Annotated in this window: 35 protein-coding genes and 1 pseudogene; 12 read left to right on the forward strand and 24 right to left on the reverse strand. The window is 39.0% G+C overall.

All coding sequences use genetic code 11. The features are described from left to right. Positions 1–31: 31 nt before the first annotated feature. Positions 32–643 (reverse strand): LysE family translocator, encoded by a 612-nt coding sequence (locus Q0465_RS09455; RefSeq protein WP_298615511.1) that lies wholly within the window; start codon positions 641–643, stop codon positions 32–34. Positions 644–799: 156 nt separating this feature from the next. Between Q0465_RS09455 and Q0465_RS09460 the strand changes: the two genes are divergently transcribed. Then, a complete protein-coding gene (locus Q0465_RS09460; protein WP_298615514.1) occupies positions 800–1,753 on the forward strand; it encodes a calcium/sodium antiporter in 954 nt (317 codons plus the stop codon). 163 nt (positions 1,754–1,916) lie between these two features. After that, on the forward strand, positions 1,917–2,663 hold the full coding sequence (locus Q0465_RS09465; RefSeq protein ID WP_298615517.1) for a CDGSH iron-sulfur domain-containing protein: 747 nt from the start codon (positions 1,917–1,919) through the stop codon (positions 2,661–2,663). An 8-nt stretch (positions 2,664–2,671) separates the two neighbouring features. Here Q0465_RS09465 and Q0465_RS09470 read toward each other — a convergent pair whose 3' ends face one another. The 8 genes from Q0465_RS09470 to Q0465_RS09505 form a co-directional block, all read right to left on the reverse strand. Further along, positions 2,672–3,433 (reverse strand): TPM domain-containing protein, encoded by a 762-nt coding sequence (locus Q0465_RS09470; protein WP_298615520.1) that lies wholly within the window; start codon positions 3,431–3,433, stop codon positions 2,672–2,674. A 7-nt stretch (positions 3,434–3,440) separates the two neighbouring features. After that, entirely contained in the window at positions 3,441–3,881 is a 441-nt protein-coding gene (locus Q0465_RS09475) for a TPM domain-containing protein (RefSeq protein ID WP_298615522.1), read from the reverse strand. Positions 3,882–3,895: 14 nt separating this feature from the next. Continuing rightward, on the reverse strand, positions 3,896–4,486 hold the full coding sequence (locus Q0465_RS09480) for a LemA family protein (RefSeq protein WP_298615524.1): 591 nt from the start codon (positions 4,484–4,486) through the stop codon (positions 3,896–3,898). 216 nt (positions 4,487–4,702) lie between these two features. Then, the gene (locus tag Q0465_RS09485; RefSeq protein WP_298615526.1) at positions 4,703–6,031 is read right to left on the reverse strand and encodes an HlyD family efflux transporter periplasmic adaptor subunit; all 1,329 of its coding nucleotides are present in this window, start codon (positions 6,029–6,031) and stop codon (positions 4,703–4,705) included. A gap of 18 nt (positions 6,032–6,049) precedes the next feature. Beyond that, complete coding sequence (locus Q0465_RS09490; protein ID WP_298615528.1) at positions 6,050–8,254, reverse strand: peptidase domain-containing ABC transporter; 2,205 nt, start codon at positions 8,252–8,254, stop codon at positions 6,050–6,052. A 306-nt stretch (positions 8,255–8,560) separates the two neighbouring features. Beyond that, a complete protein-coding gene (locus Q0465_RS09495; RefSeq protein ID WP_298615530.1) occupies positions 8,561–9,934 on the reverse strand; it encodes a DUF389 domain-containing protein in 1,374 nt (457 codons plus the stop codon). A 262-nt stretch (positions 9,935–10,196) separates the two neighbouring features. Further along, entirely contained in the window at positions 10,197–16,931 is a 6,735-nt protein-coding gene (locus Q0465_RS09500; RefSeq protein ID WP_298615532.1) for an aminotransferase class I/II-fold pyridoxal phosphate-dependent enzyme, read from the reverse strand. Between the two features lie 391 nt (positions 16,932–17,322). Beyond that, the gene (locus tag Q0465_RS09505) at positions 17,323–18,069 is read right to left on the reverse strand and encodes a Fic family protein (protein WP_298615534.1); all 747 of its coding nucleotides are present in this window, start codon (positions 18,067–18,069) and stop codon (positions 17,323–17,325) included. 281 nt (positions 18,070–18,350) lie between these two features. On the opposite strand from Q0465_RS09505, the gene Q0465_RS09510 reads away from it, so the two are divergent. Continuing rightward, a complete protein-coding gene (locus tag Q0465_RS09510) occupies positions 18,351–18,971 on the forward strand; it encodes an AAA family ATPase (protein ID WP_298615536.1) in 621 nt (206 codons plus the stop codon). Positions 18,972–18,983: 12 nt separating this feature from the next. Here the strand turns inward: Q0465_RS09510 and Q0465_RS09515 are convergent, their stop codons facing one another. Both Q0465_RS09515 and Q0465_RS09520 read right to left on the reverse strand, forming a co-directional pair. After that, positions 18,984–19,838 carry a BRO family protein gene (locus Q0465_RS09515; RefSeq protein ID WP_298615537.1) on the reverse strand — a complete coding sequence of 285 codons (855 nt, stop codon included), beginning with the start codon at positions 19,836–19,838 and terminating at the stop codon, positions 18,984–18,986. 131 nt (positions 19,839–19,969) lie between these two features. Continuing rightward, positions 19,970–20,797, reverse strand: a complete 828-nt coding sequence (locus Q0465_RS09520; RefSeq protein ID WP_298615539.1) for a PepSY-like domain-containing protein — start codon at positions 20,795–20,797, stop codon at positions 19,970–19,972. A 224-nt stretch (positions 20,798–21,021) separates the two neighbouring features. Here Q0465_RS09520 and Q0465_RS09525 point away from each other — a divergent pair. After that, positions 21,022–21,975: pseudogene (locus Q0465_RS09525) on the forward strand (DUF3810 domain-containing protein); the annotation flags it as partial. 32 nt (positions 21,976–22,007) lie between these two features. Here Q0465_RS09525 and Q0465_RS09530 read toward each other — a convergent pair. Beyond that, positions 22,008–22,784, reverse strand: a complete 777-nt coding sequence (locus Q0465_RS09530) for an HAD family phosphatase (RefSeq protein ID WP_298615541.1) — start codon at positions 22,782–22,784, stop codon at positions 22,008–22,010. A gap of 416 nt (positions 22,785–23,200) precedes the next feature. On the opposite strand from Q0465_RS09530, the gene Q0465_RS09535 reads away from it, so the two are divergent. Beyond that, positions 23,201–24,316: a hypothetical protein gene (locus Q0465_RS09535; protein WP_298615543.1), complete on the forward strand. Its 1,116-nt coding sequence runs from the start codon at positions 23,201–23,203 to the stop codon at positions 24,314–24,316. A 269-nt stretch (positions 24,317–24,585) separates the two neighbouring features. On the opposite strand, the gene Q0465_RS09540 is transcribed toward Q0465_RS09535, so the two are convergent. From Q0465_RS09540 to Q0465_RS09555, 4 genes are all read right to left on the reverse strand, one after another. Next, positions 24,586–25,077, reverse strand: coding sequence for an exonuclease domain-containing protein (locus tag Q0465_RS09540; protein WP_298615544.1), 492 nt, complete (start codon positions 25,075–25,077; stop codon positions 24,586–24,588). 2 nt (positions 25,078–25,079) lie between these two features. Beyond that, positions 25,080–27,854 (reverse strand): ABC transporter substrate binding protein, encoded by a 2,775-nt coding sequence (locus tag Q0465_RS09545; RefSeq protein WP_298615546.1) that lies wholly within the window; start codon positions 27,852–27,854, stop codon positions 25,080–25,082. Positions 27,855–27,909: 55 nt separating this feature from the next. Next, entirely contained in the window at positions 27,910–30,594 is a 2,685-nt protein-coding gene (locus Q0465_RS09550; protein ID WP_298615548.1) for an ATP-binding protein, read from the reverse strand. Positions 30,595–30,674: 80 nt separating this feature from the next. Continuing rightward, complete coding sequence (locus Q0465_RS09555) at positions 30,675–32,276, reverse strand: YfcC family protein (RefSeq protein WP_298615551.1); 1,602 nt, start codon at positions 32,274–32,276, stop codon at positions 30,675–30,677. 203 nt (positions 32,277–32,479) lie between these two features. Between Q0465_RS09555 and Q0465_RS09560 the strand changes: the two genes are divergently transcribed. The 4 genes from Q0465_RS09560 (at position 32,480) to efp (ending at position 35,831) form a co-directional block, all read left to right on the forward strand. Beyond that, the gene (locus Q0465_RS09560; RefSeq protein WP_298615553.1) at positions 32,480–33,376 is read left to right on the forward strand and encodes a diaminopimelate dehydrogenase; all 897 of its coding nucleotides are present in this window, start codon (positions 32,480–32,482) and stop codon (positions 33,374–33,376) included. A gap of 272 nt (positions 33,377–33,648) precedes the next feature. Continuing rightward, a complete protein-coding gene (locus tag Q0465_RS09565; protein WP_298615556.1) occupies positions 33,649–34,221 on the forward strand; it encodes an L-threonylcarbamoyladenylate synthase in 573 nt (190 codons plus the stop codon). A gap of 53 nt (positions 34,222–34,274) precedes the next feature. Then, positions 34,275–34,961 (forward strand): tRNA (adenosine(37)-N6)-threonylcarbamoyltransferase complex dimerization subunit type 1 TsaB, encoded by a 687-nt coding sequence (gene tsaB / locus Q0465_RS09570; protein ID WP_298615559.1) that lies wholly within the window; start codon positions 34,275–34,277, stop codon positions 34,959–34,961. Between the two features lie 303 nt (positions 34,962–35,264). Beyond that, entirely contained in the window at positions 35,265–35,831 is a 567-nt protein-coding gene (gene efp / locus Q0465_RS09575) for an elongation factor P (RefSeq protein ID WP_298615562.1), read from the forward strand. Between the two features lie 76 nt (positions 35,832–35,907). Here efp and rnc read toward each other — a convergent pair whose 3' ends face one another. From rnc to Q0465_RS09590, 3 genes are read right to left on the reverse strand one after another with little or no spacing between them, the layout of a single operon-like run. Next, positions 35,908–36,651 carry a ribonuclease III gene (gene rnc / locus Q0465_RS09580; protein ID WP_298615565.1) on the reverse strand — a complete coding sequence of 248 codons (744 nt, stop codon included), beginning with the start codon at positions 36,649–36,651 and terminating at the stop codon, positions 35,908–35,910. Positions 36,652–36,672: 21 nt separating this feature from the next. Beyond that, complete coding sequence (gene fabF / locus Q0465_RS09585) at positions 36,673–37,917, reverse strand: beta-ketoacyl-ACP synthase II (protein ID WP_298615568.1); 1,245 nt, start codon at positions 37,915–37,917, stop codon at positions 36,673–36,675. 18 nt (positions 37,918–37,935) lie between these two features. After that, complete coding sequence (locus tag Q0465_RS09590) at positions 37,936–38,172, reverse strand: acyl carrier protein (protein WP_009137766.1); 237 nt, start codon at positions 38,170–38,172, stop codon at positions 37,936–37,938. Positions 38,173–38,342: 170 nt separating this feature from the next. Here Q0465_RS09590 and purN point away from each other — a divergent pair, with 170 nt between their 5' ends. The 3 genes from purN (at position 38,343) to trxA (ending at position 43,223) form a co-directional block, all read left to right on the forward strand. Continuing rightward, on the forward strand, positions 38,343–38,918 hold the full coding sequence (purN, locus tag Q0465_RS09595) for a phosphoribosylglycinamide formyltransferase (protein WP_298615574.1): 576 nt from the start codon (positions 38,343–38,345) through the stop codon (positions 38,916–38,918). Between the two features lie 65 nt (positions 38,919–38,983). Continuing rightward, positions 38,984–42,670 carry a DNA polymerase III subunit alpha gene (dnaE, locus tag Q0465_RS09600; RefSeq protein ID WP_298615576.1) on the forward strand — a complete coding sequence of 1,229 codons (3,687 nt, stop codon included), beginning with the start codon at positions 38,984–38,986 and terminating at the stop codon, positions 42,668–42,670. A 235-nt stretch (positions 42,671–42,905) separates the two neighbouring features. Beyond that, the gene (gene trxA, locus Q0465_RS09605; RefSeq protein WP_298615578.1) at positions 42,906–43,223 is read left to right on the forward strand and encodes a thioredoxin; all 318 of its coding nucleotides are present in this window, start codon (positions 42,906–42,908) and stop codon (positions 43,221–43,223) included. 133 nt (positions 43,224–43,356) lie between these two features. Here trxA and Q0465_RS09610 read toward each other — a convergent pair whose 3' ends face one another. From Q0465_RS09610 to Q0465_RS09630, 5 genes are all read right to left on the reverse strand, one after another. Further along, the gene (locus Q0465_RS09610) at positions 43,357–44,343 is read right to left on the reverse strand and encodes a PorV/PorQ family protein (RefSeq protein ID WP_298615581.1); all 987 of its coding nucleotides are present in this window, start codon (positions 44,341–44,343) and stop codon (positions 43,357–43,359) included. Positions 44,344–44,347: 4 nt separating this feature from the next. Continuing rightward, on the reverse strand, positions 44,348–46,786 hold the full coding sequence (locus Q0465_RS09615) for a subtilase family N-terminal domain-containing protein (RefSeq protein WP_298615583.1): 2,439 nt from the start codon (positions 46,784–46,786) through the stop codon (positions 44,348–44,350). Between the two features lie 487 nt (positions 46,787–47,273). Beyond that, positions 47,274–48,209, reverse strand: a complete 936-nt coding sequence (locus Q0465_RS09620) for a hypothetical protein (RefSeq protein WP_298615585.1) — start codon at positions 48,207–48,209, stop codon at positions 47,274–47,276. A gap of 27 nt (positions 48,210–48,236) precedes the next feature. Then, entirely contained in the window at positions 48,237–49,907 is a 1,671-nt protein-coding gene (locus Q0465_RS09625; protein ID WP_298615587.1) for a SusD/RagB family nutrient-binding outer membrane lipoprotein, read from the reverse strand. A 12-nt stretch (positions 49,908–49,919) separates the two neighbouring features. After that, the gene (locus Q0465_RS09630) at positions 49,920–53,066 is read right to left on the reverse strand and encodes a SusC/RagA family TonB-linked outer membrane protein (protein WP_298615589.1); all 3,147 of its coding nucleotides are present in this window, start codon (positions 53,064–53,066) and stop codon (positions 49,920–49,922) included. Positions 53,067–53,068 lie beyond the last annotated feature (2 nt).

The following is a 53,068-nucleotide window of genomic DNA, read 5'->3' on the forward strand; positions in this document are numbered from 1 at the left end:
AAACGAACGTAAACTATTGCTAAATCTTTATTTAAATCATAAAAAAAATACTTATCCCAATCAGAATATAGATAAAAACCTCCGTCATCGTCATCCAATAAGCAAAACGAGGCTTTTTCATAATTCCAGCCGAAAGTTTATCTGCCACTAAAGCAACACAAGAAAATACACCTATAGCCTGAAAAATAAATACAAGTCCTAAAAAAAGCATTTGGAATACCGGATTTTCACCTTCCGTTTTCACAAATTGCGGGAAAAAAGCTAAAAAAAATAAAATTACTTTGGGATTGAGTAAATTCATCAATATACCTCTGCGGAATAAATGAAATACGGGAATACTTTCTGAAGAAAAACGCAGTGAGGCTCTGTTTCGGTTAATAAATGCTTTTCCTCCTAAATAAAATAAATATATTCCTCCTGCAATTTTTAATGCAGTGAAGGCAGGCAGAGAACCGGCCAACAGAGCAGACAATCCCAAACTTACTGCAGTTACATGAAAAACAAGCCCCGTACACAATCCGCATGCAAACACAATTCCGGCCTTTTTTCCCCGGTTTATACTTTGTGTAATAACAAATAATATATCCGGCCCAGGCATAATTGTCAATAATACCGCAGCAATCAGAAAGCTCCACACATTCATAGATCAGTCACTATTCAAATTTATGTTCTTTTTATTCTCCGGAACATAGAACAAAAATAAAGATAAATTTTAAAAATAAAATATCTTTGTAAGTATGCCTGAACTCCGTATGGCTTAAATGCGTAAACAATATATATCTTAATGTAAGACAACAACATGTTATTGAATATTATCTGGCTCATTCTGGGTTTCGTCATTTTGATTTATGGAGCGAATAAACTGGTAGACGGAGGTGCAGCACTTGCCTTCCGTCTGAATATTCCTAATATTGTCATTGGATTAACAATTGTGGCTTTTGGTACTTCAACACCCGAACTTGTCGTCAATCTATTTTCTTCTGCCGAAAAACAATCAGAATTAGCTTTAGGAAATGTCCTAGGCAGTAATATTTTTAATATACTGGCCATTTTAGGAATTACTGCCATCATTTATCCTATTGCAGTCAAAAAAGCCACCACTTGGGTAGAAGTTCCTCTGGCAGTATTAGCTGCTTTTCTAATTCTAGTTATGTTCGGAAATAATCATTGGCCCATCCCCTCACCCTATATGATTAGCCGGGCAGAAGGAATCGTACTACTATGCTTTTTTGTCTTTTTTGTAGCTTATACTTTAATCCTTGCCAGAAAAGGAGGAGCCGAAGAAGTGGAAGTCAAACATTATACAATCAGTAAATCCGTATTTTGGATCCTTGTAGGATTAGCCGGACTGGTCATAGGAGGACGGCTTCTGGTAAAAGGGGCCGTTCAAATCGCAGAAATACTGGGTATTTCACAAAGAATCATTGCCATTACGATCGTTTCCATCGGAACTTCTCTTCCTGAATTGGCGACCTCCCTCGTAGCAGCCCGCAAAAAAAATGTAGACATGGCTATCGGAAATGTAGTCGGATCCAATATTTTTAACACTTTTCTGATATTGGGGATATCCGCTTTAATTTCCCCTATTCAAATGTCCACAGCAAACCTGCCCGACATCGGAATGAATTTCCTTTCCGCTCTCCTCCTGTTTATCTTTATTTTTACAGGTAAAGGACGGCAAATCGAAAGATGGGAAGGTGCAATTTTTTTACTCCTTTATATCTCTTATGTAATTTGGCTGATTTTAGGATAAAGTTCAATCTTTCACCTCTAGCTTTCAGATGAAATCAAAAACGAAATCAGTTTTTGAAGTATTTTTTGATTATTAATAGATTAACAGTCTTTTCCAAGCGTATTCCAACAACTTTTTACTTCTTTCGGTAGTATACTATCCTATAGGAATAAATAAAACAGTTATGGAAAAAGAAAATTTTCAGATTGAACCGGGAGCGCCCATGTTCAGTAAAGGATATTCCATTATCATAGACTCCAAAGGTCCTTACTTTGTGTATGGAAAACCTACTTTACGCCAGGAATTTATCGTCCCGAATACTGAAGGGGAAGCCTGGGAATACAAAACGGGAATTACGTATAAAGTAGAACACGAACCTATGGTTTTATGCAGATGCGGACATTCCCATACAAAACCGTTTTGTGACGGTTCACATACTCAAGTAGACTGGGATCCCACTCTTTCGGCCGACCGTAAACCCCTGCTAGATAATGTTGAAATCTCAGAAGGGGAAGATTTACAATTATTGGATAATAAAATCTATTGCGTACATGCCCGGTTCTGTATGGCTAAAGGAACTGTATGGAATTTAGTGGAACAATCACATAACCCGGAAGCTCATGACTTAACGATACGGGAAACATTTCATTGTCCCTCGGGACGTCTGAAACTAAAAGATAAAAAAAAAGACGAATTTTTAGAACCCCGTCTGGAACCTTCTCTCAGTTTGATTGAAGATCCCCAAAGGAACTGCAGCGGTCCGCTCTGGGTAAAGGGAGGTATTCCCATGGAAGACAGCGAATGCACTCCCTATGAAATACGAAACCGTGTTACTTTGTGCCGCTGCGGAATTTCCCATAATAAACCTTACTGCGACGGCTCTCATATGAAAGCCCGGTTCTGTGATGAGCAACCGGGCATGACAAGCTAATTACTGTATTACCAACTTCCGCTAGCTCCCCCTCCGCCGAAACTCCCTCCGCCAAAACCTCCGAAAGAACCACTTCCTCCGCTGAAAGACCCAAAATTACGCCCCCCACCAAATCCGCCAAAAAAGATAGGAGGAAATCCGTCCTTATCATGTCCACCCGTTGTATATCCTTTACGCCTTTTAAATAAGAAGGGGATTGAGAAAATAAAAACTAAAGGTATTATCAACGGCCAAGCCGCTCCATCTCCTTCTGTCCGTTTCGCATACTGCTCTGCTGTGTATTCTCCCCCCGTCAAATCCATTAATACGTTTGTAGCCTTTTCGACACCAGTATAATAACGCCCATTTTGAAATTCCGGAATCACTTCATTCCGGATAATACGGGAAGCAATGGCATCCGGCACAACTCCCTCCAAGCCATAACCCACCGCCATGGCTACCTGTCCCTTTTCATTTCCCTTTTTGGGCTTAATCAAAATCAATATACCATTATCCTTCCCCTTTTGCCCAATGCCCCATTTCTCTGCCAAACGCTGAGCATAATCATTGGGAGCATAGCCGTCTAATGTAGGCACTGTAGCTATCGCGATCTGAGTGGAAGAGGTATCATTAAAGTTCCGTAATTTCCTTTCCAGAGCAGCTTGCTGCTGCGGTGTAAACAGTTGTGTAAAATCATTTACGATACGTTTCGGATGCATAGGTTCGGGGAAATCCTGAGCCAGCACTCCGACAGCCAACAACAAAAAAACCAATATCAAAAAACGTCTCATAAATTTTTTATTTTTTGAATGATATCTCATCCGGAAGTTCATTTATATCCTCCGTTTGGTAAGGGAAATATGTCTTTAATTGTATACCGATTTCCCGAACAGCATTACAAACTCCTTCACAAATCTGCCCTTTTCTGAAATTTTCTATCATCCGGTTTTTAATTTCATCCCAAAAATTGACAGGAACTTTGGCATTGATCCCCGCATCTCCTAAAATCGCCATTTTTTTATCTTCCAGTGCAATATAAACCAACACTCCGTTCCGCAGCGCCGTTTTATGCATTTTCAACTGAGCAAACGCCTCTGCTGCACAATCCAATACATCCTTTTTGCAATAATTCTCAAAATGAATACGGATTTCCCCGGAAGTGTTCTTCTCCGCTTCCTGAATGGCAGCCACCATGGCGTCTTTTTGTTCCGATGTAAAATGTTTTTCCGGAGATAACATGTTTCAGAAATATTTTAAAATTCAACTTTAGGAGCCGTCTCTGCCCCGGCACTCGCTTCAAAATAAGGTTTGGGCGTAAATCCAAACATACCCGCAATCAGATTTTTAGGAAACTGACGGATATAAGCATTATATGTACGTACCGTATCATTAAATTTACGCCTTTCTACAGCAATACGATTTTCCGTTCCTTCCAACTGCGCCTGCAACTCCAAAAAATTCTGATTCGCTTTTAAATCCGGATAACTCTCCGAAATAGCCATCAATCTTGACAGTGCCGAAGACAATTCCCCCTGAGTACGGTTTAATCGCTGCATAGTAGCTTCATCCAGCTGCTCGAAGTTGATCTGAGTCTGAGTAGCCTTTGCCCGGGCATTTACCACATCCGTCAACGTCTGCTGTTCATGAGACGCATAACCTTTTACAGTATTTACCAGATTGGGGATCAAATCTAAACGCCGCTGATACTGGTTTTCTACATTTGACCATTGCGCCGCAACAGTTTCATTCATTTTTACCATACCGTTATAGCTACCCCGAAACCACAAAAAAATAGCCAGAATAATAACCCCGATTACAATTAATACAATATACCCCTTTTTCATATAGAAAATTTTACTTCATATTATAATTATCTGTATTTATTCAGCAATTTTAATACCATCCGGCATTCTTTTTCAACAAAAATTTTCTACTTACCGAATATATTGTATTTTAACGATTTACAAAAATTAAAGTTTAATTCTGAGCTAAAAAAATTTGTCAAAATGGCAGTGAGCCCGAACAATATTTTTTAATATCCGGGAAAAAACGGTAAACGATCAGGAAAGTTGAGGATTTGCCAAGGCATTTTCCTCTGTATCAAAACCTTCTTTAAATATTTTTTTTAAAGGCATAAAGAATCGCTCAATTAAACGTAAATCATCAGTCACAATATCAGCCTGAGCTTCCATCTCCGGACTAAAAGGCAACTCTTTTTTATAATTGGTATGAAGCCCGTCCGGAAGAAGAATTTCTATCATATAATTATTCTGATTGGGGACCAAAGATATAGAAGAAACTTTTCCATTGACGATGCCAAATTCCTGGTCGGGATAGTTTGTAAACCGGATGATAACCCGCTGTCCGACTTTTACCTTCCCGGACCGCTGAGCCGGCAACATAGCCTTCCCTATCAATTGCTCATTTTTTCCCGGGACGATATTAAAAACAATCTCATTTGCCGTTACATACTGATTGACATGCCGGATCTGCGTAAAAGATACGGTTCCCGAAACAGAAGCTTTTAATACATAGTTTAATTCCCAATTATTAATTTCGTTCAATAATTGCTCCGCAGCAACCGAATAGTTCTGATACAAAACTTTTTCTTTCTCTGCCCGCTGAAGTTCGTAATCCAATATATCTGTCTCCAAATCTCCTATCTGAATTTGCAAATTGTCAATAGAAGCCTTGAGCTGCTCATAAGCCGTTCTTCTTTGTAACAATTGCGTACGGCTCACTTCCAAATCTGCCGCCGCCAGAATTCCTTCCTCAAACAAGATAGAATCCCTTTCGTATTGTTTTTTCCCGATCCGGTATTGTTCCTGCTGTATCTGTTCCTGTCCGATTAAGTTACGGTGATAAATTTCATATTTGCTGATCTGTTTTCTCAGGGAATTTATTTTTTGAGGATAATAATTCAAAACTTTATAGTTTTTATAATCATATAAACTACGCATAAAGCTGGTATATAAAGACTGAGCATTGCCTAATTTCAGTTCTTTTTCAGAATTAAAAAGCAAAAGAGCACTGTCCGGCTGATTTACCACAGGTATCAATGTGTTTCTCAATTGCAATATATCTTCTGTAACCGCTGTATTTTCAATAACAGCCAGATAATCTCCTTTCTCAACCTCCTGCTTGTCTTCTATGTATAAATGTGTCAAATGCCCGTTCGTCCGCGCAATAACCTGTACGGAAGGATTATCACTCGTCAACGTCATAGTAGCAGTAATCGTATCCGGATAACGAAAGAAAAAACTTCCCACCAAAAGGATAATAATAATGACCAAAAATAAAGTTATCCCCCAACGCAATATCCAGTTGGGCATATGTCCCATCACCTCCTGCACTTCTTCACTTCGTAATTCGATTTCCTTTTCTGACATAAAAAAGACAATTAATCATTATTTTCCCAATTCCAACTGATTTTTTACTAACCGATAATAGACTCCTTTCAAACAGGTAAGCTCCTGATGAGTACCTTCTTCCACAATCCCCCCTTTATCTAAAACGACAATTTTATCCGCATTCTGAACTGTAGAAAGCCGGTGTGCAACAATAACCACTGTTTTCCCTTTATAAAATTCATTCAAATGCTCCATAATCTCCCTTTCGTTATTTGCATCTAAAGCATTCGTCGCTTCATCAAAGAAAAGAAATTCCGGATTTTTATATACAGCCCGTGCAATGAGTATACGCTGACGTTGTCCCTGACTGATCCCACTCCCTTCCATACCGATTTTCGTATTATAACCCAATGGCAAAGAATCAATAAACTGATCTATATTAGCAATTTGAGCAGCATTTAATAAACGCTCTTTATCAATGGTTTCTTCCCCTATCGCTATGTTTTCTGCTATGGTTTCCGAAAAAATAAAACCGTCCTGCATTACAGATCCCGTTACACTCCGCCATAAATGAGGATTTATATTTTTCAAATAAACATCTCCCACTTTTATATTTCCTTTATTCGGAGAATAAAAACCCAATAATAACTTAATTAAAGTGGTCTTCCCGCTCCCGCTAGCGCCTACAATAGCCGTTATTTTGTTCCGGGGAATAATTAAATTGACATCGTTGAGCACGTAATCCGAAGAACCATCGTAACTAAAACACAAATTCTCTATTGTAAAAGTATGATTCTGAGGTAAAAACGAGACCTTATCCATAGCAGTCTCTTCTTCGTCTTCTCTCTGATGAATCTCATTCAAACGTTCTAAACTGATTTTAGCATCCTGAAAAGAACGGGCAAAACCGATAAATTGCTCAATGGGAGAATTTAACTGTCCGATAATGTATGTAAGCGACATCATCATACCTAAAGTCATCTCTCCTTGCACTACTGCCCGGGCAGCAATATAAGAAATCAAAATATTAGTTGTCTGATTAAAAAATACAGAACCGACCTGCTGGTATTGCTGCAAAGCCAATCCCTTTACACTTATTTTAAATAGTTTTACCTGAATTCGTTCCCATTTCCATCTCTTCTGCGTTTCACAATTATTGAGCTTGATTTCCTGCATACCCGTTATGATCTGGTATAAAGTACTCTGCTCAGTCGAAGCTTGCGAAAAACGACGTAAATCCAATTCCCTCCTGTATTTCATAAAAGATAATACCCAAATCACATATAAAACATTCCCTAAAAGGAAAAGCCCGAAAATAGACAAATCATAATAAGCCAGCACAAACCCAAATACGATAAAATTGACAAAGGAAAAAAGAGTAGAAATCGAAGACCCTGTCAAAAATGATTCAATCCGGCTGTGATCCCCAATGCGCTGCATAATGTCACCAATCATTTTCGTATCGAAAAAATGCAACGGCAAACGCATTAATTTCACTAAAAAATCAGAAATAAGCGAAATATTGATCCGGATATTCATATGAAGCAATAACCAACTCCGGATAAAATCCACCGAAAGCCGGGCAATAAAGATAATCAGCTGAGCAACTAATATAAGAGTGATAAAATTCAGGTTGTTATCCCGGATTCCGACATCCACTAACGACTGCGTAAGGAAAGGAACAACTAATTGTAATATACTCCCGATTACCATCCCCAGGACCAGCTGCACAATAGCTTTTTTATGCGGTGAAAGGTAACGGAAAAAAAAATTTAATTTCTTTTTAGCTTCTTTCCGGTCATCCTCCATTGAATAAAAATCAGGAGTCGGCTCTAATACCAAAGCAACACCTGTATCCTGTCCCCTGTCTCTCGAACTGATCCAGCAACGTTTAAATTCTTCCTCATTGTAAGTTACCGGCTGAGCTCCTGCTGGATCTCCTATCAGTATTTTATATTTATTATGCCGTTTTTTTATCCGATAACATACGACAAAATGTTGTTGATTCCAATGAAGAATACAAGGAAGCGGAAATTCATCCGCCAGCTGTTCAAAAGTAATTTTTACCCCCGTCGTGCGAAATCCTATGGATTCTGCAGCCTCACTAATACCCAATAATGAAACTCCCGAACGAGAAATGAAAGCCTTATCTCTCAGGGTCTGTAAACTGTAAACCCGTCCATAATATTTTGCAATCATCCTTAAACAGGTTGGACCGCAATCCATTCTGTCTAATTGGGTATAAATAGGATAACGCCGCATACATTTATTTATTCAATATATACAAATATAGTTTTTCTTTTTTATTTAATAATATATTTTCATATTTAATTAAACAATACTATCTGTTTAGTATATAGTTAATCAGGAAAAAATAAGTATATGAAAAGATCGAATTGCTATCGGAAAAGGATGAAAAATTACACAAAAGGGCACGTCCCTAATGTGTAAAAAGTTGCTCCGGAACAATGAAATCTATGTATCCCTTTTCAGATCCGTTTTTGATTACGAAAGGAAATGACAGGTATTGGCTTTTCAGGAATCCGTTCCTGAATATTTTCTTTTCTCTTATTTTTCAGTTTGCCGGATAATTTCAACATTAGCCACTTTTAAACGTGTCGCTAACCAGGATCTGAAACGTTCTTCTTCGACAACCACAGGATTTTTCCGATAGGCCAAAAAGGCAACCGTTAACGTATCACTCTTTTGCAATTCGACCTCTGTCCGTACTAACCGGGACACCGCTATTGAACGGATATAAGGAAATAATATTTTCAATTCCGGAGTAATCACCTGGGCAACAGAATCATATACTGTATACTTTTCTAAACGGGATTTTAAATAAGTGATCTCTTCTGTTTGCTGATGGATTCTTTCCTGATTATGGCGGTAAAAATCCTGTAACACCAAATTATTTAATCCTTCCTTCCCGGTATCTTCTTCTTCTTTTCCGAATCCCTGGGATATATCCAGACGCACATTTTTTAAACCATATTGTTCCATTTTCTGACGCAACATAATGATCGATTCTTCCGGAACTTCCTTTCCTACCAAAGAAACCGAAATTTTACGCTCAGGGGCCTCCGCATCTACATATTTATTGACCACAAATGTATTGGGAAAATTGATTTCATTGCCAATAAAACGGTTGGCACTTGTTTCAAAAATATTTTTCCGGATCATATTATAGGTAATATAAATACTCGGCACCACGGTCAGGAAAAGAATAGTATAAACCAATTGTTGCACTCGTTTCCCCCGGGCTTTATCTACAAAGGTCTTTTTGGAAAAATGCATTAATTTCACACCGAGAGTCGTGGCAAAAGCAATAAAAACGGAATTAATCATGTAAAGATAGAAAGCTCCGAAAAAATAAGTAAAATTACCGCTGGCAATTCCAAAACCTGCTGTACACAAGGGAGGCATCAAAGCAGTGGCAATGGCAACCCCCGGAATCACATTTCCTTTTAAACGCGTACTGGACGCAACAACACCCGCCATCCCTCCAAAGAAAGCAATCAATACATCGTATATCGTAGGGGTCGTCCGGGCTAATAATTCCGAACGAGCTTCATTTAAAGGAGATATCAAAAAATAAAAGGTAGAGGTTAAAATCCCGAAAACGGTAGCTATGGCCAAATTCCGAAAAGCCTTCTTGATTAATTCAAAATCATTGATTCCCAAACCTAAACCGATTCCCATGATAGGTCCCATCAGCGGAGAAATCAACATCGCACCAATAATGACAGCCGTAGAATTGACATTCAGTCCTAATGAAGCAATAAAAATAGCAAAAATCAATACCCATAAATTACTACCACGGAAATTAATGCCTCTGCAAATATTTTCAATGGTCTCTGTTTCACTCTCCCTGTCTTCTGAAGGATCTAAAATCCCTCTCAGATAATTTTTAAATTGAAGAAATAATTCTGAAAAATTCATATCCCTCTCATTTTAATACACCAACTCCTGATTGTTTTCCCTTATTAAGCAATTGCAAAATAACGTATTTTTTTCAGGAAAAACTACCCTTACACCAATCTGTTTAAAAAAATCACAATAAATGTATCCAGATGTTATAAAAATCTTCATCCTAACCCACTTACTCCCTCTATTTAAAGATCCCAAAAGCTTTCGGCATAAAAATGTCTCCCAAAGTGAATTAAAACTCCGGGAGAACATTTTTTATACAAACATTTAAAAATCACTTTTTACGTTTTATTCCCGATTGTTTTTTCCGTTCCGGCTTACCTTCATTCAGAGAAGAAGGCACGACTCCTATATTTCCGGAAGAACAACCTTTCTGCAAAGTATTTAAATACTGGACAACTGCATATTTAGCAGCCGCAATAGTCTCCCGGTTCACTTTCTGAATAACACTTCCCCGGGCGACATCTTCCGTTGTAATATATCCTTCCATTAATAACAATTGCACAATCATATTGTTGATATTCGTTTCTTCACTATAGCCTTCTGCCTGATACAACAAAGGAACTTTTTCGGCAAATTCCCGGGCAAAATCCCCGTAATTCGGTAAGCTCATCAATTCTTCAAAAGTTTCACTGAAACTACTCAGTTCTATATTCAGATTTGGATTTACCAATAAAGGGCTAAATTCCTGCTTCGGATCTACCGGAATAAAATGTACTAAATTATGCATGTCGACTTTCTGAGTAATATCGTCCATACGGCGATAATCCGCCTTCCGCATGTTTTCCAGCTGGTAAATAAAGAAATTATAGCGCCACAATTCAGAACTATTCATTTCTCCATGAAAGATAGAACGGTATTTCTCGTTCAATAAACGTTTTACTTTTATCTTTCCTTCATTGATCTCAGGGCGGGTGACCCGCACTTCCTGAATCATTTTTTTTAATTCCATAGCAGCTTTCTGAGGACCTGTAATCTCCCGTCCTTTTTTACCTATTTCCGTAGAAAGTATGCCACACTGTATATTCCGGGCTCCCCCTTTCCCCTCTGCTCCTCCACGCATCACCCGGACCAGATTCTGTACAGCCGTCAATTGTCCCTCCTCTGCAATAAAAGGCTGGCCTCCCGGAGTACTGGCCAAGGAATCGAATATGGAACTGAACATTTTCCGGTCGATCCACATGTCCTGAACTTCTCCTTCAACAGTATAGGCCTGCACCGCAAAACGGTTCCGGATGATATCAAACGCCACAGAAGCGATTTTATATACAACTCCATCTTTTTTAAACTCTTTACCGGAAAAAATCAGATTCACCACTTCTGTAATATCAATTTTATCCAACAATTTATAAGAAGAAGACAAATAATACTGTTTTTCTATAGCACTGTAATCCCAATCCAGAATATCATCCAAATAATTTCCATGCCGTGCCATTACACTCACAATATTTTTATCAGCTGTATACCGTTTTAAGGTACGTTGAAAATTCGGTCCATCCTGACTGGTAGCTTTTTCTTTCCGTTCCCCGTGGGAGTCGATATACAACAGAAAGTTCTCCGGGTTATCCACCCGCGTAATCCCGGCTTCATCCTTAGAATAATTGCTGGCACTCAACATGATGTCTATTTTATAAGGCATCGTAATATCGCACATTCCACTGACCGTACTGCGGGAATTCAAATCCTCCACATTACTATCGGCACTGCTTTCAAACAGGTATTTATAATATTTAATATAATCCGGATCGAAGTCCGTCGTCCGAGAAAAATCCCCTACTTCTGTACCGATACCATATAAATTCCCCTGAGCATCCTGAAATTCGTGGAACATATCTCCGGCAATCAGTTTAACAGAACGTACTCCCTGCAGATTATTACGTAACCATTTCAATATAAAAGCAGCTATCATTTCCGACTTTCCTACTCCGCTATCCCCATTGATTTCTATTACAAAAATGCTACCGTCATTCTCTTCCACAGCAAACAAAGAACCGTGACGGGGGTTACCTCCGATTTCCTTGATCTTCTCATTGATCACTGTCAGACGAGGTTTTTTGACATCCCCGAAATAATCCACTTTTTGTTTTAAAGGTGTTACAATGGTCTTGATGTTTCCATACGGCCCTTTGATATCGAAATAACCGATCTGAGGAAAAGAAATCAATTTTTCCGGAGCACCTAAAAAACTAATCACATCCGGTACAAAATTCTGAATATCCTTTAGAGAAATATCTTCCGTATAATTTAAACGGTAATTATCGGTCAGGTATTTCAGATATCCCTTCTGGAAAATCACCAGTTCCTTTACCATGCCGTGTTTAACTACTTTACAACGATAATCGTCAGCATCCATATTGGTAATAAACCGGGCCAGCCGGTCGGCAAAGAAAGAGGAATCCGGACGTAAATCCAATAATTTCAGATAATCATTTGTTCCTGCTTCTTCCACAAAATCCTTTACTTCCGATTCCAAACGATCTATTTTATGAAAGGGATATTCGCGCTTCTTGGCATCTGTTATAATACGTGTATGTTCCTGAACCGGTTGTTCAGCAGAAATGACTCCGCATTTTTGCATCAATTCGTTAATCCAACTGATTTTTCCCTCTTCATAAGTTTCCAAAACCTTATTTTCCATTTCAAATCCTTTGTAAACGGAAACTCCGTGCTGAACCATTTCATTGACACTGGAATTTTGCTTCCGGAAAGCCGTCTCCACTAAACGGACGATAATATGGGTGTAACGTTTATAATAGTCCGTCCCTTTTGTCCGTTTAATCATGCTGATATAAAACAGGACTACCCGGCGGCTTACCCGGTGAATTTCACTTTCTGCCACCTTGATATCTTTTTTACGCAGGATATATTCGTTGATTTCATTTAATTGTGAAGGCATAATTTCATTTATAAATTCCTCCCGGAACATCCGCAATTCATTATCCTCACAATTTTCAATCTTTCCGCTGAAATATTTCAGTTTACCGATCACTAATTCATAAAACGAATCGTCATTCCGCAAAAGATAGAGATAAAGAATTTTATCCGTGACACTCGTACAGGCATCGTTAATTCCCAAAGAAACAGCATCTATAATATAACCGATGGTCTTCTGGGATAAAGTCATTTTTTTGAATTCGGGTAATTCCCGCAATCGGCTGATAAATTCATCCAACCAGATATTCAGATTCAAATCCTTCAGCTGAATCCCGGTCACTTCTTCAAAAGTCTCACCGGCAACTTTAATAATTTCACTCCGGCTGGGTTCCAAGCTCTCTTTTTCAAAAGGCAAATTAAAATGGAGCAAAATTTCCCGTATGTATTTTTTCAGAATACTATTTATTCCTTCTAATTTGGATTTATCCGATTCAGGAGCGCCCGTTGCCTCTATAGCCAATATTTTTACTTTACTATCGGAGAAAAGAATATGTTCCATTTCTATCAATATCTCCCGCATTATATTCTTTTCCATCGGATCGTCCAATACATTGTGGTTGGGTTGGAAAGTCCGTTTATTTGTAATGTATTTTAAAATAACAGCCTTACTGTACTTCGAACTTACGGTATTGAAATCCAGGCTGGCAATATCCGGCACTTTTTTATAAATCTGCGCCAAAAGGTTTTCATATACTTTTGTAAACGCGGCACTTCGGATAAATTCAAAAACATCCCGGCAAGAGCCAATTTTATCCCCATGTAATTCAATTACTGAATTTACAGAACGGTCTATCGTCGTAATCGTTATCCCGCTCTTTTCGGGAGAAGCATGGTATAAGGTCCGTATATCCCTGATTTGCAGAGAAGGTGCTTTATCTTTTTTATATTTGCCGGACAAAGGATAGTCTGAAACAATCATCTCTATCAATTCCTTATCCTTTTTATAAGCAAAGACCTCCTCCAATATTATGTGACTTTCGACTTTTTTATAAACCGGATTCCCGCGTTTCTCAACAAACGACAACCAGTATTTCAGGAAAATGGTAAACCCATCTTCCAATTCATACTGAAATACACGGATACTCTCTTCCGTATCAGAAAGAAATCCTCCCAAAGCAAACCGGACAATACCTGTAGGATAAGGAACTGCCGCAATGCCCCGGTTCTGAGCCAAATACTGACAAAAACAAAGTAAATCTGCATATGAAAAACGGCCACATACCCGGAAATTAAATAAATAAGAACCCTCAGAAGGCAAATAGGTGATCCCACTTCCGGGAAATTTTGACAATGCCCGTTCTGCCGCCTCTCCCGCCCATTTCATGCGTTCCAAAGATTCCGTCCGAAAGTTTTTATTCACCCGGAAGCGATTCAAATTTTTTACCAAACGGTTTTGATAATATACAAAAAACGGTTCTTCTTTGTATTTAAAATCATCCGGTAAAGCCAATATATCCAGTTTATCCAAAGAAACCAATTCATCCAGGAGGAATAAATAGAGAGGACTCCCTTCAAATCCGGCTGTCTTATGCAATTGCCGGTTAGTCCTGCTATTCCGGTTCATCTTTTCTGTACGGCCAATCTGTTCATTAATAAAACGGATCAAAGTTTCTTTGATTTTATAACGGGAAACATTCTTCGGCAATTCGCTCTCCAGCGTATCTTTTATCTTTTTAGCTACCTGAGCTACTTCCAAGAGGTTATTCAGCATTAAAAGCGAATTGTTATTTCCATGCGAACTGGAATTATGCTGGCGTACAAAAATTCCCACGGCATACGCCCGGGGCGTCACGGCCAGGGCCCCTAACCGATCGCCTGTAGCAGATAAATTCTTTGTAGTAGAAAGAGAAGATACAGCCCGGACGTTCGACTGAGCCGGAATATTGTTGAGGATATAACGGGAAATTGTTCTCCATTTCGGCATTTGCTGATCCGTTACCTTTACACTGTCCGCATACGCTTCGTCTAAAAACAATGTAATTTTAGAAGTGTTCAATAATCGCAAGAAATTATTCAATGCTTCCGTATTGAAATCCGTATACCCGGTAGGATTATTGGGATCATTGATCAATATCGTTGTATTTTCACAAAACAAATCCCATAAACTACCGCTATCGTCAAACAAAGCTAAAGTAGCCTTTATCCGCAATAATTTATCTGTCAGCCGTTCGTATGCCAAACGTCCGTCTGCCAAATTTTCAATTTCAATGTCAAAGGGATTAATATCAAAAGTATCATCCGGTAATAAATCTTTATATTCCCAAGACTGAATAGCATTATAAATGATATAAGGCTTAGGTCTTCCATTAGGATTAAACAATAAATCCCGGATAATCATCTGTACAGAATCGGATACAGAAGTTTGTTCCAGATTTCCCAAAGCTGAAAGAAAATTCTTTACTATATCCTGTTCCGGTTTACGCAAAGCATAATATTTTTCCCGGATTCCCAAATCAATCAAAAAGTTGTCAAAACGTCCTTTATTATTAGACTCATTATCTGCTTTTGTTATATAGGACTGATATTTTTCCAGAAACAGATTAATCCCGAAATTTTTGTGAAAATGGCTTCTCAATGTCCGCTCATAATTACTGGGAATAATATCTAAAATTAAACGGCAAGCTTCCCGGACTTCTTCATTCAAAGGGGAAAAAGGTTTCTGCAGTAAATACTGCCCGTAAGTCCGGATCTGATTCCTGCCTCCTCCTTCCAATACACTCAACACTTCAATATGCGTATTGCCGGAATAAAAATACTGACGGATGCGGGACTCAAATTCTTCTATTAATTCCTGAGTCTGTGCCTGACGTTTTTCCTCTTTATGGCAATTTTCCAGAAAATAAATAAAATCACGTAATTTTTCCAGCGAATATTTATCCTGTACGATCTTCCGGGAAAACATATCCAATTTGAACACGTTCAAACGTTTTACCGCATCCTGCGCAGTCCCCAGCTGTTCCTTCAATATCTTACAAATTTCTTTTTCATACTCCCCGATCTGTATTTCTATCTTTTCCCGGAATTCTGTCAGGTATAAAGGATTGACATTTTCCAGGATTAAGCGCAAATTCAGTTGCGTATTGGCAGGAGAACCTAATTTTTTGGTATGGACTTTATTGAGCGTATTGATAATCCCATTATGAAAACAAAACACTAAAGATGTATTGGAACTACGGGATTCCTTCGAATCGTCCACAATTACCAGACGGGTTAATAAGGGGAACCATTTTTCTCCGGAATACAAATTCACCCGCATGTGTTTCACTTTAATCACAAAAACAGAAGTAGTGTCTACACACATTTGTTCATACAATTCTTCTGCAGCGGGATTCTCCAATACCTGTACACTGGCTTTACTGAAGACCTCCCCCCGAATCAGACTGACAGCTTTATCCGCGTTCCCGGAAACAACAGTGCGGATCATCCCGTTCAAACCTTTAAAATTTACAGTCCAGCGGGTTCGGTTAATAAAATCAGCCACCTCTGCTTTGGTCGTATAATGTGTACTCTGACTGATCATCTGTTCTAAAGTATCCATCAGATAATTCCAATGTCCTTCATTTATATCGCCCGTCACTCCGATCACATCTCTGTATTTCCGCAATTCGCTAACCTGCCCACCTAACTGTACCTGAGAAATAAAGTCGATATGACTGCTTTTCACCGGAGGAGTGCCCACTGAAAAATCATGAGTATCCTTAATATTGCCCAACAAAAACTTTTCCTCCGGAGAAACTGTCTCCGTATCCAGAAAACTGTCTAATTTCTTGACAAATTCCCCTCTCCGGCTGCTGAGTTCAAAAGCCTTGGAAGAAACATGTGGACATAGCATCAGCGAAACATCCGTATAGCCCGGTATATCTTCCCTGAATTTTAATAAATAACGATTAATTTCCGCCTGTTGGACAGCAGGATCATCCGGCTCTTCAAAACACAATTTTACAAAACTGGTCAGATTATCATAAATATGTCTCGGTAAAAAAATTTCAGCTCTTTCTCCAAGTAATTCATAAAGATTTAATAACTGCTGAGCTTCATTACTCAAAAATGCTTTGGGTTCTCCTTTAATGTACATTATCGTTCGGGTTACAAATTATTGCTTAACATTTTAAATTCCAGTCCTCCCACCACCGGATCAGCTGCTAATCATCCATACAAAAAAAACCCGCTTTTCAGCGGGCTTTTTGATTCCTGTTTTATCTTTCCGGTAAAGCAATAGAAGCCCGCAACGTAATTTTACGTTCCATCAAATCATACATAAACTTTCTATTATTTACCATAAAAAAATCCATCCTCATTAACAGCACAATATTAGTAATTAATACTTTAATAAAAAAAAATAAGGAAAGAACAACCACTTTAACTCACGAAAACGTTTGAGAATACAGCTGCAGGTCAAATTGTTAAATTTAAAACAATATATCCCGATATTCCCCAAATCACACTTATTTACGATTAAGGAAAGCTTACCCGTTAAAAAAAGAAGGATATTTAAATAGTTTGATCTGTTGAGAGGCTACAAAATTTTCAAAAACAGCCGGAGTTTGATTTATCTCTCCGCGTTTCAAAGCATTCAATAATTGAGATTTATCCTCTGCAAAAAGGACAATCAAAGGTTCCTGGTGAAACAGTTGAATATAGTTCATTAATAACAAACCAATTTCCAAATTACCCGCCCCAAAAGGTTTGATATGTGCAAATTCATACATAAAATCGGCAGCCAAATGTAAGGTTTGAATACCATTGATTTTATTTATCCGGACATTTATATCTTTGCATAAAGCTTGCAATTGTTCCGGAATTTTACGGAAATCCGATAACGGATAAATTTCATCATAATCTTCCCCCAGGCGAAAATCTCCCAAAGAGGTATCATAACTACCGATTGTGGTATTGGTTTCTCCACCGGTATGTTTCATTACTTTTGCCGCTGTGGTTTGTACAAAAGGTAAATCCAGTTCTTTTTTTATTCCGGCGTTCTGGCATACATAAAGATAAGCCTGCCATAAATCATAAGCTTTCGTCCCTAATTTACCCAACGGACGCCTGCCCGTATTGGTAATATCAATAAAAGCCTGTTTTTGTATAGCAGTATCGGTGAGTTTTAAAACTTCATATAGAAATAACAGCATCTCCCGATTTCTATAAAAATCAGCGTTTATTTCCCGTTTACGCATATAGGAAGCCCTTAAGTCACTTAACTCCTGCCACATTGCTTTTTTCTGTCTCTTACGCCACTTTTCTTTCTAAAGATTTATAAAAAAACTTAATCCTCGAAAGAAGTTAAATCAGGAGCACTAAAAAACCGATTTTCAGTTTTCAATTTTCTTCGGACTCAATTTTACCAAAATTTATCTTATTTTTAGGACAATCAAATGGCTCTTTTTATTACTTTTTTTGTTATTATTGCATAGGATAAGTTGTACGTTAACCGTATTCAAAAAATAAATACTGAATTCAGCATTTTATCCGGGTAATAGCTAAACAGTACAATATGGAAAAAATAATCATTACTATCGGCAGGCAATTCGGAAGTGGTGGCCGGGAAATAGGAAAAAAATTAGCCGATAAATTCGGAATTTCCTATTATGACAAAGAGTTACTACAATTAGCTGCCAAAGAAAGCGGCTTATGCTCTGAACTATTTGAAAAAGCAGATGAAAAAACATCCGGAAGTTTTTTACAGGCTTTAGCGATGGGGTTTTCTATGAATGGGGCAATTTATCAACCCAATGACTATTTTACAGACGCTACTCTCTTTCAGGTCCAGTCGGACGTTATCCGGAAATTAGGTACTGAAAAATCTTGTGTTATTGTCGGTAGATGCGCAGATTATATTTTACAGGAAGAAAAAAATTGTACGAATATTTTTATACATTCCTGCCTCCCGGACCGGATACAACGGATTCAGAATTCCATGTCGATAACTGAAAAAGAAGCTCTGGACCTTATCCGGAAAACAGATAAAACAAGGGCCAGTTACTATAATTACTATACAGACAAAACCTGGGGAGCTGCAATGTCCTATCATCTGTGTATCGACTCTTCTATTTTAGGTGCAGCTCAAACCGTAGAAATAATTCATGCTTTTATTTGTAAAAGATTAAATTTATAAATCAAACAACTGCTATTTTTCATAACGTTTTTTATTTTCTCTTTTGGAGCGGGGGACAGAAAGGTAATTTTCTTTTGACAATACATTTTTACCGGTCCGTTCTTCCAGTTCTTTGCGGGCATTCCGGGCGATTTTTCCACCGTATTCTGCAGGAGCAACATTCGCTTCATACCCTTTGCTTTCTTCGTATTCGGCAATCTGACGTACGGACATTTCAGCCAAAGCCATAAAAATCAATTCTGCCTCTGTCATATGATCCCGTAAATTCTGGCTTTTTAACCCCTTCAGGTTTTTATGTTCCTGAACCGTCATATTACTCCAGGCTTCATGTACAATATTTGTCAACATCCGATATTCTTCTCCCTCCGTTATTCCGTGAGTTCCCCAATATTCTGTCAGCCGCTGCCGGGTTTCCTGACTCATCATACGTTGTAAAATCCACTTCTCATCCCGTCCCATCTTTCGCCAATTTTCCAAAGCCCGGTCTACTGCTCTTTCCGGATCTTTTATCTCCCGAATTCTTTCCTGACCTGTCATGGCTAACCACATCCGGAAAGGTTCTGCTTTTGAAGACGGGATTTCCTGTATCCAGCTGAAAACCGTTTCCATATCAGCCATATCGGTATACCTTTGCCGGCCATCTCCGGAAAGAATTTTTATACGACGGATTTTCTCCAGAAACGGCTTTCCCTTTTTCTTCCATCTTCTTTTGATATTTCTCCAATACCCTTTCGGATCCGATGTATCAACTAGTTTCCCGGCAATATCTACCAAAGCAAAATATCGTTTCCCTTCTTCCTCTTCCCAGAAAGAACGAATTTCTTTCTCAAAAAACTCTACAATATAATTTTCTGTCTTTCCTTTCATCAGCTTTATATCTTCTATAAATAAGAAAACGATAGGCAATTCCTTCCTACCGTTTCTTTTTAATCCTTCAATATAATTTTAAAATTTTCTTTAAAAATACCTGTTCTATTCTGCATTATACCCTTTCATTCTCAATCGACAACTTTTCCGGTAGCATCAATATTAACTTTTTTATCTTTAGTTCCTTCATTCATCTTTACCTGGTAATAAGAATGATCTGCTGTTTCATAAAATGTTATACCATCTATCGTATAATTTTTATAGTCTGCCCCTCTTAAAGTAGTCATTACAGCAGAAGGAACATCGGCTTTGTCTACCTTCCAGGAAGTAGATACCCAATTATCATTATCAAAAACCAATTCTTTTACACGTCCGTTATCCATGATATCCACATATTTCTTTCCTCCTTTTTTCGCTGTCTCTATAACAGATGCATCCGGATATTTACGCATAACATTATCTCTTATTGCCGGTGCCAGAGGCATATAGTCATTATCATGTCCCCGGTCTTTCCCATTCACCGTTTTAACCAGCATCCCATTGGCGACAAAATAAAGATCTACATCCTGCCCTTCTTTTTCTACTTCAATGACATAAACGGGCTGCATTCCATAGCGCTCGATTTTGTCAATATCGTCCTTTTTCCAACCACTATACATACTTTTCTCAAAAGTATTCCGGATAGCAACAGGCAAACCGCTGTATTTTAAATTACTTTCCGTCATCATCCATTTACCGTCCTTATCAAACCAGGCTTTGGATTCCACTCCATTTTCATAATATTCTGCCACCTGATAATCGTGTTTTTGCTCCCACTCTATTTTTGTTGCTTTCGGATATTTGGTATTCATAGCCGAAATAATTCTTGCATCGGGCCTATACTGCTTTTTGTTATTACATCCGGTCATCAGCAAGCCCACAATCCCGAATAACATAAAGATAATTACCTTGGTTTTCATCACATTTTAATTTTATTGTTTTACCTATTTCTATTTTGTCAATTATACGGTTTGAATTTTGCAATGTTCCATCAAAGAAGAAAAGGAAGTCTCAGATTTCCAATCTTAAAAATTCATTTGCAATTATTGAGGGTAAATCTGGTTTTCAAATCCCAATGTTTGTTGTAACTCTATAAAATTTATTGTATTATTGCCCGTCAGAGATGCAGAAAACAATATGTAAAATGCGAAGAAAAATTATTGAGCCCGGAATACTTCTTTTGTGTATCCTCCTCATCCAAATCATAAGATATTTTCCGAATGCCGGTGAATTTTATGCACAATATATTTATCCCGGTATTGCTTCTACACTTTCAGCTTTTTCTTCTCTATTCCCTTTTTCCGTCGGAGATTGTTTTATTGTATTAGCTGCTTTAAGCATCCTGTTCTCCCTTTTCAGACTATTGTTCAAAAAAGATAACCGCAAAAAACGATTGGGACATATCGGGTTGTTTCTAGGATGGATTTATGTTTGGTTTTATTTTGCCTGGGGACTTAACTATTTCCGGGAAAATTTTTACGTTCGCAGCAATATTTCTCCCACAGCTTATACCGCTGAAGATTTCAAGGTCTTTTTGACCGATTACATTACCCGGTTAAATGCCGGATATGAACCGGTTCAATCTCTTTCCCCCCAACTTGTTGAAGAGGAAATACAGAAAGGATATAGGCACTGGAAAGATACCTTTAAACTAGCCAATCCTCCCTCGGTTTTAATACCCAAAAACATGCTATTCAGTTCTTTGTTTTCAAAAGTAGGGGTATCCGGCTATATGGGTCCTTTTTTTACGGAATTCAATTTAAACCGGGAATTACGGGCAGAGGAATACCCTTCGGTATTTGCTCACGAAGCGGCACACCGGTTGGGAGTATCCAGTGAAGCCGAAGCCAATTTTTATGCCTGGCTAATATGCACCCATGCTGAAAATTCCCAAATCCGGCAAAGCGGCAATTTCATGATTTTAGGTTATATTTTAGGAAATGCTTCCCGCCTGCTTCCCAAAACAGAATTTGAGCATTTTCTTACCTCTATCCGTCCTGAAATCCGGGAACAATACAAATCCCAACGGGAATACTGGCAACAAAAATATAGTCCGGGCATAGGCAAAATACAAGATTATATTTACAACCTCTTTCTGAAAAGTAACCGGATTCCTTCCGGACGGAAAAATTATTCAGAAGTAGTGGGGTATATCCTATCCTGGCAAAAACATTCTGCTTTAAACACCCCGGTTAGCTCCTCCAAAGCTGCCGCTAAAGAAAACATATCAGGAAATAAAATATTGGCCCCGGCTTCCTGAAGCTTTTGAGGAGGAATAGGTCCTGTATTTACTGCCACAGTAAAAATTTTAGCAGCAACTGCTGCCTGTACGCCCATCGGAGCATTTTCTATTACAATTGCTTCATCTGCTTTCACTCCTGCTTTTGCCAATCCCATCCGATAAGGTTCAGGGGAAGGCTTTCCCTGCTTTACATCAGCAGCCGTAACCCGATAGGCAGGAAGGAACATGCCCGGGAACTCTCGCTCTAAACGTTCTAACAGTGAACGTTGCGCTGAGCCTGTCACTAATACCGCCCTCAATCCATATTCTTTTATTTTAGCTAATACTTCTTTTATTCCCGGCATAATCTCTACCGGAGGCATCTCGTTAAAAAAACGGCTTTTTTCCCGATAAATTTGTTCTACTTCTTCTTCACTCGCCTGTCTTCCGTATAGGCGTTGAAAAAATTGATTAACCGTCCCCTTCCCGGTACACCCTTCGTACAAATAAAATTCTTTTCTTTCAGCCGTAATTCCCTTTAGCTCCATCGCTTTCTGCCAAGCCAGTGTATGGTTTTTCATGGAATCGAATAAGACTCCATCCATGTCGAACAAAACCGCTTTTAACTGAATCCGACGGTAATCGTTCGAAACTAAAAATTGCTGTACAATTTTACTTAAATCCATTTTTGCATTATTACTGTATTGACTGACTTTCCAGGAATTAAACGGAAACTTTTTACTCTCCGTTACGGCTCAACTGTAAACAAGAAAATAACAGCAATACAAATTTAAACATCTTTAAAAATCAAACAGTAAAACGAATATTTAATTACATCTTTACAAAAAATGAATTATCGAAAACAAAAAAATAAGAACATTTCCGAAAAATATTTCAGTAAGACGGAACTCTTCGTTTCAATGCAAAGCATGCAAAAATATTTTAAATTTTCGAAATAAGTATTATATTCTTACGTGAAACTGCTTTTCCACTTTCCCAAAACAGATTTTATTATAACATAAACAGCTTATAATCATAAAAATAACAATTTCAAAACCGAAAATTTAACAGCAATAAGTAAGATTGATAACAAAAAGTAACTATGAAAACACTATCAAAAATCACATTTATCTGTCTTTGTTCCATACTATCTTTTTCTTCCTGTAAACGGGGAATAAATCTGGAAGCTATTCAGAATATGGAAAACGGAAGTGCTAAAGATTCAGCTTTACTCTATTACTACTATGGTCTGAAACCGGGTTATCTGCTCGTAGCAACCAACAGTTTTTATATCAACACTCAACCGAAATCCCAATTCAGCGGGAAAAAGGAGCAAATTGTTTATAAAGGAATCAAGGATTTTGAAATGGCTGTTGACGATTACAGGGGAGCCAGGGTCAGGGCTGGGGATACCTTACAGATAATGGGCGGATTCAAAAATGAAGTCATGAAAAATGGAAAAGAACGTGACTTTATACAAGTCCGGCTTATCAAAAACGGGAAAAAAGTGGCAGATGGCTGGAACTGGTTTCACATTAGTCAAATGGCATTACCCTACACCACTTGGACAAGCATTTTTTCAAGTAACGCTACGGAACGGATGGAGAATATTCTGACAATAATTACGCTTGGACTGGGCGTTATTGCATTATATCTTTTATGGAAATTGATTTATTGGATTATCGTAAAAAAGATTAGAAAGGGTTTTTGTTTCTGGCAATATCCGAAAGCTTTTACCATTCCGCTATATTACCTCGCTTCTGTACTGGTCGGATTAATGTATTTTTTCATTGATTTTAATGAACCGCTCACTTATGCATTGCGATTCAATCCGGACTTCTTCGCCCATTGGTCTGAATATCCGCTATTATTGAAAATGTTACCGTTCGTTTTGGGATTATGGTTTATTACAGCGATTGCAATGCTGATTGAAGTGATTGCAAAATACAGAACCCTTTGGTTACTCATTTATTATCCGGGAAAAATAGCGGTAGGGGTTCTGATTGTGTCGGCTGTAATAATGGCAAGCTGGCTGATATATATTATTCTGCCATCCGTAATTGCAATGGTTGCTGTCATGATGTTGGGAAAAGTTGACGACTCGGTAGGAGGCGCTCTTTCCGGTAAAGGGAAAAAAAGAATCGTGGGATACAATGACGGACGGGCTGTATACGAAGGCTCCGGTATGGAAATCAAAAAACATGGTCTAAGCAGCTAATGACAAACCTGAAACAGGATCAGAATTCGTTCTGACTTACGAAAAAACACTGAAAGCCGGAAAAAAGAATACTCAGCATTCGCTGATCAATGAAACTAAAATTCCGTACTTATCTAGTAAGAGGAATCCAAAATTCATCGGTCAGCGAATTAGAAAGTCATACGAATCCGGCTCCAAACACCGGAACCGGAAAGAGAGGTATCTTTCCGGATGGATACCGGCTTTCAGCTTTTCTTAGCGAGCCCTAAGACGCTTATTAAGTAAAAAACTTACAGAATTTCTCTCGCGATCCAGGCACAAGCCTCAGCATCTGCTAAAGCATGGTGATGGTTCAACAAATCGTAACCGCAGCTGGCAGCAACTGTCTGAAGCTGATAATTCACAAGTCCTTTTATTTTTTTCCGGGCAAGCCGATACGTACAAAAAAATGTATAACCGGGATAAGACATTTCAAAAAGGGCATGTACAGCTTTGAGACATCCTTCGTCAAAAATACTATTATGAGCCACCAAAGGCATTCCTTTGATCATAGGGACAATTTCTCTCCATACAGTAGGAAATTCCGGAGCATCTTCCGTATCTGCCCGGGTTAAACCATGAATCAGTGTATTCCGGCGAGAATAAAAATCAGGCCGGGGATGGATTAAACTATAAAACTTATCCACTATCTCTCTTCCTTCCACGACTACGACTCCCACCGCACAAACACTGGTACTCTGCCAGTTAGCCGTCTCAAAATCAATCGCCGCAAATTTATCCATTTTTAAGATGATTTATTTTCTTTAATTGGCAATGTAAACCAAAAAGTAGTGCCTTTTCCCAAAGCTGAAATCAGTCCTATCTGTCCTCCCAAATTTTTTACAATGCTTTCACAAAGCGGAAGTCCCAAACCGGAACCTTGAGCAAAGGTATTGATTTTTACAAAACGACGGAAAATATTTTCCTGTTCTTTCTCCTCTATACCGCATCCTGTATCTGTAACATAAAAATAGTAACAGTCTTCCTTACGCCTGTAGCCTAAAGTGATACTCCCCTTTTCTGTAAATTTCAAGGCATTAGAAAGCAGATGTAATAAAATTTGCCGGAGCCTTGACGCATCTGTATAAAAAATGCCATCCTCTTCTTTTTCCGGCCAATATATTTTTAAAGACTTTTGCTTTGCCTCTTTTTCGATACAACTTATTACTTGCCGGTACACCTCATTGAGGTCCGTATCCGAAACGATAAACTTCCCTCTCCCTGCATCAATTTTGGACAAATCTAAAATATCAGTAATCAATCCCATCAGTGTCTCACTGTTCCGGCGGACAATATTCCCCAGTTCTATACGATCGGCTTCTTCTTCATTATTGACCAATAAACTACAAAAACCGACAATTGCATTCAAAGGAGTCCGGATTTCATGACTGATGTTAGCTAAAAATTCTTCCTTTTCCCGGTTAGCTTCCTCGGCCCTATCCTTCGCTTCCATTAACTCAATCTCCGTCTCTTTTTGCTGATCTACATTAAAATTTAATTCCACAAGCATCGTTTTCTTGTCCTGTGGATTATGTTCATAACAAAAAAAGAACTGTCGGATCCAGTGTACTTTCCCATCAGCAGAAATCACCTGAACATCTCCCAAACAATCCGTAGAAATACCCTTCTGAATCTGCCGGCGGCTACCAATCAGAAATTCCCTCCCTTCCGGAAAGACATTGTGGTAGTCCGGAGCAATCCTGTCTTTTACCGGTTCATTGAGATTTTTATACCAGGCCCGGCTTGCAAATCCTTTACCACTCTCCGGGTCATAACAGGCAATTCCTACCTCGGTAAAATCCGATGCAAAATGAAACAAATTTTCAAAACGTTCTCTTTCTTCCCTCTCTTTGGCCTCCAAGGTTTTATTTGCAATGATTGCAATATAACAGGAGGACTTATAATTTATACCGATTAAAGGTTTTACAATCAATTCAAAAACAGTATTATTTTCAAAGTCCTGCAGGGACAAACTTTTCAGTAAATTCGCAGAAATCTCACAACTTACGGTCTTACCGTCTTGCAAATGCTTTTTTTGAGTTTCATCCAGGAAATTATACTGAAAAATATGAGCCGGCAAAATATGCTGGAAGGAAGTTTTCAAAGAAGAATGCTGACCGTCCACAAGTCTTCCGAGCTTACAGCCTTCTCTGTCGTACAAAGCAAAATCTATCGGCAGATGAGCATATATCAATTGTAGTTCATCATACAACTGCTTATACTCCATAAAAGAATGTCTCAATTGCCTTAAATGACGATGACGGCGAACGATCAGAATGGTCATACCGCTAATCAAAGCCAGTAAAATAGCGCTTAAAACAATTCTTTTTTCATTTTTTTCATAAAAAGTGAGAGGAATATTCTCCCTTACGACATTTTTTAAAAAATGGGTTCTGGAATCTAATCCGTATTTTAATACAGCAGTCTGGTTTAAATGATAACTTCCGCCTTTTATATATTGCAATGGAATATCTCTCACAGATTCTCCGGCCAAAATCCGTTCCAGAATAACAAGTGTCTGATCAGTATATTCTTCAGGCGAATAATAATATCCCCCTACAATCCGGGTATTTTTCCAGTTCCGGTAAGTTAACGAAAATACCGGAACCTTGCTATTCCGGAATAACGAATCAATCTGCAAATAAGTATAACGGCTATAACGGCTTCCCAGATCCCAGGCATAAGTCAGGTAAACTTCCCCTTTTTTTGCCGCCAGCATTTCCTCAAAAACCGTATCAATGTTCATCCAATTATTGTACTTTACAGAAAAACGGATATCCGGATCAAAATTGGCCATCTCTTTTTCCAGCTGATGGGCTATATACTCTGTAGCGTAATACCGTTCGTCGATGAAGGTAATATGTTTCACCTCCGGTAGTAAAGTTTTGATTAATTCCAGATTTTTCCGTAGGGGTAAAGTTTGTATCGTCCCCGTCATATTTACTTCATAACGTTCTAAATCCAAGCCAGATACCCAATAATTTGAAGCGGGAGTCGGTATTAAAGCGTTAAATGTCCCTTTGCTTTGTGGATAATACAATGTATTATTTATAGAATCGTTCACTCCGCATAATATAACGGGTATGTCTCTCCAACTTTCCAATACTTTGGCCAGCGAACGATACATAGCCCACATTTCATCCCCAATAAAAACTAAAGCCTTGGGTTTATGAATTTCATTCGTTTTAAAAACACTTTCTAAACTTAAATCAAACAATGCTCTGGAAGATTCAACATTGTTTTCGCCAGCTGACTGGAAAATAGCCCGGGCCTTTGCCAATAATCCGTTTCGGGTATATGTATTGTTTGCACTTAAAAAATCGACATAAACTAATGCATCCGGATATTCCGATTTTAAACGGGCCACCATTTTATTTCCAGTCAAAGTTGCCCAGGTAATTTCTTCACTATAAGAGCTAATGATCAGTATATATTTCTGTTCTACCTCTGTGGCCTGTTTGTTTTGTGCAAACCCCAGATTAAAAAGTAATAATAGAAAAAAAAGAGAGCCGTATTTCATACAAAAAAATATACTTTATTTTTCTCAAACAATATCTATTACGATAAATGATCTCTTATCTGCTCTTTTCCGAAGCAGTAGTTACTTCCACAATTTCCACCGGAAAACGGCACCAGAAAGTTGCTCCTTTTCCTTCTTCAGAATCCACTCCGATTTCCCCTTTTAAATGATGCACAATTGAGCGGGCAATAGAAAGTCCTAACCCATAACCGGTAACATGGGTTGACAAACTTACAAAACGGTCGAATATTTCAGTCTGACGGGCTTTAGGTATGCCGATACCCGTATCTGCTACATATATATACAATTGTTTATCTTGCAAACGGTATCCTATACGAATTTCTCCTTCCAAAGTAAATTTAAGGGCATTCGAAACAAAATTAGTTATAACCTGTTTTAAACGAATCCGGTCGGTAGTAATAAAACAATATTCCTGCTTTTCCTGAAAGAGTACATTTACATTTTTCGGGTTTGCTTTTAAACGCGTCTCTGCAACAATATTTTCCAATAAATCATTCAGGTCTGTCTCGGTAAAAGAAAAATCGATCGTACCCGCCTCAATTTTTGACAAATCGATAACATCCCCAATTAAACGGAGCAATGTAGCTGTATTATCTTCAATAAGGGCAGCAAATTGTTGTTTTTCCTCCCGATCCGTACTATTCACTAATAAATCGGCAAATCCGGTGATTGCATTCAAAGGCGTACGAATTTCATGCCCCATATTCGCCACAAAAGCACTTTTCAATTGATCGGACTCTTTTATTTTCCGCAATGCCTCTGTTAATTCCAGTTCCCGCTGCTTTTGTCTGTCAATATTCGAACTCAATTCAGCCACAATAATCCGCCCTTCTTCCGGTGCATATTCTATGACCTGAATCACATAACGTAACCAGGATATTTTGTGATCCGACCGAAGTACCCGGATGATATCAAAATAAAAATCTTTTTCTCCTTTCCGGACTTTTTCGATAAAACCCAGCAATTTATCCCGGTCTTCTCTCCAGACATTTTGATAAATATCGGTAAAATCATTTCTTTTTTCTCTACTGAGATTACGGTACCAGGAATCTGTCGCAAAACCGGAACCATCTAATAAATTATATTCCGCTACACCCAAAAACGCTGCTCCCATTGCAAATTCAAATACATTCCATATCTTTTCCTTTTTCGTCCTCTCTTTAAAAATATTTGTAGCATCTATCAATATCAGAAGAATACGGTAAGTATTACTTTCTTTTTCTTCTATATACCGGATAATCATTCGGAAAAAATAAAATTCTTTTTCGTCCTTTTGCTTTAAGGTAATCGTTTCATCAACAGGAATCCGGTTTTCAATCTTTTGACGAATTTTTTTTTCACACAAAGGAGAATCCAAAAAATTTTCTACACCCAATAATAAAGGATGATTATTTTCCCAGGCAATAACCGCCGGATTTTTTCGTAACAATTTCCCTTTAGCATCCAATAAAAACAATCCGACAGGCATATTTTCATAGATAATACTGAACTCTGCATATAATTTTTTATACTGTTCATAAGCCAACCATAACTCCTTACGGTTACTTCTATCCCGCATATAAATAAAAAAAACGATCAATCCTATACAAATACAGAGCAAACCGATTAAAATATACCGTTGATATTTTTTGAAAAATCCGGGAGGTATATTGTAATAAACGATCCGATCGGAAGGTAATAAATGAGGAGATAAACCAAAATGACGAACAGCCTTTTCATTCAGATGTATGCTCATTTCCCCGAATGAAGTAAAGGGGATAGATCCGGCATCTTCTCCTTTGAGAATCCAGGAAATACGATCTACTACTTCTTCTGTATAGGCATCCTGATCAAGAAAACAGCCTCCGACTATCACGTCATTCAGCGCATGAACTTCCTTTAATGTAAAAATCGGAACCGGAAATTTGCGACTAAATAAAGAAGCAAAAGATACATTTTCCTGCTGAGCATTTACCCATTTTGTATACCAATCTTTACACAAAACAACAGTATGCGGAGGTAAATGATTGAAAATTCGGGTCAGTGTATCTGTATTTACGATATTGTCTTTATAGACTTTCAATTCCAGTTCCGGGTAAAGCCGGCATAATGTCTGTTGAACTTCTTTTACCGTATATTCATCAGAATATATATTTCCGGAAATAAATATCAGCTCCCGGGTATCCGGAAATAATTTCTGTATCAAGGCTAAAGTGGGTTTTACATTTCCTTCTTCCCATATACCCGTCACCTTAATTTCGCCGCGGGAAGAATCCAACGGTATAAGCTGAGAATCCTTTACAGAATGTTCTTCAAAGAAAACAGCGTAATCTTTTAAGATTTCTTTTTGCACATTACAAAGGACGACCGGCACCTTTCTCCAGGCTCCCAATCTCATCTTCCGGTAAGTCATCCACCCTTCGTCTCCAATAAAAACGATAACTGCCGGACGAATACGATTTTGCAGAAAAATTCCTTGCATTGCATAACGACTGGCAATCATAGAATTACGTTTATTTGTTGCTACATAATCTACTTTTACAGCCTTGTCAGGAAATAGCTGATTCAAACGCTGACGTATTTTTCGGGCAAATGTATACTCCCACATATCGTCATCGCTATGAGAATTCACAATAAGAATATAATTATCTTTATACCGGCTTAATTCCGCTGTTGTTTGTCCCGCTGAAACTTTACAAAGAACCGGGAAAAACAAAAAAAGAATCAATACCCTATACATAGAGTTCACTTTTTGTTTATTTAGTGTAGAATGTAAAAGTAAGAATTTAAAATAATTTTACAAATCCAGTTTCTCCTTTATTAAAATCCGTCTAACGGAAAAATTACGGTAGGAATAAGTAAAATAAATCCCAATAGAATAAATACAATCAGAAAACGGAAAAACCACTTCACCCATATTTCATAAGGGACTCTGGCTATTCCCAAAGCTCCTATCAATACAGCGGAAGTCGGTGTAATCATATTCGTAAATCCATCTCCAAATTGAAAGGCCATCACTGTTGCCTGACGGGAGATACCGATGACATCTGAAAAGGGAGCCATAATGGGCATCGTCAGGGCCGCCTTTGCCGAACCGGAAGGAATAACAATATTTATTAAGGTCTGAATCACATACATCCCTCCGATTGCTATTACTTTTCCGGCATCATTCATCAAAGTTGCCAATCCGTGTAAAAGAGGATCTATAATCCTTCCATCCTGAAGAATCTGGATAATTCCTCCGGCTAATCCAACGACAATCGCCGCAGACAAAATATCTTTTGCCCCGTCTAAAAAAGACTGAATTAACTCATTCGCCCCTTTTCCCATAGCAAAACCCGACATAATTCCCATTGCCAGGAATAAAGCAGATATTTCCGTCAAATACCAGCCATATCCCATCACTCCTGTAACCAAAAAAACGATTGTGAAACCCAGTATCGTCAAGACGAAAAAATGAAAAGATTTACGCAAACTGAACCAACCGAAAAAAGCATACAAAACCGTCAAAACCGGTACAGCATAAATAGCGACCGACGATTCCCCCAGATGTAAGGTAGTTACCGGATAATATACAGAAAATAACCCCAGCGCACCTAAAATCAAAAAATATACTATACGGGAAGAAAAAGGCGTCGTATAAATGACCTTCTCTCCTTCTTCAATACTCCTGTTTCTCCAATAATTATCGGCTTCATACATACACGAACAAGCCGGATTCCGTTTAACCCGGCCGGCATAAATCAAAACACCTATAATCAATACAGTGGTCAATATCCCCCAACACAACAACCGATAAGTAAAACCTGAAAACAATGGTAAATCGGATAATCCCTGCGCAATTCCAATGGTGAAAGGATTGAGGACAGCCCCGGAAAAACCGACGTGAGCCGCTACATAAACCATACAAAGTCCCGTAATAGAATCATATCCCATTCGGATAGCTAAAGGTACAATAATGACAATAAAAGCCAGAGTCTCCTCACTCATACCAAATACGGAGCCAAAAAGACTGAACAAAATAATAATCAAAGAAATAACGATATTGTTTACCCCTATATATTTCATAAAACGATACCGTTCAAGCCCTTGGGTAAAACGCAAAAAAGAAAGGATTCCGACATCTACAGCCTTCCCACTATTCAATATTTGAAAGGCTCCCCCGATAATCAACAAAAAAGCAATAATTCCGGATTGTTTTTCAAAGCCTTCCATTAAAGAACCAAAGACCTGCCAAGTTTGCGGAGACTGCTCCACCCGGTGAAAAGAATTATCCACGATAACAGTCCGTTTCACTCCTTTTACTTCTATTATCTGCCGTTCGTATTCTCCAGCCGGAATGACCCAGGAAAGGACCGCACAAATGAGAATAAGCACGGCTATAATCGTATAAGTATGTGGAATTTTTTTCAGTAGAATCATACACGCATCAATTAAATGAGCCTGCAAGATATTAAAAAAAGCCAAAAGAACAGAAAATGTTTCCTGATGTACTTTTTCAAAATCGTTCAAATTCTATACACATACCCAATAATTGGTTTTAAGATTAACAATGTCCAAAAGGAATTTTGTCGTATAGCGAATAATTCGCAAATTTGTATTCCAAACAAAAAAACACTGACAATATGAAAAAAATTAGAGCTGCCGTCGTAGGATATGGTAACATTGGTAAATACGTATTGGATGCACTTCTTGCAGCACCGGATTTTGAAGTGGCCGGAATAGTACGCCGGAACATACAAGAAATACCGGAAGAACTGAAAAATTATGAAGTCGTTTCCGATATCCGTAAACTAAACACTGTAGATGTAGCTATTCTTTGCACTCCCACACGCAGTGTAAAAAGTTATGCTACAGAAATACTAGCACTGGGAATCAATACAGTAGACAGTTTCGATATTCATACCCAAATTCCGGAATTACACCGCTATTTAGATGAAGTCGCCAAAAAATACAATAAAGTATCTGTTATTTCTGCAGGCTGGGATCCGGGAAGCGATTCTGTCGTGCGTGCCTTGTTAGAGGCTTGTGCTCCCAAAGGAATTACTTACACCAATTTCGGACCAGGTATGAGTATGGGACATACCGTAGCCGTAAAAGCAATTGAAGGAGTGAAAGCAGCTTTGTCCATGACAATCCCGACAGGTACCGGCATACACCGGCGCATGGTCTATGTGGAATTAGAAAAGGGACAATCTTTCGAAGAGATCGCTCAAAAAATTAAAACAGATCCTTATTTTGCAAACGATGAAACCCATGTTTTACAAGTAAAATGCGTAGATGCTTTATTGGATATGGGACACGGAGTTAATCTGACACGTAAAGGAGTATCGGGGAAAACCCAAAATCAATTATTCGAATTTGATATGAAAATCAATAACCCGGCTCTCACAGGACAGATTCTGGTATCGGCAGCCAGGGCAGCTTTACGCCAGCAGCCTGGGTGTTATACCTTAATCGAAATGCCTGTCATCGATATGCTTTACGGGGAACGCAGTGAATTAATAAAACATCTGGTATAATCAATTTATCCTGATCCCTCTTGAATAAATGAAGAGGGATTGGGTAAATGCAATTCCGTTTATCTTTATTTTATATATATTTTCTGTTTACTTCCCCTCAATTACTGCAATTATTTTACCGTTACGCATAAAATACCGGATTTACTTTTTCAATAACAAAACCGGATTCTTTACGGAACATTTTTATTATCAGGGAAACTTTCGTACTTTCGCAAGGCTGGAATTACAATGCTATCCGGAAATTTTTATTCAAAAACGGTCTATACCAACTTATGGAAGCTAAATTAAAAGAAGAGGTCTTTCAGGCAACTGAGGTCCTCAAACGAGGAGGGATCATCCTGTACCCTACGGATACGATTTGGGGTATCGGCTGTGATGCCACCGATGCAAAAGCAGTACAACGAATCTATAAACTAAAGCAGAGAGAAGACAATAAATCCATGCTCGTTTTACTGGACGACGCCGGGAAAATCGCTTCTTATGCAGATGTACCGGAAATTGCACTGCAGCTTATTGAAGTAAGTAATAAACCGACCACCATCATTTATCCGAATGCCCGGAATTTAGCTGCAAATCTGATAAATACGGATCAAACCATCGGGATCCGGATCACTGAAGAGCCATTTAGCAAAGCTCTGCTTTTCCGGTTCCGGAAACCCATCGTTTCTACTTCAGCCAATATAAGCGGGCAGCCCTCCCCCAGTTGTTTTTCCGATATTAGTGAAGAAATTAAAAATGCCGTAGATTACGTAGTGGATTTCCGCCAAACGGAAACCAGGCCTTGTAGTCCTTCCAGCATTATTAAACTGGAAATGGACGGAAGTATTCAAATTCTTCGAAAATAAACGCAGAATTTTACAATAAAAATAATTCATCTTTACCTCACTTTCGAACAATTATGGCTCTGATTCTCAATATAGAAACCGCAACATCCGTTTGCTCCGTAGCACTAGCTAAAGAGGGAAAAATTCTGGGAATAAAAGAAAATTCAGAAGGTTTAAACCACTCTCTTTTGCTGGGAACATTTATACAGGAACTTTTACAGGAGTGCGCTTTAGAAGCACAAGCCCTGGATGCTGTCGCTGTAAGTATGGGACCCGGTTCTTATACCGGTTTGCGGATAGGAGTGTCTATGGCCAAAGGACTTTGTTTCGGTGCCTCCAAGCCTCTTATTGCGATTAATACACTTCAGGCATTAGCCCGTTCCGTTTCCGGGCAAATTAAAGAAGAAGCCTGGTACTGTCCGATGATTGATGCCCGAAGGATGGAAGTATATACAGCTTTTTTTGACTCAGAAAACCGGACGATGGTAGATACAAAAGCTGAAATCATTGATGAACATTCCTTTTCCGCTATTTTAGCAGCCCATAAAGTTTACTTCTTCGGAGACGGAAGTGAAAAAATAAAAAATACGTTGATTTCTCCTAACGCCTGTTATTTAAATAACCGAGTTGCCTCCGCTGTACATCTGGCAGAGATCGCAGAGCAAAAATTCAAAGCACAGGAATTTGAAAGTGTTGCTTATTTCGAACCTTTCTATCTTAAAGATTTTATCGCTACTACTCCGAAACATAAAATTGTTTAAAAATACCTGCACGGGAAAACATGCTTTTAATTCCTGAGAAATCCCCCCTGGGAAAACGGAGGGAGATCCTTCGATTCCGGCCGTTCGGAAAATAAACGGTCTAAAAAGGGAAGTGATAAACCGGATCTCTCCCAGAATCAGGCAAGCATTTTTATTTTAATACGTTTGATCTGATTTTATATCAGTAAAATATAGAAAGTTTTTATTATTTTTGCCGCTGAAGAAAAAAGGAATCAAGATCTGAAACCTCAGGAAATTCAGACGGAAAAGTAAAATATAAATTTTTAAAATAAGCTTAAATATATGGCAACAACAGCTGATTTCAAAAACGGATTGTGTATCGTATTTAAAGACGATTTATATACAATCGTTCAGTTTCAACATGTAAAACCCGGTAAAGGTCCGGCATTTGTAAGAACTAAACTCAGAAATGTAAAAACGGGCAGAGTACTGGAAAATACATTTACTTCAGGCGTAAAAATTGATACTGCCCGTATCGAGCGCCGTCCATTTCAATTTTTATACAAAGACGGAGAAGATTATGTAATGATGCATACAGAAACCTATGATCAGGTTAACATTCCGGCAGAGCTCATCAATGCTCCTCAGTTTTTAAAAGAAGGAGATGCAGTGGAAATGGTAGTGCACGCTGATACAGAGACTCCTCTATATGTAGAATTATTACCGACTGTAGTATTGGAAGTTACTTATACAGAACCTGGTTTAAAAGGAGATACAGCTTCTTCTACTGCTTTAAAACCGGCAGAATTAGAGACCGGAGCAAAAGTTATGGTGCCTCTTTTCATTGAAATGGGAGAAAAAATCCGCATCAATACGGCCGAAGGAACTTATGTGGAAAGAGTAAGATAATCGGTTAAATGTAAAAACAATATAGTTGAAATCGGTAAAATCGTTTTCAGCTATATTTTTTCAAAAAGATTTCCGCTTATATCTCCAGTTTGCCTTCAGCCTCATCCATAAGTTTTTCAATCACTTGTTCAGCAGCATTTTGTTCAGCTTCTTTTTTAGAGGCTCCGTTTCCATTTCCCATCACTGTTCCGTCAATTGAGATCATACATTCAAACCGGTTTTTATGATTTTTTTGATTTTCGTGAACATCAAAAAACAATTCTTTCCTGTTTTTTTGTCCCCATTCAATCAACCGACTTTTATAATTCCGGTCAATAGTAACCAGATCCCGGATATTAAAAAAATTCGGGAAAATAAATTTTTCAATAAATTTCTTCGTATTACCGAATCCCTGATCCAGAAACATAGCGCCGATAAAAGCCTCGAATACATCTCCGTATACATGTTTGTTTTTAGATATATCGGACTTAGCCACTACAGCTTTGTCTAAACCAATATTAATGGCCAGTTCATTTAAAGATTCCCGGCTTACTACTTTAGAACGGACGCGTGTCAGAAATCCTTCGTCTTTAATCGGAAAAAACTTATAAAGTAATTCTGCAACAATTGCTCCCAATACGGCATCTCCTAAAAATTCCAGCCGTTCATAATTCAGGACAGTACCGTTTTTTGTATACCGGGAAGCAGATTTATGAAGCAAAGCCAGCTTATACAAATTCCGGTTACCCGGGACAAAGCCAATTTGAGAAATAGACAATCCATAAAACTTATCGTTCCTGTGAAGATAAAGTCTTATGGATTGAATGATTTTCCTAACCACCGCCCAAAAAATTAGAAGTGATTATTTTTTAATAACGACACAAGCGTTGTGTCCACCAAAGCCAAAAGTATTGCTCATGGCCACATTCACTGTTCGCTGCTGAGCTTTATTGAATGTGAAATTCAATTTAGGATCAAGCTCCGGATCGAGATTCTGGAAGTTAATGGTGGGAGGAATCACATCATTTTTCACAGCCAAAACACAAGCAATAGCTTCTATTGCTCCGGCTGCCCCCAACAGGTGACCTGTCATTGATTTAGTCGAACTGATATTTAAATTATAAGCATGTTCTCCAAAAGCTTTCTGAATTGCTTTGGGTTCAGCCACATCTCCCAAACCGGTTGAAGTACCATGAACATTTATATAATCTACATTCTCAGGTTTAAGACCAGCATTTTCAAGAGCACCGAGCATTACGTCACAAGCCCCCTCTCCGGTCGGATCAGGAGCTGTCATATGATAAGCATCGCAATTTGCGCTGCCTCCGGCTAATTCCGCATAAATTTTGGCTCCTCTCTTTACAGCATGTTCGTATTCTTCAATGACAAGGCAAGCACCACCTTCACCGATGACAAAACCGTCTCTGTCCACATCAAACGGACGGGAAGCTGTCTTCGGATCATCATTACGCGTAGAAATCGCTTTCATGGCACTAAAACCACCGACACCCGGAACTGTAATAGCAGCTTCTGAACCACCGGCAATAATAATATCAGCTTTTCCTAAACGTATAAGGTCTAATGCATCAACCAAGGCATGAGCCGATGAGGCACAAGCCGATACAGTCGTATAGTTAGGACCTTTAAATCCATGTTCTATAGCAATCATACCGCCTGCCATATTCGCAATCATCTTAGGTATAAAAAAAGGGTTGAATCTCGGCGTCCCCTCTCCTAGCGCAAAGTCCCGGCATTCTTCGAAAAACGTCTGCAAGCCGCCAATTCCAGCTCCCCAAATTACACCAATTCTCTTTACATTCTCCTGTTCCACATCCAGACCAGAATCCTGAAGCGCCTCCCGGGCTGCAATTAACCCGAACTGCGTATAGAGATCCATTTTACGAACTTCTTTCTTATCAAAATAAGAAACCGGATCGTAATCTTTTACTTCACAGGCAAATTGTGTACGAAATTTTGATGCATCAAAACGAGTAATAGGACCGGCGCCACTGACACCTTTTACTAAATTGTCCCAAAACTCCGGTACGTTATGACCAAGAGGGTTGATTGTTCCAAGACCTGTAATTACTACTCGTTTCAAATCCATAGAATTGTTATTGGTTTTTTACTTTGCGTTAGCTTCTACATAAGAGATAGCATCACCTACAGTAGTGATCTTTTCAGCTTGATCATCCGGAATGGTAATATTAAATTCTTTTTCCAATTCCATAATCAATTCTACTGTATCCAAAGAGTCAGCTCCCAAATCATTTGTAAATGTAGCTTCCGGAGTAACTTCTGTTTCATCCACTCCTAATTTGTCAACGATGATAGCCTTAACTCTACTTGTAATGTCAGACATAACTTTAAATTTTAATTAGACATTTATTTTTTACTCTCACACGTATTTTTCCATACGCATATTTATCAAAACTCGTCGCAAAGTTAGAGTTTATTTTTTTTCTAAAAAATTTTTTGACAGGAATATAAGTTTTATTACCTTTATGCAATTGATTTTTAATGTTTTACAAGATGAAAAAAATAGCAATATTCGCCTCTGGATCAGGTTCTAACGCCGAAAATATCATCCAATATTTCATTTCCAGGCCTGAAATATCCGTTGATTCGGTCTTTTGTAATGTACCAGACGCTTATGTTTTAAAAAGAGCTGAAAAATACAATATACCTACTTTTTTGTTTGACCGCAAAGATTTGAAAGACCCGGAAAAGGTATTCCAAACCTTGCAGGAACGCCAAATTGACTTTATCGTATTAGCCGGATTTTTATGGCTGATGCCTGCCTTTATTGTATCTGCTTTCCCCGATAAAATCATCAATATTCATCCGGCTTTGCTCCCCCATTACGGAGGAAAAGGAATGTACGGGATGAAGGTACATGAAGCCGTCATTGCAGCAGGAGAAAAAGAAAGCGGAATTACCATTCATTATATTAATAACCGATACGATGAAGGAAGCCCGATTTTTCAGGCCCGTTGCCAGATTGAAACAAAAGATACACCAGAAAGCCTGGCCCAAAAAGTACATGCATTGGAATACGAACACTTCCCCCGGGTAATAGAGGAAACGATTCAACATTTAAAAAACTGAAAACAAAAAGATATATAAACTGAAACAATTAAATTTACCGGCTTTTAATTCCTAAATTTTTCAGGATGAAATTTACACACTTTCACGTTCACTCACAATACTCTATACTCGACGGAGCTGCCAGCATCCCCGGCTTGATTGACAAGGCAATAGCCGATGGCATGACAGCCTTATCCCTTACAGACCATGGAAATATGTTCGGGATTAAACTCTTTTATGATACCTGCCGCAAAAAAGGGATAAAACCCATATTGGGATGCGAAGCTTATGTTGCCCGTGAATCTTTATACCGCAAAGAAAAACCCATTGACCGTTCCGGAGAACACCTCATTCTATTGGCCAAAAATCAGCAAGGATATACCAACCTCGTACAACTTTGTTCAGTTGCCTTTATTGACGGATTTTATTATCGTCCCCGCATTGATAAAGCCTTGCTGGAAAAACATCATGAAGGTTTGATTATTTCTTCTGCCTGTCTGGGCGGAGAAATCTCACAAAAGATTATGGCCGGAGACATTGCCGGGGCAGAAGCTGCTGCCCAATGGTACAAAGACCTGTTAGGAGATGATTATTACCTGGAAGTCATGCGGCATCCGGCAGCAGATCCGAAATTAAGATCGGAGGTATATGAAAATCAAGAACTTTGTATCAAACACATTCTTCAAATCGGAGAAAAATTAGGAATTAAAGTGATTGCGACCAATGATGTACACTTTCTCAATGAAGAAGATGCAGAAGCTCATGATATGCTAATCTGTCTAAATACCCGCAAAGATATTGACGATCCCACCCGTATGCGCTATACCCGCCAGGAATGGTTTAAAACAACCAGTGAAATGGTCGAGTTATTCAAGGATATTCCACAGGTCATAGAAAATACGCAGGAAGTTGCTGATAAAATTGAAGAATACCAACTTGATTCCGATCCCATTATGCCTGTTTTTCCCATTCCTACGGAATTCGGCACAGAAGATGAATATCGCAAACAATTTACAACAGAAGATTTATTCAATGAGTTCACCCGGAACGAAAAAGGGGAGGTCGTCATGTCAGCTGAAGATGCCCATAAAAAAATAAAAAAATTGGGAGGGTATGAAAAACTCTATCGTATTAAGCTGGAAGCCGATTACTTAAAAGCTTTAACGATGAAAGGAGCTGTCAGACGTTACGGGGAGCAACTTACTCCGGAGTTACAGGAACGGTTGGCATTTGAACTTCACATCATGAAAACGATGGGGTTCCCAGGCTATTTCTTAATCGTTCAGGATTTTATCCAGGCAGCCCGTGATATGGGGGTAATCGTAGGTCCCGGCCGGGGATCAGCAGCCGGCAGCGCTGTAGCATACTGCCTTGGGATAACCAGTATAGATCCGGTAAAATATGATTTACTGTTCGAACGTTTTTTAAATCCGGACCGCATATCCTTACCGGATATCGACGTAGACTTCGACGATGACGGGCGCCAGCGTGTATTGGAATGGGTGACCCAAAAATACGGAGCAGATAAGGTGGCCCATATCGTTACTTTCGGAAGTATGGCCGCGAAGATGGCAATTAAAGACGTAGCCCGGGTATTGAAGCTGGATCTTTCAGAGGCAAACCGCTTGGCTAAAATGGTTCCGGAAGCCCCTAAAATGACTTTAAAAAAAGCTTACAAGGAAAACCCGGATTTAGAAAAAGAAAAAAAATCCCCCAATCCTCTTATTGCCAAAACCATCCAATTGGCAGAAATTTTGGAAGGTTCCGTACGTCAGACAGGGGTACACGCTTGTGGTATATTGATCAGCAGGGATCCCCTTACAGAACATATCCCGATTATGCCTACTGAAGGAGAAAGTCTGATGACGACTCAGTACGACGGGCATTTCGTAGAGCCGATCGGTTTGATTAAGATGGATTTTCTGGGACTGAGGACGCTTTCCATTATAAAAACCTGTCTGGAAAATATCAAAGCCTCCAAACACTTGGAAATAGATGAAAATCAAATCCCGCTGGACGATAAAGCAACCTTTGAACTTTTTTCCCGGGGAGAAACGACCGGACTGTTCCAGTTCGAGTCGCCCGGTATGAAAAAACACCTGAAGGCTTTGCAACCCAACCGTTTTGAGGACCTGGTTGCTATGAATGCCCTTTATCGTCCGGGACCGATGGAATATATTCCCCAGTTCATTAAACGAAAACATGGGGAAGAACCTATAGTATACGACCATCCCATGATGGAACCTTTCCTGAAAGATACCTACGGAATCACTGTTTATCAGGAACAAGTCATGCTTCAATCCAGGGCCTTGGGTAACTTTACCCGGGGTATGTCGGACACTTTGCGGAAAGCTATGGGCAAAAAACAAATTGACACCATGAACAAGCTGAAAGACCAGTTTATTCAAGGATGCCGGAATAATCCGGATTTTGTCAAAGGTTGCCAGGATGTCGGGAAAGATGTAGAAACTTTAGTAAATAAAATCTGGGGAGATTGGGAAGCTTTTGCTTCCTACGCTTTCAATAAATCACATTCGGTTTGTTATGCTTATATCGCCTATCAGACCGGTTACCTGAAAGCTCATTATCCCGCAGAATTTATGGCAGCCAACTTGAGTAACAACCTTTCCCAGATTGAAAAAGTCACTGTATTCATGGATGAATGCAAGAGGATGGGACTAAAGGTATTGGCCCCCGATGTTAACGAATCCTTCAACGATTTCATGGTGAACAGTAAAGGAGATATCCGTTTCGGAATGGCAGCAATTAAAGGGGTAGGAGAAGGAGCTGCAGATAAAATCATCGAAGAAAGGGCGAAAAACGGCCCTTATAAGGATGTATTTGACTTCTTTGAACGGATCGATTATAAAAGCGTAAATAGAAAAACCCTCGAAAATCTAATCATAGCAGGAGGATTGGATAGTTTCGGTTACCACCGGGCCCAATATTTTCAGCCGATTGATGCGACAAGCACTATACTGGATACATTGATTAATTTCGGACAAAAAAATCAAAAAGACAGTCTGAATTTACAGGTATCTCTTTTCGGAGGTATGGAGGGGTATGAAGTAGCCCGGCCTAATATCCCGCATTGTGAACCTTGGACAGAACTGGAAAAATCGAAAAAAGAAAAAGAACTGATTGGGATTTACTTAACGTCGCATCCCTTAGATCCCTTTAAACTGGAAATTAAAGCCCTGTGTACTCCTCTGGAAGAACTTAGCAGCAACCTGAATGCTCTACGGGAAAAAGATATCACAATTGCCGGTATTATCATTAACAAACGGGAAGGAAAAACCAGGAAAGGGAACGATTTCGGAATCCTCACCATAGAAGATTTCAGCGGTACTTATGAATTACCTTTTTTTGGAGAAGATTATATTAAATATCGCAACTATTTTATTCTGGAAACCGCTATATATATTAAAGGGAGAGTGCAAACCAAAAAATGGAGTAACGATCCGAACGAACTCTCATTCAACATCAACAGCATCGATTTATTAAATGTCATTGGAGAAAAATTGATCAAATCCATTACTTTGATGGTCGATATCAGTCAACTGACTTTTGAAACGTTGAATGAAATAAACAATCAGTTTATCTTAAAACATTCTACTGATAAAAAGACGAACCACGTCCCTTTAAATTTTATACTTTACGACCAGAATGGTTATAACGTCAAAATGTTCTCAAGAAGTTGTAAAATAGAACGTTCGAGAGAATTATACGAATATTTTGAAAATAATGATGCCATTAAAATGAAAATTAATTAATTTCGCAGAGCAAAGCGAAGCAAAATCGTCAGATTTTGTAAGCAAAGCGAAGCAAAATCCCCTGATATTGCAAAAAAAATGAGGTAAAATCACTGGATTTTGTACACCTTTATAAGGTAAAAACACTAAATTTCTAAAATAAAGAACAAAGAGATCTTTTTAGAAAAGCAGATAAAACCGCCTGAACGGTTTTATCTTACCCTACAGATAAATATGAACTTTTAAAATAATTATTATGGCTATAATTGTTAATGATTCAAATTTTGAGGAAGTAGTACTGCAATCGGAATTACCGGTTTTAGTGGATTTCTGGGCAGAATGGTGCGGCCCATGCAAAATGATGATGCCTATTGTAGAAGAGGCTGCTACTGAATATGCCGGAAAACTCGTTGTGGCAAAAGTGGATGTCGACAGCAGTCCGGGTACGGCAGCCCGTTTTGGAATACGAAATATCCCAACTATTCTTTTCTTTAAAAACGGGGAAGTGGTTGACAAACAGGTAGGGGCTGCTCCCAAAACATCATTGGCAGAAAGGATAAAAGCCATATTGTAACTGAATACTTAAAGAGTAGTTTTACAATATTTCTCAACAAAAAGTGGATTTAAGAAATTATTCAAATTCTTTAAATCCACTTTTTATTTTAAAATCGGTTTGGGGAAAAGTATAAACTTTCCCCAAAGTTTGTTTACTTTCTGTTTCCTCCAAATTTATAGCCGACAGTCACCCGGTAAGTATTTTTCAATGCACTGTCGGAATCAGCAGCCAGCCAGGAAAAATCTCCTGTAAAATTACAGAAATGAACTCCACAACCAACTGTTGCATAATTTTCCCCGCCTTTATCTTCATCGGCAATATGATACCCTCCTCTGAGGGACACCAATTGTCTGAAAGTATATTCAGCTCCAATGCCAGCGCTAAACAATTCGCTACCGGAAGGAATAAACTGATAATCGAGATTTACACCACATAACAACTGATGATTTTTCGAGAACGGAAGGGAGAGGGAACCTCCTAATTTAGCCATTCCAGGCAGATCATACTTTGTATCAGCATATTTAATTTTCGTGCCAATATTAGCCACTTGTAAGCCTACCGTCCAAACGGCACCTTCCAATAACTGCGTTTTATGGTGATAATACAAACCCAAATCAAAAGCAACGGCAGATGCTGCGTCGGCAATGCCCATATCTGAATAAATGTAATGTGCAGTAAGAGCCACAGCAAAATTTTTAGCAATCAAACGGGAATACCCTAAATCTATAGCCCATTCCTTAGGTTCTGCCTTATCGGTTACATTTCCATCTCCATCCGTAATTTCCACTGCCGGATTTGTAAAATACCGGAATCCGGCTACGATACCTTGCTTTTCTCCTATCTTGAAATAACCGCCTCCCGTATGAAAATCATAACCGGAAACTTTATCCCTCATCCAAGGTATATAAGAATAAGCTACAGCAGCTTTTTCAGGAGCAAACACAATGGCAGCAGCATTGTGATAGAAAGCAAATGCCTGGACCGGCAAGGCAACACCTATATCTCCCATACCGGCTGAACGGGCATCCGGAGTAATTTTCAAAAAAGCTGCCGCTTCAGAATTACTTTGCTGAGCAGACACCTTTAAAATAGGAAGTCCTAAAATAAATAAACTGATATATAGAAATTTACACCACATAATTTTATAATTTAATTATATTATTTTTTATCTCTTTTCCTCCATAATTAACAACTACTAAGTAGGAACCGCCACTCAGCTTACTCATATCAATTTCTACCGGAGCATAAGGGCTTATGATTGTATTTTCTTTCACCACCAATGCGCCTGCAGTATTATAGATATTCACCTTGATAGCCCCACTAATCTTTTCTCCCATCCGGATATGCAATTTATCTGTAACCGGACTCGGATAAAGATCAATTTCTCTGGAATCATCCCGGGAAGTCAATACAAAAGTTGAACTACAGGATGTCTGAGAATCACTAGCCGATACAGTTACTTCCACCGTACCATATTTCAATGCGGTAATCGTCAAAACTCCCTCATTACTGATTTCTGTCTTCACTACACCCTTCTGATTGACTTCTACTTCATATTTCAACTTTTCTCCGTCCATATCTTCGAAATAATCAGCTAAAGTAACCTGATGTAAAGTTCCTAACTTACCAAAATACAAATTTTCCAAATCCTTTATTACCTGAGGAGGATTATTTACTGTCATTCCGCTTACATAAGCTGCCCCTGAAGTATTTCCCCAGCTATCGATTGCAACAACGGCAATATAATATGTTTTTCCTATTTCTAATCCACTGACAGTAGCTTCCATCATGTCTCCCACATTTTTATCCCCTATATCTACTGACTGCCTTTGTTTTACCGAAATTGTATTCAAATTCACTCCCGACAAAGAAGAGGTACTCCAATATATTTCAAAACTAGCTGGTTTTTCATCGTCCTCATCTACCGGTACTACCCAGTTTAAGTCAACAGAAAAAGCCTTCCAGCTGGCTTTCAAGTCTTCTACTGACTGAGGAGGAATTCCGGAACCGCCCCCTAATACCAGGCTCGCATCGATATAGCCAGCCCCCATTTTTCCTTTGTATGCAGGATTATAAGTATCAATGTCTTTGGTTCCTTCCAACAGTATTTTTCTCAAAGCCTCCGGTGTAAAACCAGGTCCGCCTTTGGCAGAAACAGCCAAAGCAGCAATTCCGGATACATGAGGACAAGCCATTGAAGTTCCTTGCATATATCCGTATTTATTGTCCGGGAGCGTACTTAATACCATACATTTATCGGTATACTTATATCCGAGTCCCTGGGTCCCTCCGGGAGCGGTAACATCTACCCAATTTGCAAAATTTGAATACCAGGCTTTTACATAATCCGGAGCCATTGCCGCAACTGAAAGGACTTCCTCATAAGCTCCGGGATAAGCCATATAATCCATATCTTCATTTCCTGCTGCAAAAATAACTATCCCTCCTTTCATAGGACCTGTCTGATTTCCGTTTTCGTCAATACCGGCATATTTGATAAAATAATCGATCGCTGCCCGGGTAGAAGCATCCGAGCCCCCGTTTTCAAAACCCCAGCTATTCTGAGAGATAACAGCCCCATTGTCTGCTCCGTATTTGATAGCAGCAGGCAACAGACCAGTCCCCATATCTTTCTCCGGATTATTGGGGTTCGGTTTAAAAATCTGACAGCTCATCAAACGTACTCCATCCCCATTACCACTTCCTCCGGCTATTCCACATACTCCTTTACCGTTATTATTTACAGCAGCAACCGTCCCGGCAACATGCGTACCGTGTGAATGAGCCACAATCGTTGCACTGTAATCGACAAAATTCCAACCATAAATATCATCTTTATATCCGTTCCCATCGTCATCTCTCCCTGTCGTTCCATTCTTCTCAGCTGTATTTATCCAAATATTAGCCGCTAAATCCTCATGATCCACATCAATACCTCCGTCTACGATTGCTACAATCACTTCCCGCGATCCATGAGTCACTTCCCAAGCTTTAAATAAATTGATATCAGCCCCTCTTTTTGAATACGCCAAACTTCCGTCATTCTGATAATGCCATTGATCCGTCAAAAGCGGATCATTCATTGCAGACGAAGAAGCTACTGCTATGGCTTGCTGAGTCTCTGCATAAACAATTTTATCTGTTCCTCCTACCCTTATAATCTTACGGATTGGTTCCACATAATCAATTTCAGGAATATCCGAAAAATCAGAAATAGCCCGGGTCGTGGGTATATCTTCGTCAAAATAAACATTGTACCATAAATGTAAACCTTCTTTCCGGGTTCTTGCTTCAAATTTTCCAGCATAAGGAAATAAACGTTCAATTCTGGAAGCTCCTAAACGGACCGCTAATTCATCCAACTGAGTAAACCCGGTCTGCGCTTTACCATTCACCGAAGTCAATTGTAATTGTGGTTCTGCACTTGCTTTTAAGCGAATTCTTATACAACCTTTCAGGTAAGCATCTTCATCTATCACGATCTCTCCTGGATCATTTTCTAAATTTTTTTCCCTAAGTTCATCGTCCTGACACGAAAACAGGAAAATAAGAATAAATACAGCAAATAATTTAAATTTCATACTTTGGGATTAATATTGGTTTAAGTTTGTAATTTTTTAATTCGCAATTATACACAATTATTATCAAAAATAAGCTAAAACAATTCAATTTTTTAAAATATACTTACCGGAGAAAGGAATTAAAAAGGCCTGAAATAATCTTTCCAAAAAATAAAATTAATCATTTTTATATTTCATAAAAATAAACAATTCCTCAATAGAAAAAGCAAATGATTCTTTTCGCTTTTTGTAACGTTCTTTTGCTTATATTGTTTTTCAATTTTTGTTTATAAAGTTTCTAATGCTATTATAGGTCTTAATTTTTACCTATAAAAGTAATTCCAGGGATTTTTCCGGAAATGTGAGTTTCGCTTGTAGTTTCGCTGCAAAAGGAACTTACAACATTATACAACAAAGGCTTTCTCGCTGAAAACCACCAAGAAAGCCTTATTTCCTCAAAAAGTCTGCCTAAACTTCTTAGGCAGACATAAGGAGAAGGATTCGTTATTTATTCACCCGTGACAGTAATAACATAAGATACGTCTCCGAATCCTCCTCCGGCATCCGGCACATCTGCACTCAATGTAAAAGAAAGTGCATTATCACAAGTAGAAGCTTGGGCGTTTGTAGCGGGGGTATAATAGCCCATCCAGAAATCAAAACCTTGATACCAGCCGGCACAAACCATTTGAGCCGGAATGATCAGAGAATAATCTACTTTATTAATCCATATTTTCAAGGTTCCCCCGGTATCCCAAATATCGGTAACAAGTATTCCGAATAAATCACTTTCGGATATTCCTTCCGGAATAGATTCGGGCAGATCACCTGCCGGCAAGGCAGATACATTTACCGGATATTCTGTTCCGTCTTCACTACATATAGCCGGTCCGATAAAATTTTCCTCCACAAAAGGACAAAAGGCCGTATAGCTTACCCGGTAGGAATAAGTCCGGCTACCGATTTGCCAGCCGGTAAATAATTTGTTGTTAAAACCCATTTCAGAAGTCCAGCCTGGAACGACAAAACCACTATTCAGAACGACATTCGTAGTAAAACTCATATTGTCGCCCAGTTCAGGTGCTTCTATCCCCAGCTGCTGACAGATTTTTTCCATATTTAAAGTGATTTCAACCGGGAAGGTAGTAATGTTATCTTCTACAATGACCGTTTTTACCTCTTTAGCTGCATTCGTGTATATACACATAAGTTCCGCATTTTTCATATAACTGTAATCTCCTTGCTGAGGAGGAATCATCAGTTGTATTTTGTAATTTCCTGCGGTTGTTCCGGCATTTAGAACACCATCAGAACCTTCTACACGGGTTACATCGATAGCAACTCCTCTTTTAACGTCGTCCAGAGGATAAGGAAGATCCCTGTCACAATTGCTAAAAGCGATGGCTAGTAAACCGATTATGAATATTGTTTTAATTTGTCTCATATTTCTGGTGTTTTATATTGTTAAAAGCTATTTATCCCAAAATACATTTGAAGACGAGACATTGCGTCCACTGTTTTTAACATTGGGATTCCGACTGATTTCACTGTTGGGATACCACATAATTCTTTGGAAAGCATTTAATCCTTTTAAAGGTACAGTCTGCGGACCAACTGTCGGTGTTTTATCCCTGAGATAAGGAGAAACGGCCTCTCCGTTTGCCGGAGCAAACAATTTCGGGTAACCGGTACGCCGAATGTCATTGTAAGCTTCTACGCTGTTAAAGAAATTAGCAATCCATTTCTGTGTCATTACGATTTCCAATTTGCCTTCTGCCGATGCTGCATCGTATTTTTTCATTATTGCTTCGATAAATGCATCCAGGGTTTCATTATCAATTGTAGGAACAGAGGCATTGCTAGCCACAGATACGCTATTGACATGGTAGACGGATTTCTCTATCCCTTCCCGCAAATAAGCTTTCGCATCTCCGGAAATCTCTCCTGCCAAAACCAATTCTGCCAACATAAAAGGAACCGAATAGGCCTGGATCATTTTTTCCGGAGCAATTCCATTTCCTACACTTTGATCACATTTTCCACCCTGTCCGTCGTCATATTTTCCACCACAGGGATAAATACCGATAAAAGTAGATGTAGCTCTTTGATCATTACCTGCAGCTGAAGAATTGGAAGCCATGAGTATGGAAATAAAAGCTCCGTCCCGGTAATCCGTTTCATTCTGGGCTTCATCTGTCGCTTTCTTTTGATTTACCCAGTAATAAGGAATCCGGGGATCCGTGATACCAGCAAATGGATTTTCTTTGGCATTATAGACTTTACCGGCCATAATTTCATAAAACCAGGGGCTGATATAATAAGTACTTTGTCCGCCCAGATACTCATCTACATAAGCTTGATTCCGTTCGTCCGGGTTATCCTGTGCAGAATGTTTTAACTCAAAATCTTCTCCGTTTTGTAAAAAATTATTTTCGTTCAGTAAAGCTGTCAGCTTACCGGACCAATCTGTAATTTCTCCCTTCGCTTTCCGGGACTGAACTAATAACCTCAACTCAAGAGTATTGGCCATACGGGTCCATTTCTCGACATCTCCTTTATAAATAATATCTGCATCCTTGGGTCTCAACAAATTGGCAGCTTCTGTATCGTTTAAATTTGCTTTGGCCTCTTCGACCAGACTGATCAAGCTATTGTAAATATCCTGGCTGGCATCTAATTTAGGAGCTGTAATAGCTTCAATATTAAATTCGCTGTAAGGAATATCACCCCAGAGATCTACCAGACTGGAAAAGATATAAGCTTTGATTAATTTACCAATACCTGCATAAATCATATTTTCTTCCGCTTCAGCTGAAGTAATCACGGCATCTGCATTCTTCAATGTGGATACATAGGCTTGCAGCCAGGTATTGCCGAGATTCGCAGCAGTTGCCGAGATGCCATAATTATCTACTTCCCGGGAAGTAAGATGATGTACATAAGAAGGAAGTATTGAACCCATATAGTATCCCGGAGCAAAAGTCATACCGGCATTGTATTCTACATTCGTAAGTAATTTCGGTAATTCTGCCGTAGTCGGCAGGTTAGGATCAGTGTTAATGTCCAGGAAGTCTTTCTGACAACTTGTAACAAATAATAGAAACACTCCCGTAATGATTGGGGTAAAATATCTTATTTTCATATCGTTTCGTATTTAGAATGTCAACTTCAGGTTAAAGCCATAACGTTTGGCCGAAGGAGCCGAGGTATAGTCAATACCTTGCACATTTCCTCCACCGTAACTACCTGCTGTCGGATCGTAATTGGTGTGTTTGGGTACGTTCGGAGCATAGAACCACAAATTACGGGCAACAAAAGAAAGACTGGCACTTCCTAAGAAAGTCTTTTTCAGCCACCTTTTAGGGAAGTCATAGCTAAGCGATAATTCCCTCAAACGAAGTACAGTAGCATCGTAAGTAGCCACTTCGTCTACACCATTGATCGCAAATGTAGAGACAGAGGAACTGCTGACAAAGTAAAGGTCGCTTTCTGTCATTTGTACATAGTTCGGAATCTTTTGCCCCTGGGAATTCAACAGTGGTTTTTTAGTAGCCGGATCTGCCAACACTCCAGGAAGAATACGGGTACCTAAACGGTCTTCCGTGTCTTTGGTTACTCCTCTTCCTAAAAGATCGGTTATATAAGTACTGTATACGCATCCGCCGTATTGTAAATCAAACATGATATTGAATGAAAAACCCCTGTAAGAAAAAGTATTACTCAAACTTGTCTTAAAATCAGGATTAGGGTCTCCTATATATCCCTCTTCATCTGCAATGATATAAGCCCCTGAATTAGGGTCAACCAAAAGGTTTCCTTCTTCATCCCTGGCTAATTTTGTACCTTTCAATATTCCGTAAGGTTGTCCCACTGCCAATACGGGCTTCGGAGTAGAGAATGCTCCTCCGACGGTAATTTCTTCCACTCCGCTGACCAGTTCCTTTACTTCACTCCAGTTCTTTGAGAAAGTCGCGTATAAATTCCATTTAAATCCCCCGGCAATGACAGGAGTAGCATCCAAACCGATTTCCAATCCACGATTATTCATCTTACCAAAATTAGTATAGTAGCTGGTATAACCAGTAGAATAAGGAAGGCTCAAAGGAGCAATCTGATCCGTACTGTTCCGGTTGTAATAAGAAAAATCCAGATTCAGACGGCTATTGAACATTTGCAGGTCTAAACCGACCTCTACTTCAGAGGTGAATTCCGGTTTTAGTTTCGGGTCAAATCTGACATCCCGCAATGCCATTTGTGCCTGGCCTAAATAGGGTTGCCCCAACAAATAAGTCCCATTTTTATAATAAGGGCTAGCATCATTCCCGACTTTAGCCCAACTGGCCCGGATTTTACCAAAATTTAAAGCTTTGCTATTCAAATGAAAAGCATCTGTAAATACGAAAGAAGCGGTAACAGCAGGATAGAAATAACTCCTGTGATCTTTCGGCAGTGTAGAAGACCAGTCATTCCGTGCACTTAGGCCGAGAAACAAATAATTTTTGTAGTCGAAGGTTATATCTGCAAAGAGAGCCCATAAACTTCTCCTTGAATAATATTCTTCTGCCGTTTGAGATTCCGTATTTTCCAGATTATATACCCCCGGAGACATGATATTTAAACCTGTAATCTTCCTTTGCTTGACGGTTAACTGGTTTACATTGTTCCCTAATGTTGCCTTGAAACCGATATCTTCAGTTATATCTTTATTGATATTGATTAATAAAGTAGATTCAATTTCCTGCGTATTATATTCATCTGTCAGGATACGGCCTTTTCCTCCTAATGCCCGGGATCCCAGATTTAATACTTCTTTACGGTCCATTTTATAATCGTTGATACCTAAGGTATAATCGGCAGATAACCAACTCAGAAAATCGTATCCCAGATTTATTTTGGCTACGGTACGGTCCATCGTGGTTTCGATTTTATTATTTTTCCAGGACCATAACGGATTATCTGCCTGATCTCCTACGAAAAACAGAGAACCTCCGGATGGGGTTTCATAAGGGAGTGACATATCCCAGCTACGTCCCAGGATTAAAGCCCGGGCGAAAGAAGAAGCCCCGATGCCGCTCGACTGATTATTTCCATACATAGGACCGTGTTGGATGGTGCGGGAATAAGATAAATTACCTCCTGCACGCAATCCATTTTCTAATTCATAGTTTCCTCCTACGCCGATGGAATATCTTTCAAAATCGGCATGCGGAATATAACTGTCCTGTTTCATCCGAGAAATAGTAGTATTGAAATTACCCTTTTCTCCCACCTGGGAAATATTCAAAGAACCTTCATAAATACCACCGACCCGAAATAAATCCTTTACATTATTTTTATAGGCTTTATAAGGAACCATCTCAGGTAAATCCGGGTAATTAGCCCTGTAAATACCACCTCCGTATATATCTAAAGGTACTTCTGTTACTTCCGCAAAATCTGCCCCCCAGGAACCGTTAGCCCCGCCGGGAAGGAAATTATTACCGGTACCGTACCTGTTTTGATAATCGGGCAATTTACCTATCGTTTCGATAGTATAGGAACCCGTAAGCGTTACTTCAAGCCCTTTTTGTGCATTGGCTTTTTTAGATCCGGATTTTGTAGTAATCAAAACGACTCCATTGGCAGCCCGGGAACCGTAAAGAGCAGATGCAGCAGCTCCTTTCAGAACACTCATACTTTCAATATCGTTCGGATCTAAAGTAGAAAGCCCGCTTCCGTAGGCACCTCCGGCCTCACTGGCCTGATTGGAAGAGGTCGTTTCATTATTACTATAAGGAATTCCATCTACAACGTAAAGAGGCTGATTATTCCCTAAAAAGGAAGAATTCCCCCTTATGGTGATACGGGTAGCACTACCAGCCGCTCCTGAAGGAGCGTTGATGACAACACCCGGAATTTTGCCGTCCAAAGCTCTCAAGATATCCGGTTCTGCTTTCTGTACTCCTTCGTCCGCATCTACTTTTGCAACGCTGTAACCCAATCCCCGTTCTGCTCTCCTTAATCCCATTGCCGTTACCACAACTTCATCCATACGCATACTTTCGCTCTCCAGTTTTACGTTGATTACATTTTTTGTTCCAACAACTATTTCCTGAGATTTCATACCAACGAAAGAGAATACCAAAATTGCATTTTCGGGAACATTCAGAGCGTAATAGCCATCGATGTTGGTGGATGTTCCTGTGCTAGTCCCTTTCACTACCACAGTCACGCCAGGAAGTGGAGTACCGTCACCCGCATCAGTGACTGTACCGCTTACCTGCCTCTCCTGAGCCCTACTAAGCTGTATCCCCAATATCATCA

Source organism: uncultured Odoribacter sp. (genome assembly GCF_937966165.1).
Lineage (GTDB): Bacteria > Bacteroidota > Bacteroidia > Bacteroidales > Marinifilaceae > Culturomica.

Coding starts and splice junctions, on each gene's coding strand:
- Q0465_RS09590 (WP_009137766.1), bottom strand. CDS start 38,172: ATGTCTGACATTACAAGTAGAGTTAAGGCTATCATCGTTGACAAATTA.
- Q0465_RS09505 (WP_298615534.1), bottom strand. CDS start 18,069: ATGTGGCAGGAGTTAAGTGACTTAAGGGCTTCCTATATGCGTAAACGG.
- purN (WP_298615574.1), top strand. CDS start 38,343: ATGAAAAAAATAGCAATATTCGCCTCTGGATCAGGTTCTAACGCCGAA.
- Q0465_RS09495 (WP_298615530.1), bottom strand. CDS start 9,934: ATGAATTTTTCAGAATTATTTCTTCAATTTAAAAATTATCTGAGAGGG.
- Q0465_RS09460 (WP_298615514.1), top strand. CDS start 800: ATGTTATTGAATATTATCTGGCTCATTCTGGGTTTCGTCATTTTGATT.
- Q0465_RS09615 (WP_298615583.1), bottom strand. CDS start 46,786: ATGAAATTTAAATTATTTGCTGTATTTATTCTTATTTTCCTGTTTTCG.
- dnaE (WP_298615576.1), top strand. CDS start 38,984: ATGAAATTTACACACTTTCACGTTCACTCACAATACTCTATACTCGAC.
- Q0465_RS09455 (WP_298615511.1), bottom strand. CDS start 643: ATGAATGTGTGGAGCTTTCTGATTGCTGCGGTATTATTGACAATTATG.
- Q0465_RS09520 (WP_298615539.1), bottom strand. CDS start 20,797: ATGAAAACCAAGGTAATTATCTTTATGTTATTCGGGATTGTGGGCTTG.
- Q0465_RS09530 (WP_298615541.1), bottom strand. CDS start 22,784: ATGGATTTAAGTAAAATTGTACAGCAATTTTTAGTTTCGAACGATTAC.
- Q0465_RS09555 (WP_298615551.1), bottom strand. CDS start 32,276: ATGATTCTACTGAAAAAAATTCCACATACTTATACGATTATAGCCGTG.
- Q0465_RS09565 (WP_298615556.1), top strand. CDS start 33,649: ATGGAAGCTAAATTAAAAGAAGAGGTCTTTCAGGCAACTGAGGTCCTC.
- Q0465_RS09540 (WP_298615544.1), bottom strand. CDS start 25,077: ATGGATAAATTTGCGGCGATTGATTTTGAGACGGCTAACTGGCAGAGT.
- Q0465_RS09610 (WP_298615581.1), bottom strand. CDS start 44,343: ATGTGGTGTAAATTTCTATATATCAGTTTATTTATTTTAGGACTTCCT.
- Q0465_RS09550 (WP_298615548.1), bottom strand. CDS start 30,594: ATGTATAGGGTATTGATTCTTTTTTTGTTTTTCCCGGTTCTTTGTAAA.
- efp (WP_298615562.1), top strand. CDS start 35,265: ATGGCAACAACAGCTGATTTCAAAAACGGATTGTGTATCGTATTTAAA.
- fabF (WP_298615568.1), bottom strand. CDS start 37,917: ATGGATTTGAAACGAGTAGTAATTACAGGTCTTGGAACAATCAACCCT.
- Q0465_RS09470 (WP_298615520.1), bottom strand. CDS start 3,433: ATGAGACGTTTTTTGATATTGGTTTTTTTGTTGTTGGCTGTCGGAGTG.
- Q0465_RS09510 (WP_298615536.1), top strand. CDS start 18,351: ATGGAAAAAATAATCATTACTATCGGCAGGCAATTCGGAAGTGGTGGC.
- Q0465_RS09620 (WP_298615585.1), bottom strand. CDS start 48,209: ATGAGACAAATTAAAACAATATTCATAATCGGTTTACTAGCCATCGCT.
- Q0465_RS09465 (WP_298615517.1), top strand. CDS start 1,917: ATGGAAAAAGAAAATTTTCAGATTGAACCGGGAGCGCCCATGTTCAGT.
- Q0465_RS09480 (WP_298615524.1), bottom strand. CDS start 4,486: ATGAAAAAGGGGTATATTGTATTAATTGTAATCGGGGTTATTATTCTG.
- Q0465_RS09560 (WP_298615553.1), top strand. CDS start 32,480: ATGAAAAAAATTAGAGCTGCCGTCGTAGGATATGGTAACATTGGTAAA.
- Q0465_RS09545 (WP_298615546.1), bottom strand. CDS start 27,854: ATGAAATACGGCTCTCTTTTTTTTCTATTATTACTTTTTAATCTGGGG.
- Q0465_RS09630 (WP_298615589.1), bottom strand. CDS start 53,066: ATGATATTGGGGATACAGCTTAGTAGGGCTCAGGAGAGGCAGGTAAGC.
- Q0465_RS09490 (WP_298615528.1), bottom strand. CDS start 8,254: ATGCGGCGTTATCCTATTTATACCCAATTAGACAGAATGGATTGCGGT.
- Q0465_RS09515 (WP_298615537.1), bottom strand. CDS start 19,838: ATGAAAGGAAAGACAGAAAATTATATTGTAGAGTTTTTTGAGAAAGAA.
- Q0465_RS09625 (WP_298615587.1), bottom strand. CDS start 49,907: ATGAAAATAAGATATTTTACCCCAATCATTACGGGAGTGTTTCTATTA.
- trxA (WP_298615578.1), top strand. CDS start 42,906: ATGGCTATAATTGTTAATGATTCAAATTTTGAGGAAGTAGTACTGCAA.
- Q0465_RS09535 (WP_298615543.1), top strand. CDS start 23,201: ATGAAAACACTATCAAAAATCACATTTATCTGTCTTTGTTCCATACTA.
- Q0465_RS09475 (WP_298615522.1), bottom strand. CDS start 3,881: ATGTTATCTCCGGAAAAACATTTTACATCGGAACAAAAAGACGCCATG.
- Q0465_RS09485 (WP_298615526.1), bottom strand. CDS start 6,031: ATGTCAGAAAAGGAAATCGAATTACGAAGTGAAGAAGTGCAGGAGGTG.
- Q0465_RS09500 (WP_298615532.1), bottom strand. CDS start 16,931: ATGTACATTAAAGGAGAACCCAAAGCATTTTTGAGTAATGAAGCTCAG.
- tsaB (WP_298615559.1), top strand. CDS start 34,275: ATGGCTCTGATTCTCAATATAGAAACCGCAACATCCGTTTGCTCCGTA.